Annotated in this window: 59 protein-coding genes, 1 riboswitch and 1 other annotated feature (2 of these 61 cut by a window edge); of the genes, 34 read left to right on the forward strand and 25 right to left on the reverse strand. The window is 48.0% G+C overall.

Annotated features, from left to right (window positions below; all coding sequences use genetic code 11):
* Positions 1-991 carry the 5' portion of a BMP family ABC transporter substrate-binding protein gene (locus tag ACM6JA_RS21570; protein ID WP_007718536.1) on the reverse strand. The gene continues 20 nt to the left of window position 1, outside the view, so only the first 991 of its 1,011 coding nucleotides appear in the window; its start codon is at positions 989-991; its stop codon lies beyond the left edge, outside the window.
* A gap of 167 nt (positions 992-1,158) precedes the next feature.
* On the opposite strand from ACM6JA_RS21570, the gene ACM6JA_RS21575 reads away from it, so the two are divergent.
* Both ACM6JA_RS21575 and ACM6JA_RS21580 read left to right on the forward strand, forming a co-directional pair.
* Positions 1,159-1,350, forward strand: a complete 192-nt coding sequence (locus ACM6JA_RS21575; protein ID WP_414853977.1) for a hypothetical protein — start codon at positions 1,159-1,161, stop codon at positions 1,348-1,350.
* Positions 1,351-1,469: 119 nt separating this feature from the next.
* Positions 1,470-1,823 carry a response regulator gene (locus tag ACM6JA_RS21580; protein ID WP_414853978.1) on the forward strand — a complete coding sequence of 118 codons (354 nt, stop codon included), beginning with the start codon at positions 1,470-1,472 and terminating at the stop codon, positions 1,821-1,823.
* Between the two features lie 65 nt (positions 1,824-1,888).
* On the opposite strand, the gene ACM6JA_RS21585 is transcribed toward ACM6JA_RS21580, so the two are convergent.
* Together ACM6JA_RS21585 and ACM6JA_RS21590 are read right to left on the reverse strand one after the other, a co-directional pair.
* On the reverse strand, positions 1,889-2,875 hold the full coding sequence (locus ACM6JA_RS21585; RefSeq protein WP_414854168.1) for an ornithine cyclodeaminase family protein: 987 nt from the start codon (positions 2,873-2,875) through the stop codon (positions 1,889-1,891).
* A 17-nt stretch (positions 2,876-2,892) separates the two neighbouring features.
* Positions 2,893-4,194, reverse strand: coding sequence for an MFS transporter (locus ACM6JA_RS21590; protein ID WP_414853979.1), 1,302 nt, complete (start codon positions 4,192-4,194; stop codon positions 2,893-2,895).
* 225 nt (positions 4,195-4,419) lie between these two features.
* On the opposite strand from ACM6JA_RS21590, the gene ACM6JA_RS21595 reads away from it, so the two are divergent.
* The 3 genes from ACM6JA_RS21595 (at position 4,420) to ald (ending at position 7,565) form a co-directional block, all read left to right on the forward strand.
* The gene (locus ACM6JA_RS21595; protein ID WP_414854169.1) at positions 4,420-4,989 is read left to right on the forward strand and encodes a helix-turn-helix domain-containing protein; all 570 of its coding nucleotides are present in this window, start codon (positions 4,420-4,422) and stop codon (positions 4,987-4,989) included.
* 81 nt (positions 4,990-5,070) lie between these two features.
* Positions 5,071-6,309: a PucR family transcriptional regulator gene (locus ACM6JA_RS21600; RefSeq protein WP_173616655.1), complete on the forward strand. Its 1,239-nt coding sequence runs from the start codon at positions 5,071-5,073 to the stop codon at positions 6,307-6,309.
* A 131-nt stretch (positions 6,310-6,440) separates the two neighbouring features.
* Positions 6,441-7,565 (forward strand): alanine dehydrogenase, encoded by a 1,125-nt coding sequence (gene ald, locus ACM6JA_RS21605; RefSeq protein ID WP_414853980.1) that lies wholly within the window; start codon positions 6,441-6,443, stop codon positions 7,563-7,565.
* A gap of 63 nt (positions 7,566-7,628) precedes the next feature.
* Here ald and ACM6JA_RS21610 read toward each other — a convergent pair whose 3' ends face one another.
* The 3 genes from ACM6JA_RS21610 to ACM6JA_RS21620 are packed head-to-tail and all read right to left on the reverse strand — an operon-like array spanning position 7,629 to position 11,276.
* Entirely contained in the window at positions 7,629-8,807 is a 1,179-nt protein-coding gene (locus ACM6JA_RS21610) for a Ger(x)C family spore germination protein (RefSeq protein ID WP_414853981.1), read from the reverse strand.
* Positions 8,804-10,186, reverse strand: a complete 1,383-nt coding sequence (locus tag ACM6JA_RS21615) for a spore germination protein (protein ID WP_414853982.1) — start codon at positions 10,184-10,186, stop codon at positions 8,804-8,806. Before ACM6JA_RS21615 ends, ACM6JA_RS21610 begins: the two co-directional genes overlap by 4 nt.
* Positions 10,176-11,276, reverse strand: a complete 1,101-nt coding sequence (locus ACM6JA_RS21620; RefSeq protein ID WP_414853983.1) for a GerAB/ArcD/ProY family transporter — start codon at positions 11,274-11,276, stop codon at positions 10,176-10,178. Before ACM6JA_RS21620 ends, ACM6JA_RS21615 begins: the two co-directional genes overlap by 11 nt.
* Before the next feature lie 151 nt (positions 11,277-11,427).
* Here ACM6JA_RS21620 and ACM6JA_RS21625 point away from each other — a divergent pair, with 151 nt between their 5' ends.
* The 11 genes from ACM6JA_RS21625 to ACM6JA_RS21675 all read left to right on the forward strand — a co-directional run bounded on the left by ACM6JA_RS21625 (position 11,428) and on the right by ACM6JA_RS21675 (position 18,560).
* Complete coding sequence (locus tag ACM6JA_RS21625) at positions 11,428-12,519, forward strand: quinone-dependent dihydroorotate dehydrogenase (RefSeq protein ID WP_414853984.1); 1,092 nt, start codon at positions 11,428-11,430, stop codon at positions 12,517-12,519.
* A gap of 132 nt (positions 12,520-12,651) precedes the next feature.
* Positions 12,652-12,846: riboswitch (cobalamin riboswitch) on the forward strand.
* Positions 12,847-12,989: 143 nt separating this feature from the next.
* Positions 12,990-13,754, forward strand: coding sequence for an energy-coupling factor ABC transporter permease (locus tag ACM6JA_RS21630; RefSeq protein ID WP_414853985.1), 765 nt, complete (start codon positions 12,990-12,992; stop codon positions 13,752-13,754).
* Positions 13,751-14,035 carry an energy-coupling factor ABC transporter substrate-binding protein gene (locus ACM6JA_RS21635; RefSeq protein WP_414853986.1) on the forward strand — a complete coding sequence of 95 codons (285 nt, stop codon included), beginning with the start codon at positions 13,751-13,753 and terminating at the stop codon, positions 14,033-14,035. The genes ACM6JA_RS21630 and ACM6JA_RS21635 overlap by 4 nt, the downstream gene beginning before the upstream one ends.
* A complete protein-coding gene (gene cbiQ / locus ACM6JA_RS21640) occupies positions 14,032-14,829 on the forward strand; it encodes a cobalt ECF transporter T component CbiQ (RefSeq protein WP_414853987.1) in 798 nt (265 codons plus the stop codon). Before ACM6JA_RS21635 ends, cbiQ begins: the two co-directional genes overlap by 4 nt.
* Positions 14,826-15,674: an energy-coupling factor ABC transporter ATP-binding protein gene (locus ACM6JA_RS21645; RefSeq protein ID WP_414853988.1), complete on the forward strand. Its 849-nt coding sequence runs from the start codon at positions 14,826-14,828 to the stop codon at positions 15,672-15,674. Before cbiQ ends, ACM6JA_RS21645 begins: the two co-directional genes overlap by 4 nt.
* Positions 15,675-15,729: 55 nt before the next feature.
* Positions 15,730-15,894, forward strand: coding sequence for a hypothetical protein (locus ACM6JA_RS21650; RefSeq protein WP_414853989.1), 165 nt, complete (start codon positions 15,730-15,732; stop codon positions 15,892-15,894).
* 195 nt (positions 15,895-16,089) lie between these two features.
* Entirely contained in the window at positions 16,090-16,584 is a 495-nt protein-coding gene (locus ACM6JA_RS21655; RefSeq protein ID WP_039960318.1) for a hypothetical protein, read from the forward strand.
* A gap of 264 nt (positions 16,585-16,848) precedes the next feature.
* Complete coding sequence (locus ACM6JA_RS21660) at positions 16,849-17,403, forward strand: delta-aminolevulinic acid dehydratase (RefSeq protein ID WP_414853990.1); 555 nt, start codon at positions 16,849-16,851, stop codon at positions 17,401-17,403.
* Between the two features lie 176 nt (positions 17,404-17,579).
* A complete protein-coding gene (locus ACM6JA_RS21665) occupies positions 17,580-17,990 on the forward strand; it encodes a hypothetical protein (RefSeq protein WP_414854170.1) in 411 nt (136 codons plus the stop codon).
* 114 nt (positions 17,991-18,104) lie between these two features.
* Positions 18,105-18,191 (forward strand): YjcZ family sporulation protein, encoded by an 87-nt coding sequence (locus tag ACM6JA_RS21670; protein ID WP_173616997.1) that lies wholly within the window; start codon positions 18,105-18,107, stop codon positions 18,189-18,191.
* Between the two features lie 84 nt (positions 18,192-18,275).
* Positions 18,276-18,560, forward strand: coding sequence for a hypothetical protein (locus ACM6JA_RS21675; protein WP_039960314.1), 285 nt, complete (start codon positions 18,276-18,278; stop codon positions 18,558-18,560).
* Positions 18,561-18,583: 23 nt separating this feature from the next.
* Here ACM6JA_RS21675 and ACM6JA_RS21680 read toward each other — a convergent pair whose 3' ends face one another.
* Positions 18,584-19,297 (reverse strand): L,D-transpeptidase family protein, encoded by a 714-nt coding sequence (locus tag ACM6JA_RS21680; RefSeq protein WP_414853991.1) that lies wholly within the window; start codon positions 19,295-19,297, stop codon positions 18,584-18,586.
* 121 nt (positions 19,298-19,418) lie between these two features.
* Positions 19,419-20,837 (reverse strand): type I glutamate--ammonia ligase, encoded by a 1,419-nt coding sequence (gene glnA, locus ACM6JA_RS21685; RefSeq protein ID WP_390235046.1) that lies wholly within the window; start codon positions 20,835-20,837, stop codon positions 19,419-19,421.
* 225 nt (positions 20,838-21,062) lie between these two features.
* Here glnA and ACM6JA_RS21690 point away from each other — a divergent pair, with 225 nt between their 5' ends.
* From ACM6JA_RS21690 to ACM6JA_RS21700, 3 genes are all read left to right on the forward strand, one after another.
* Positions 21,063-21,992 (forward strand): ketopantoate reductase family protein, encoded by a 930-nt coding sequence (locus ACM6JA_RS21690; RefSeq protein ID WP_414853992.1) that lies wholly within the window; start codon positions 21,063-21,065, stop codon positions 21,990-21,992.
* A gap of 60 nt (positions 21,993-22,052) precedes the next feature.
* On the forward strand, positions 22,053-22,988 hold the full coding sequence (locus ACM6JA_RS21695; RefSeq protein ID WP_414853993.1) for a 4-hydroxy-3-methylbut-2-enyl diphosphate reductase: 936 nt from the start codon (positions 22,053-22,055) through the stop codon (positions 22,986-22,988).
* A 67-nt stretch (positions 22,989-23,055) separates the two neighbouring features.
* Positions 23,056-24,276: an MFS transporter gene (locus tag ACM6JA_RS21700; protein WP_414853994.1), complete on the forward strand. Its 1,221-nt coding sequence runs from the start codon at positions 23,056-23,058 to the stop codon at positions 24,274-24,276.
* On the opposite strand, the gene ACM6JA_RS21705 is transcribed toward ACM6JA_RS21700, so the two are convergent.
* A complete protein-coding gene (locus ACM6JA_RS21705; protein ID WP_414853995.1) occupies positions 24,266-24,655 on the reverse strand; it encodes a cupredoxin domain-containing protein in 390 nt (129 codons plus the stop codon). The two genes, ACM6JA_RS21700 and ACM6JA_RS21705, sit on opposite strands and share 11 nt — an antisense overlap.
* 307 nt (positions 24,656-24,962) lie before the next feature.
* Here ACM6JA_RS21705 and ACM6JA_RS21710 point away from each other — a divergent pair, with 307 nt between their 5' ends.
* The 6 genes from ACM6JA_RS21710 to ACM6JA_RS21735 all read left to right on the forward strand — a co-directional run bounded on the left by ACM6JA_RS21710 (position 24,963) and on the right by ACM6JA_RS21735 (position 30,293).
* Positions 24,963-26,579, forward strand: a complete 1,617-nt coding sequence (locus ACM6JA_RS21710; RefSeq protein ID WP_414853996.1) for a YcdB/YcdC domain-containing protein — start codon at positions 24,963-24,965, stop codon at positions 26,577-26,579.
* Positions 26,580-26,595: 16 nt separating this feature from the next.
* On the forward strand, positions 26,596-27,138 hold the full coding sequence (locus ACM6JA_RS21715) for an RNA polymerase sigma factor (RefSeq protein WP_414853997.1): 543 nt from the start codon (positions 26,596-26,598) through the stop codon (positions 27,136-27,138).
* On the forward strand, positions 27,119-28,576 hold the full coding sequence (locus ACM6JA_RS21720; protein ID WP_414853998.1) for a hypothetical protein: 1,458 nt from the start codon (positions 27,119-27,121) through the stop codon (positions 28,574-28,576). The genes ACM6JA_RS21715 and ACM6JA_RS21720 overlap by 20 nt, the downstream gene beginning before the upstream one ends.
* 142 nt (positions 28,577-28,718) lie before the next feature.
* Positions 28,719-29,066 carry a PadR family transcriptional regulator gene (locus ACM6JA_RS21725; RefSeq protein WP_414853999.1) on the forward strand — a complete coding sequence of 116 codons (348 nt, stop codon included), beginning with the start codon at positions 28,719-28,721 and terminating at the stop codon, positions 29,064-29,066.
* Complete coding sequence (locus tag ACM6JA_RS21730; protein ID WP_414854000.1) at positions 29,066-29,755, forward strand: permease prefix domain 1-containing protein; 690 nt, start codon at positions 29,066-29,068, stop codon at positions 29,753-29,755. The genes ACM6JA_RS21725 and ACM6JA_RS21730 overlap by 1 nt, the downstream gene beginning before the upstream one ends.
* Entirely contained in the window at positions 29,736-30,293 is a 558-nt protein-coding gene (locus ACM6JA_RS21735) for a DUF4825 domain-containing protein (RefSeq protein WP_414854001.1), read from the forward strand. The genes ACM6JA_RS21730 and ACM6JA_RS21735 overlap by 20 nt, the downstream gene beginning before the upstream one ends.
* A 126-nt stretch (positions 30,294-30,419) precedes the next feature.
* Here the strand turns inward: ACM6JA_RS21735 and ACM6JA_RS21740 are convergent, their stop codons facing one another.
* The 4 genes from ACM6JA_RS21740 to ACM6JA_RS21755 form a co-directional block, all read right to left on the reverse strand.
* Positions 30,420-31,097, reverse strand: a complete 678-nt coding sequence (locus ACM6JA_RS21740) for a GNAT family N-acetyltransferase (protein WP_414854002.1) — start codon at positions 31,095-31,097, stop codon at positions 30,420-30,422.
* A gap of 247 nt (positions 31,098-31,344) precedes the next feature.
* Positions 31,345-32,352, reverse strand: a complete 1,008-nt coding sequence (locus tag ACM6JA_RS21745; protein WP_007718489.1) for an inorganic phosphate transporter — start codon at positions 32,350-32,352, stop codon at positions 31,345-31,347.
* Positions 32,353-32,371: 19 nt separating this feature from the next.
* Complete coding sequence (locus ACM6JA_RS21750; RefSeq protein WP_414854003.1) at positions 32,372-32,989, reverse strand: DUF47 domain-containing protein; 618 nt, start codon at positions 32,987-32,989, stop codon at positions 32,372-32,374.
* An 81-nt stretch (positions 32,990-33,070) separates the two neighbouring features.
* A complete protein-coding gene (locus tag ACM6JA_RS21755) occupies positions 33,071-33,685 on the reverse strand; it encodes a LysE/ArgO family amino acid transporter (protein ID WP_414854004.1) in 615 nt (204 codons plus the stop codon).
* A gap of 147 nt (positions 33,686-33,832) precedes the next feature.
* Between ACM6JA_RS21755 and ACM6JA_RS21760 the strand changes: the two genes are divergently transcribed.
* Positions 33,833-35,281: a PLP-dependent aminotransferase family protein gene (locus ACM6JA_RS21760; protein ID WP_414854171.1), complete on the forward strand. Its 1,449-nt coding sequence runs from the start codon at positions 33,833-33,835 to the stop codon at positions 35,279-35,281.
* 42 nt (positions 35,282-35,323) lie between these two features.
* Here the strand turns inward: ACM6JA_RS21760 and ACM6JA_RS21765 are convergent, their stop codons facing one another.
* From ACM6JA_RS21765 to ACM6JA_RS21795, 7 genes are all read right to left on the reverse strand, one after another.
* Positions 35,324-35,656, reverse strand: a complete 333-nt coding sequence (locus tag ACM6JA_RS21765) for a spore coat protein (RefSeq protein WP_007718473.1) — start codon at positions 35,654-35,656, stop codon at positions 35,324-35,326.
* Between the two features lie 13 nt (positions 35,657-35,669).
* Positions 35,670-35,990 (reverse strand): ferritin-like domain-containing protein, encoded by a 321-nt coding sequence (locus tag ACM6JA_RS21770; RefSeq protein ID WP_007718471.1) that lies wholly within the window; start codon positions 35,988-35,990, stop codon positions 35,670-35,672.
* 102 nt (positions 35,991-36,092) lie between these two features.
* The gene (locus ACM6JA_RS21775; protein WP_414854005.1) at positions 36,093-36,899 is read right to left on the reverse strand and encodes a hypothetical protein; all 807 of its coding nucleotides are present in this window, start codon (positions 36,897-36,899) and stop codon (positions 36,093-36,095) included.
* Between the two features lie 78 nt (positions 36,900-36,977).
* The gene (proC, locus tag ACM6JA_RS21780) at positions 36,978-37,820 is read right to left on the reverse strand and encodes a pyrroline-5-carboxylate reductase (protein ID WP_414854006.1); all 843 of its coding nucleotides are present in this window, start codon (positions 37,818-37,820) and stop codon (positions 36,978-36,980) included.
* 20 nt (positions 37,821-37,840) lie between these two features.
* Complete coding sequence (locus ACM6JA_RS21785) at positions 37,841-39,109, reverse strand: glutamate-5-semialdehyde dehydrogenase (RefSeq protein WP_414854007.1); 1,269 nt, start codon at positions 39,107-39,109, stop codon at positions 37,841-37,843.
* 40 nt (positions 39,110-39,149) lie between these two features.
* Complete coding sequence (gene proB, locus ACM6JA_RS21790) at positions 39,150-40,250, reverse strand: glutamate 5-kinase (RefSeq protein ID WP_414854008.1); 1,101 nt, start codon at positions 40,248-40,250, stop codon at positions 39,150-39,152.
* Between the two features lie 46 nt (positions 40,251-40,296).
* Positions 40,297-40,544: a binding site (T-box leader), on the reverse strand.
* A gap of 56 nt (positions 40,545-40,600) precedes the next feature.
* Positions 40,601-41,215, reverse strand: coding sequence for a hypothetical protein (locus tag ACM6JA_RS21795; protein WP_414854009.1), 615 nt, complete (start codon positions 41,213-41,215; stop codon positions 40,601-40,603).
* A gap of 152 nt (positions 41,216-41,367) precedes the next feature.
* Between ACM6JA_RS21795 and ACM6JA_RS21800 the strand changes: the two genes are divergently transcribed.
* From ACM6JA_RS21800 to ACM6JA_RS21820, 5 genes are all read left to right on the forward strand, one after another.
* The gene (locus ACM6JA_RS21800; RefSeq protein ID WP_414854010.1) at positions 41,368-41,784 is read left to right on the forward strand and encodes a hypothetical protein; all 417 of its coding nucleotides are present in this window, start codon (positions 41,368-41,370) and stop codon (positions 41,782-41,784) included.
* A gap of 448 nt (positions 41,785-42,232) precedes the next feature.
* On the forward strand, positions 42,233-43,354 hold the full coding sequence (locus ACM6JA_RS21805; RefSeq protein ID WP_414854011.1) for an S-layer homology domain-containing protein: 1,122 nt from the start codon (positions 42,233-42,235) through the stop codon (positions 43,352-43,354).
* Positions 43,355-43,712: 358 nt separating this feature from the next.
* On the forward strand, positions 43,713-46,121 hold the full coding sequence (locus ACM6JA_RS21810) for a 3-hydroxyacyl-CoA dehydrogenase NAD-binding domain-containing protein (protein ID WP_414854012.1): 2,409 nt from the start codon (positions 43,713-43,715) through the stop codon (positions 46,119-46,121).
* A gap of 18 nt (positions 46,122-46,139) precedes the next feature.
* On the forward strand, positions 46,140-47,318 hold the full coding sequence (locus ACM6JA_RS21815; RefSeq protein ID WP_414854013.1) for an acetyl-CoA C-acetyltransferase: 1,179 nt from the start codon (positions 46,140-46,142) through the stop codon (positions 47,316-47,318).
* Between the two features lie 26 nt (positions 47,319-47,344).
* Positions 47,345-49,123, forward strand: a complete 1,779-nt coding sequence (locus ACM6JA_RS21820; protein ID WP_414854014.1) for an acyl-CoA dehydrogenase family protein — start codon at positions 47,345-47,347, stop codon at positions 49,121-49,123.
* Positions 49,124-49,513: 390 nt separating this feature from the next.
* On the opposite strand, the gene ACM6JA_RS21825 is transcribed toward ACM6JA_RS21820, so the two are convergent.
* Positions 49,514-49,864, reverse strand: a complete 351-nt coding sequence (locus ACM6JA_RS21825) for a Ger(x)C family spore germination C-terminal domain-containing protein (RefSeq protein ID WP_414854015.1) — start codon at positions 49,862-49,864, stop codon at positions 49,514-49,516.
* Between the two features lie 46 nt (positions 49,865-49,910).
* On the opposite strand from ACM6JA_RS21825, the gene ACM6JA_RS21830 reads away from it, so the two are divergent.
* Genes ACM6JA_RS21830 through ACM6JA_RS21840 form a run of 3 tightly spaced genes read left to right on the forward strand, consistent with a single transcriptional unit; the run spans position 49,911 to position 53,670 of the window.
* On the forward strand, positions 49,911-51,455 hold the full coding sequence (locus tag ACM6JA_RS21830; protein WP_414854016.1) for a spore germination protein: 1,545 nt from the start codon (positions 49,911-49,913) through the stop codon (positions 51,453-51,455).
* On the forward strand, positions 51,455-52,555 hold the full coding sequence (locus ACM6JA_RS21835) for a GerAB/ArcD/ProY family transporter (protein ID WP_414854017.1): 1,101 nt from the start codon (positions 51,455-51,457) through the stop codon (positions 52,553-52,555). Before ACM6JA_RS21830 ends, ACM6JA_RS21835 begins: the two co-directional genes overlap by 1 nt.
* Positions 52,552-53,670, forward strand: coding sequence for a Ger(x)C family spore germination protein (locus tag ACM6JA_RS21840; protein ID WP_414854018.1), 1,119 nt, complete (start codon positions 52,552-52,554; stop codon positions 53,668-53,670). The genes ACM6JA_RS21835 and ACM6JA_RS21840 overlap by 4 nt, the downstream gene beginning before the upstream one ends.
* Positions 53,671-53,722: 52 nt before the next feature.
* Here ACM6JA_RS21840 and ACM6JA_RS21845 read toward each other — a convergent pair whose 3' ends face one another.
* The 4 genes in view from ACM6JA_RS21845 to ACM6JA_RS21860 are tightly spaced (at most 13 nt apart) and all read right to left on the reverse strand, a layout consistent with a single transcriptional unit that may run on beyond the window.
* Positions 53,723-54,235, reverse strand: a complete 513-nt coding sequence (locus ACM6JA_RS21845) for a 1,2-dihydroxy-3-keto-5-methylthiopentene dioxygenase (RefSeq protein ID WP_017251464.1) — start codon at positions 54,233-54,235, stop codon at positions 53,723-53,725.
* Positions 54,236-54,248: 13 nt separating this feature from the next.
* Positions 54,249-54,905 (reverse strand): methylthioribulose 1-phosphate dehydratase, encoded by a 657-nt coding sequence (locus tag ACM6JA_RS21850; protein WP_414854019.1) that lies wholly within the window; start codon positions 54,903-54,905, stop codon positions 54,249-54,251.
* 3 nt (positions 54,906-54,908) lie between these two features.
* Positions 54,909-55,577, reverse strand: coding sequence for a 2-hydroxy-3-keto-5-methylthiopentenyl-1-phosphate phosphatase (locus ACM6JA_RS21855; protein WP_414854020.1), 669 nt, complete (start codon positions 55,575-55,577; stop codon positions 54,909-54,911).
* Positions 55,574-56,511 carry the 3' portion of a 2,3-diketo-5-methylthiopentyl-1-phosphate enolase gene (locus ACM6JA_RS21860; RefSeq protein ID WP_414854021.1) on the reverse strand. It continues 277 nt past the right edge of the window, so only the last 938 of its 1,215 coding nucleotides appear in the window; the start codon falls outside the window, past its right edge; the stop codon is at positions 55,574-55,576. The genes ACM6JA_RS21855 and ACM6JA_RS21860 overlap by 4 nt, the downstream gene beginning before the upstream one ends.

The following is a 56,511-nucleotide window of genomic DNA, read 5'->3' on the forward strand; positions in this document are numbered from 1 at the left end:
GGGAAGGAATGAGATTTTTCAGTTCCCGTTCTAAATCTTCACGTACATCTGCTGGCACCATGTGTCCGAATTGACTGAGATGGTTGACTCCTTCGGCAAGTCCGTACATAACTTTTCCATTGGGGAGATCCCCTTGAATAAACTGTTCCGTGATGATGCGGTAGCACTGACGAACATCCTGCATCATGGAGGCGAGCACGTAGTCTGGAGCGATGTAGCGCTGATCGGCAATATATCCGATGGTGAATACTCCTGCGCGCTGCGCTTCTGTAATCACTTCGAGATTGAAGCTGTCGCCTGTGGTGTAGATGACATCTACACCTTGTGAAATCATGTCGCGAGTCGTGCGAATGGCCCCCTCAATGTCATTGAAATCAGGAACTTTTCCCACAACAATTGTGGTTTGGGGCGATGCCTTTTTCACGCCATCGATAAAGCCCTCTACTTGAAGTAACTCTGTGGGCTTGTCTACCATGATGTATCCGACTTTATCTGATTTCGTCATTTTAGCGGCTAGGATACCGACGAGCTTGCCGGCAGGCTTCATATCGTAACGAATCGTCGTCTGATTCGGATGCGGAGCCTCTCCGTTAAAGGAAACAAAGTGTGATTTCGGATACCGATTCGCCACGTCTGTAAAAGGTTCAGAGAAGATGAGGCCATGACCGAGTATGAGATCATAGTCGTTGGCTGCATATTTCTCAGCCACCTTCGTGATCTGCTCCGGTTTTATATTATTAGCGATTTCGAGTGAAAAGTTAAATCTTTTTTGCAGTTCTGTCATACTCTCCAGTGCACTGCTGTTCCAGCCTTGATCATAAGTGGGGCCCTCCAGCAACAGGGCGACACGCACTTTGTCAGAAGAATGGCTGCTTTTATTTATGACTTTATCGAGATGCTTCATGCTTGTAACGAACTGACTGGTAATGAGCAGAAGCAGCCCGACTACCAAACCGGTAAATAAGACGGGAAATGGCAGCAGCTTTGGCATGCGGGATTCCTCCATAGAAAAAAGCATAATCCACTTAAAAATATAAATACACGTCATGCCTATTATATCGGTTCTGTGAAGGTTGTGCATGGAAAAAAGGGATACGGACAGGCTAATCGTATGGAGAACATCCTGCACAGCGGGAACAGAAGGGAGGCGTACACGCGATGGAAAACGATATGGTGGAAATCCCCCAGATTCATATTCCAGATGAGGTAACACAGGTCGATCGACCGGAGATTGGAGAGACCACTCCACACCCGAAACCAGATAGTCCTCTGGCGTCGAACGGGACAGCTGAACCCGCCAGCGACAATGATTCGAAAGAGAGCAGCGAGCGAATCGGCTTTATTTCATAATACCGATCGGATTTCGCGCTATTCGACAAAAGAAGTCATTTTCTCTCGTGGACAAGGCTTGCGATTTCTGCAAAAGTAGGAAGTAGAATAGCAAGCGAGATGCGAGGGGATAAGACTGCATGGCCCGATTGCTGATAGTAGATGACGCAGCCTTCACGAGAAGGGTGCTGACGGATATGCTAGGCGAACAACATGAAGTTTGTGGAGAAGCGAGCAATGGTTTGGAGGCAATTGAAAAGTACAAGGAGCTCAAGCCAGACATTGTCACCATGGATATTACCATGCCGCACATGCACGGGATTGAAGCCATGCGCCACATCTTGGATTTTGACCGTGATGCCAAAATTTTGATCTGCTCGGCAGTCGGGCACCGGCAGAAGGTGCTGGAAGCGATGAAAACAGGAGCGAGTGATTTCGTCGTGAAGCCTTTTCAAAAAGAGCAGATGCTCGATGCAATCGCACGACTTTTGTAGACAGGAAAAAGCAAACAGCCGCCAAAGCCCGGGTGGGAAGGCGGCTGTTTTTTATAAGCCAAGATTTACAAGCTGATTTCTGTTCCAATGCCGTTTGCTTTTGCACGTTCATAGACCGTTTTGGCAACGGCTGTGTCCAAATAGGCAATACCTACGGATTTGTACAGCGTGATTTCTTCATCGTTTTCTCGGCCAGGCTTTTTCCCAATTAGAATGTCTCCCAGCTCAGCGTGCATTTGTTCAAAGCTCCATTCGCCGCGTTCAATCGGAATGAGCAGATCGCCGGCTTCGTGCTGGGCTCCCTCGAGTGTATCGACCACGACTTTGCTGTCTTGTACAGTAGTCAAGTCGACCTCCTGCATATGAGGAAGAAAAGCACCGATGGCATTGATATGCGTACCAGGACGCAAGCGTGTTCCATCAAACAACGGGCTGGTAGCCTTGGTGCTGCAAATCACGATTTCGGCATTCGCAACCGCTTCATTGGCGTCATCCATAACCGTGATTTCGCCTTGCCACTCGGGGTAGAGCGAGAGTAGTGTTTGTTTCATTTCGTCCGCTTTCCCACGTGTGCGGTTATAGAGAAAAATGTTTGTCAGCGGACGGACTTCCATGACGGCTTGAATCTGTCCGATGGATTGTGCCCCGCATCCCAATACAGCGCAGCTTTGCGCATTTTCTTTTGCCAAGTATTTGGTTGCAACGCCACTGCTTGCACCTGTGCGCATAATCGTCAACAGGCTCGCGTCCATCATCGCCACATGCTGTCCTGTTTTTGCTTCGGTCAACACGATCACGCTTTGGAGTGCTTTGATATCGTGCTTGTGATTCTCCGGGAAAATACTGATGATTTTTACCGCTACGTAATCGTCCGTTTCCAAATAGGACGGCATATATAGACTGGTTGCTCCGTATTTTGGATGGTCAATGGCAGTACGAACAGGGGTGGTGACGTTTCCCAGCATATGCTCACGGAAGACGTGTTCCACATCTTCCAAGCAATCTTTCATCGTATAGATTTGTTCAATGTTTTCACGGCTTAATACTAGCATCTCATTCTTCCTTTCCATCAGGATTCGTCCAAATCCAAATCCTTTGTTTCCTTCGTAGCAGAAACCGCAATGAGAGAAATAACCCCGGAAATGACAATGTACAAAGCGATTGGTACCCACGAGTTAAAGGAGCTTAACAAGGCAGTAGCGATCAGCGGAGCAGTACCGCCCGCTAAAGCAGCACCGAGCTGGTAGCCAACCGTTACCCCAGTATAGCGTACATTCGTACTGAAAATCTCGGAGAACATCGTACCCAATACAGCTGTGACCGGAGCCCAGAGAATCCCGAGTCCGATGACTGTAGCTACGGTAAGCCAAAGGGCTGATTTCAATGACAGCATATAAAAGTAAGGGAATGCAAACAGCATCATCGCTATAGTTCCCACGATATACAATGGCTTTCTGCCTACCTTATCGGACAGCATGCCCATGTACGGAATCGCGATGGTTGTCACTAATGTGGCGATCGTCACGGCATTGAGTACCGTTATTCGGTCGTAGCCCAAGTAGTTCGTCGCGTAGGCAATAATAAACGTCGAGAAAATATAGAACGGGGCCGTCTCTACCACTTTGGCTCCGACGGCAATCAGAACAGCTTTCCAGTGATAGCGAAATGTATCTACGATGGGAACTTTTGCAATGTTCCCCGTCTTTTTTGCTTCTTGAAAAGCTGGTGTTTCATCGATGCCATTGCGAATCCAGAGTCCTAAAAAGACAAGAGCTGCACTCAACAGAAACGGAATTCGCCAGCCCCAAGACATGAATTGATCATCGGGAAGCGTACTCATTAAAGAAATGGCCAACGTACCGAGCAGCATGCCGATTGTTACACCCATTTGCGGGATACTTCCAAAAAAGCCGCGTCTGCCTTTGCCGGAGTACTCTACGGCGAGAAGCAATGCACCTCCCCATTCACCGCCGATCCCCAAGCCTTGAATCAAACGCATCAGGACGAGAAGAATCGGAGCCCAGACGCCAATGGCATTGTAATCAGGCAGCAAACCGATCAAGACGGTAGCGCCTCCCATCAGCGACAACGTCAAGACCAGCGTCTTTTTACGACCGATTTTGTCCCCGATATGACTGAAGATCACGCCACCCAAAGGCCGGATGAAAAAGGGAAGACCAAATGAGAGATAAGAGAGCAGTAAGCCTACAGCTGGATCTGAAGAAGGAAAAAATAGCTTGTTGAATACGAGCGATGCCATGGTTCCATACAGGAAAAAGTCAAACCACTCAATGGAGCTGCCAATAAGGCTCGCGACCAATGCTTTGTTTTGAACCTTTTTGGAAACGCCGGCTTGTGTTTGTAATGCCATCGGGTAATCCTCCTTTGTCGGTATACATTGAAGTGTCACTTCAATTTACGAGTGAAGTAGCACTTCAATTTTTAAAAATAAAGCGATTACAAATCTGATAATAACAAAGATTATAAAATGTAATATAATTTGTAGCAATAGTAAAAGTTGATACTTATGCTAACTTTACAACTTTTTTCGAGAAAGAGTATGATAGACCTATCCTTTTTACGGCGAGGTATGCAAATGGAACCTACCATTGGTGTATTAATCAAATCGCTTCGTGTCGGCAAAAAGAAGACACTCAAACAAATTGCAGAAAAAACACAGCTGTCGATCAGCTTTTTGTCCCAAGTAGAGCGTGGGAAGTCATCCATCACGCTGGAGTCATTGAAAAAAATTTCGGAAGCCTTGGGAGTGAGCCCAGGCTATTTCTTTTCGGGTGAGTCGAGTGGAGGGAATGGGCAGGTACGCAGGGCGAGCAAAGAGCGATCTGGGCTTTTGCATGCGCCTTTTGTGTATGAGGACCTGTCCGGTGATTTGACGAATCCGTCGCTGGTACCCATTCTCGTCACGCTTTCACCGCATGGAGAAAAAGGCACGCCTTTTGTGCATAAGGGGCAAGAGTTTATTTACGTCCTCGAGGGTGTGTTGACTCTTTTGCTGGGGGAAGAGGAGCATGATTTGTTCCCTGGTGACAGCATTCATATGGATTCATCCGTACCGCACAACTGGGTGAACCGTACAGGCGAGGTCATCAGATTCCTTTGTGTCAATTCGCATGACAGCGACATGATTCCGACCGCTTCTTATTAATTGAGACAGAGCGTTTAGCGAAGTCATGTTTTCTACTATAATAGAGGAACGCGTAGAAAAGAGCGGTAAAGAGGTGAAAGTGTGCCCGTAGAGCCTAACTATTTTCAACAGTATCAGCATGCTGATATCGACGAATTAGCTGATGTCATTGGAGAACTTTTGCAAAATCCGATTACGGTTGAAGATGCCGATCATAAACTGATTGCTTACAGCTCACACGGAGAAAGCACAGATGAAGCGCGCTGGTCTACCATCATGGGGCGACGGGTACCGGAAAAAGTGCTGACGCGCCTTTGGAAGGACGGCGTATTCCAGGAGCTGTTAACGCAAGACGACCCCGTACACATCCCGGCCAAGGACGAAATCGGCTTGGGGAAGCGTGTGGCGATTGCCATTCGCAGAGGGAGCGACGTGCTCGGTTACATTTGGGCACAAGAGGTGAATCGACCGATTACCCGAGAAGATGATGAAATTCTTCGTCAGGCAGCACGCGTAGCCGTTTCACGTCTCATCCAACGGCAGGGAAAACGCAAGGCGGAGGAGCAGCGACGCAAGGAATTTCTGTGGGAGCTGTTACTGGGGAATCACAGCAGTGAGGCTGTCATTCGCCAAAAAGCGGACACCTTGCAGATGCAGCTTCCAACCTCTTATCTAATTTGTATTATTGAAGCGGCAGGAGCGCGTCTGGACCAGTACTTGTATCCGTTGTTAATGCGTGACAAGCTGCTCTGGGTTGTCGATGGCTCGCAAATCATATTATTGATCGGTCTGTCCGATGCAAAAAAAGACAAGAGTGACGTACTCATTCGCAAGGTGGAACAGTTCCTTTCCGACTCGCTCGGCAAGCTCGAAGCACATGTCACGGAAGGACGCCAGGTGATTGCCGGGTACGGAAGAGATTACAAGTCGTATACAGATATTGTGAAAAGCTACAGGGAAGCGCTGCATGCGCTCAAGATCAAAAAGCTGTTTCCGCAGGAAAATGAGGGGATTCACGGGTACCACGAGCTTGGGATTTATCGATACCTACTACAACTGAAGCAGTGGGAAGAGGAGCAGGGCTACCAGAATGAACGACTGGAAAAGCTCAGACAGTACGATCGCGACAACCAGACCACGCTCTTGACGACATTGGAGACTTTTTTGGATGCCGCTGGCAAGGTCAACAAGACAGCAGAGCGCCTGCATATCCACATTAATACGTTGAGCTACCGACTGAGACGAATTGAGGAGATCATGCGTGTCGATCTCGACAATATGAACCAGCGGGCTGCCTTATATTTAGAGTTGAAAATAGCCAAATTAGATGGGGAACAGTAGTTTGTTTGTGAATTTTCACAAATGAAAAGACGCTAAAATTAAAGGAATCTCCAAGGAGTATGCCCGAGGATACGCTGTACAATAATAGTAACCGCAAAGAAATTGGCGTTTCCAAGGAGGACATACTTATCATGATCGTTGGAATTCCAAAAGAAATTAAAAATAATGAGAACCGCGTAGCCATTACCCCAGCAGGTGTAGCTGCTCTGGTACAAAACGGACATTCCGTTCGTGTAGAAACAAGTGCAGGGCAAGGCAGTGGTTTTACGAATGAAGATTACAAGGCAGTAGGCGCTGAGATCGTAGAAACAGCAGCAGAGGCTTGGGCGTCTGACATGGTAATGAAAGTAAAAGAACCACTCCCTGCTGAATACGGATATTTCCGCGAGGGTCTGATTCTGTTCACGTATTTGCATCTCGCACCAGAGCCTGAATTGACTCGTGAATTGATCGATAAAAAAGTGATAGCAATCGCTTACGAAACCATCCAGCTCGACAATGGCGCTCTGCCTCTGTTGATGCCGATGTCTGAAGTGGCAGGCCGCATGTCCGTTCAAATCGGCGCGCAATTCTTGGAAAAGCAATACGGTGGAAAAGGTGTTCTGCTCGGTGGCGTACCAGGCGTACCAAAAGGCGAGGTAGTCGTAATAGGCGGCGGAATCGTAGGGACAAACGCAGCGAAAATGGCGCTTGGACTGGGTGCAAACGTAACGATCATCGATGTAAACGCAGACCGTCTGCGCCAACTGGATGACCTGTTCCAAGGCCGCGTTCAAACGCTGATGTCCAATTCCTTCAACATCGCAAACGCTGTGAAAAAAGCAGATTTGCTGGTAGGAGCTGTACTCATTCCAGGTGCTCGTGCTCCACGTCTGGTAACAGAAGACATGGTAAAAGAGATGGCACCTGGTTCTGTGATCGTAGACGTTGCGATTGACCAAGGCGGATCGATCGAAACCGTTGACCGCATCACAACTCATGACAAGCCAACCTATGAGAAGCACGGTGTGATTCACTACGCTGTAGCCAACATGCCTGGTGCAGTCGCTCGTACATCTACATTGGCCCTGACCAACGTAACCGTTCCTTACGCGGTACAATTGGCGAACAAAGGCTACGCACAAGCAATTCGCGACAACAAAGCATTGGCAAAAGGCGTAAACGTCATCGACGGCAAAGTCGCTTACAAGGCTGTAGCTGATGCGCATAACTTGCCATATGCTTCTATCGAAGAAGTTTTGCTGGTGAAAAACTAGCTTCAACGGTAAATAGCAAAGAAGAAACTGCTTGCCCGAGCTTACGGCAAGCAGTTTTTTTAATCATTCATTCGGCCCAAGCGGGTCAGGGTATTTGACCGAATCCATCTTCATTTTTCCGGAATCACTTAAGTACATATTCACCTGGATTTGGGTCAGGGAATCAGGTGTGAGCTTATTGCGCTTGCGTATTTCGTATTTTCGCCAAGCCTGATAGTCTTTTTTAAACAAACTTTCCTCCAAGCTATACAGATCAACCCCTGCTTTGACTCCTTTTAGAAACGTCCCGCGAATTTGCTCGGCTACCTGTTCTTCGGAGTTTTTCCGTACGAAAGCAGGCGTAACTGTACTCATCATTTCACGAACGAACCCCTTTAGTCGAACATTGACCTGATAACGAGGATGGTCCCCGGTGGTTATCGGAGTGATGTCCAATTTGACGTGCTCGATGCGCATTGTTGCTTTGGGAATGTTGTTTTGTCTCACAATGAGGCCAGCAAATTTCGTGTCACTATTCATCCATCGAATCCCCATTAAATCACGATTGGGGAAGTAACGCTGCCAATTTCCACGATGTATGGCATGTATGCCATCGATGGAGAGACGAGAAATATAACGGTTATTTTCTTTCCACGAACGCTCGTACAGCGTGATGTTTGGCAATAACACGGTGTTTGACGGCTCCCAAAAGTTCGAGATAAACCGAAAAAATTGGATCGGCTCGATAAACGAACGCTGCTCGTAAACATCCTTTGGCTGATGCAAGAGAGAGTCCAATGGAGAAAATCCGACCAAAGAATGAGAGCTTAATACTTTGTCAATCGGCTCCCGCGTTCCGAATACCCATTTGGTGTAACGAATCAAACCGTATCGATTCATAATATCATGGGAGGTAGTAACGCCCTTTTGCAAGAGACGCTCATGAAATACGAGGGAGGATACAAAGCCTAGAAACACGGGTACCTGTGCGTTTTTTTGCAGGTTATCAAAGGCAGACTGAAGCGTTTTCCCTTTTCCGATCGAAATGGTCGCAGGTGGTGCTTGAAGGGTGGTTGATGACTCCTGCTTGGCGACGGTAGACAGATCGGTGGATTGGGCGTATAAAACATACTCATTGTTGACGTAATCAATGCCAATTGCAGATAAGTAGCGAAGGTCCTGAATCGATTTCTGGTCCCAGCAGCCGCTAAGAAGAGTCGTTGCCAACAGCAGCATAGCAGAAGCAATCCGCATGTACTTCATTTATGATCGCCACCCTTAGCCGATCTCGTCCGAAAGAAGCTGGTCATGGACTTGAACAAGACAATGAACAGTGTGGACAAGGAGTTGGATGAACCCATCAAAATATACGATCTGCCAAAGGAGGTCAAGGTAGACAAGTAGTATACGATGGCAATCATCCCGAGGATAAAGCCATACATGCCGATGGTTGCGGAAAGGAAGAAAACAGCGAAACGAGCCACGGTAACGGCTCCGCTTAATGCCTGGTTGACCAGTGTGAAGGAGGCAACGACTGTAAGGGAGCCGATAAAAAGCATCGAGGGCGATGTCAGTCCTGCACGAATGGAAGCATCCCCGATAATCAGTGCTCCGACTAATGCCAGTGTCTGCCCGACGTTTTTGGGCAAGCGGGCGCCTGCCTCACGCAGAAATTCAAAGATAAACAAGATGATAAATAGCTCCATTGGCGCGGAAAATGGCAGCCCTTTTCGGCCTTGTGTAACGGTAGCGAGCAATTGAAAAGGATATTGCTCAACATTATAGGCGGACAGTGCAATCCAGAAGCCAGGCAGAAAGATCGCGATCCAAAATCCCCCAAGGCGCAGCATGCGTTCCAACCATACATAGGTAACAGGGTACTGATCGTCTTCAGGAGATTTGATTAGTTGGAGTAAGGTTACAGGCGCCACGAGTGCCAAGGGTGAGCCGTCTACCAATACGACGACCTTACCTTGTAGCAGCATGTAAATGGCATAGTCAGGACGACCCGTATAATCAACTAATGGAAACAACGAATGAGTGTTATCACTAAGCAATCTTTCCAGGATCGCGCTATTCAAGATTTTTTTTGATTTACAATTGAGGAGCCTCTCACGCATCATCTCCACGAGATCCGAAGATACCCCATCTGTGATATACATCATCGCAACCCTTGTACGCGAGCGCGTTCCGAGAATAAAAGGCTCGTAGGCCAAGGTAATCGTTCGCATACGCTTGCGAATGAGAGCCACGTTCGTGGAGAGATCCTCGACGAAGCCGTCGCGGGGACCTTTGATCGATATTTCTGTATTGGCTTCCTCAGGGTTACGCTCCGGTCGATTGGAGATATCCCAGGCGAATGGCGGGGAGTTTCCAATGAAAATCAGTAAATCTCCTGCAAACAGTCGCTCAATCCACAACTCTGGGTTCGTGAAGAGCGGGAAAAGAGGCAGAGAACGCAAATCACCAATAGCCAGGAATCGCTCCAATTGCGGCAATGCCGTATCTTGTAGTTGACGAACGTCTGCAAGTCCTTCGCAATAAAGCATCAATACAGGCTGGTCCTCGGATGTGACCGTGCGCAAAAAAACGACGTCCGCACAATGCGCGAGTTTTTCCCGCAGTTCCTCTTCAAGGGTCATAAGGGGCCCCCTCCTGTCTGGATGGTTTGCGCAGGGATATCAGGATGAGCGCGAGTGAGACAACAACCATGATGACGAAGTAAAGTGGGTAGTATACACGCGATAAGAAGGCTACGAATTGCATGTCGCTGTAAGGGAGGCTGGTGAAGGCGATCATGCTTCCGCCGAAAAACAGCATCATGAATTTGCGTTGCTTTCGGGTTCGTATCGTGATCAAATCTCCTAAAAGAATCAGGCAAAGCGTTATTCGAATAAAAGCACCAGAAAGCCACTGAAAAATCGAGAAAAACTCCATGTTCTCGATGTCCTTTCCGATCGTGAGTAGCCGCCATTGTTCAAATGCAGGAAAACGTTGACGAGAGGACTCCACAGGTCCAAATTCTGCAATTGCCCCTGTCAGTGGGCTGAGTGTCAACAGCAGCGTGATACCGAGCATGACAAAAAAGTGTACGAGTCGAAACGGCTTTCGTACGTGATGCTGGAGCAACAGGAGCAGAAACAGCTCGGTGAAACCGCCGCCAACGTAAAGCATCCCATGTAGCAGCGGACGAAAACCGTTCTGGAAAAGCGGGAGCAAAAGACTATAATCCTTTTTGGGAATATTGCCAAAAGCAACGAAAAATCCGAGCAACACGACTATGGGGAGCAAGACGCCTGCTGTGATTCCAACGGAGGTCATACCTCCAATAGAAGCGAGTACACATAGCCCTATCAAGGCTAAAGCGGTCACCCACTCGGGTGTTCGAGGCAAGTAGTTTACGGTTGTCCAAGTTTGCGTATCGATCAGATTCGTTAGCGCCATTAGATACAGGCAAATCATGATTGGAACGAGCAAGAGATTGCTGACGATTTTTCCTGACCGTTGTGAAATCCATTCATACAAAGACTGTTGATCCAAACTTCGATTAATCACAAACAGCAGATACGCCCAGAAGGAAAAGGGGATACCAGCAAGCAACACGCTCAACCAAGCATCTCTTCCGGCTTTACTCAATAAGAGGGGGATGACGGTTACGTGGTTCGTAATGCCGATCGTCAGCATCATCACCATAATGGCTTGACCAATCCCGATTTTTCCGTCCACTTTCATGAAAGACTTATCCCCCTGTGCGTGGTGGTGCTGTTAGGATTTGCCTGCTTGCTTGGAAATATGTATCAGGTATAAAGGTTACATCCGTCCGAAAAAGTATGGTATTCTACTATGAGGTAAAAAGGTAGAAACAGAGTAAGGAGTGCAGCCGATGTATCAGCTCATAAGAAATTATCTGTTCCAGCAAGATGCGGAAGAGATTCATGAAAAGACAATTGGTGCCTTAAGGCTGGTGGAGGATTCTGCTCCAGGCAAAAGCATCCTGAAGATGATCTATCAGGTAAAAGACCAGCGGTTGGAGAATAAGCTGTGGGGAATGACGTTTCCGAATCCAGTCGGGCTTGCAGCCGGTTTTGATAAAAATGCAGAAGTCTATCATGCGTTGGGTGCTCTTGGTTTTGGGTTTGTGGAAATCGGGACGTTGACGCCGCAGGGGCAGCCAGGCAATCCGAAGCCGCGTTTGTTCCGATTGCCGGAACATCAAGCTGTCATTAACCGGATGGGCTTCAACAATCACGGTGCGTATTTGGCTTCCCAGCATTTGGTCGGTTACGCATACTCAGATGTTCCGATTGGGATTAACATTGGGAAAAACAAAGTAACGCCGAATGAAGAGGCGGCCATCGACTATAACAAATGTATGGACATGCTCTATGCATACGGTCACTATTTCGTCATTAACATCAGCTCTCCGAATACCCCGAATCTGCGTGACTTGCAGGAAACAGAGAGCTTGCGTCATTTGGTGCGTGCAGTAAGGGAAAAGGCGACCGAAATGGAAGCGCGTTCCATCAAGAAAAAACCGATATTGCTGAAAGTAGCACCAGACATGTCGGATGAGCACATGCGCGATGTTGTTCACGCTGCTGTTGAAGAAGGCATTTCCGGAATTATCGCTACCAATACGACACTGTCACGCGAGGCGGTTTCCGGACATCGATTTGCCGAGGAAGCTGGTGGCTTGAGCGGAAGACCTCTTACGGAGCGTTCCACTGCTTGGGTGAAGGAGATTTATCAAGAAGTAGGAGACAAGGTACCAATCATCGGTGTCGGAGGCATTTATAACGGCGAAGACGCCTACGCGAAAATCCGAGCAGGAGCCAGTCTCGTTCAGGTGTATACGGGGATGATTTATCAGGGCCCAGGTATCGCCAAACAAATTAACAAAAAGCTGCTCAAGCTCATGCAGCGCGATGGTTTTAAACATATTAGTGAAGTAATTGGCGTAGACGCAAAAGAATAGATAGAACAAGTACGCATAGGTCGATGGCTCCGTTTGTAGTGGGTCATCGACTTATGCGTTTTTGCTTATATTCTTCCGATTTATGTAGTGATCCGGTATAATGATGTGGACAAACATGAATTGTCTGTCAATTTCATATTGTCGGCGTTAGGTGCCTTTATGTGACGCATAAAGGGTAACAGGGAATCGGGTGAAAGTCCCGAGCGGTCCCGCCACTGTAACCAGGGAGCTCTCTTTGAGAAGGAAACCACTCATTTTTGTATGGGGAAGGACAAAGAGCGCATGGATCTGGAAGCCAGGAGACCTACCTAGTAGCCACACCCACAGAACCTTCGCGGAAAGGAGCGGTGAATACGAGGCAATGAGGCTGTATAGTCAGTCTGTTGTTTTGTGTGCACATCTCGTCCATTGATGGATGGGATTTTTTTGTTTGTAGGCAAAGAACGAAAGTCAGTGAAGGAGGAATGAACATGAATCGATCTCGTCTCGTATCAACTTGTCTGATGATCGCTGGCTTTGTCCTGTATTTTTTGCTCAATGAACCAGAGACAGGACATGCGATGCACATCATGGAAGGGTATTTGCCATTATCCTGGGCCTTATTTTGGTGGGCTGTCTTCTTGCCATTTTTTATTCTTGGGATTCGCTCGATTAACAAGATTGTCAAAGAACATCCCGAAATGAAGCTCCTTATTGGCGTTGCTGGAGCGTTTGCGTTTGTTTTATCTGCATTGAAAATCCCTTCGGTTACAGGCAGCAGCTCTCACCCGACTGGAACGGGGCTTGGCGCCATTATGTTTGGGCCTTTTGCGATGTCTGTGTTAGGGAGCATGGTGCTCTTGTTTCAAGCCTTGCTTTTGGCACATGGAGGTTTGACTACACTAGGGGCAAATGCTGTATCCATGGCTGTAGTAGGACCACTAGTGGCATTCGGAATCTATCGGATGATCATGAAGGTCAACGGAAGCCAACGTCTGGCTGTTTTTGCGGCGGCTGCTTTGGCTGACCTCGCTACCTATGTGGTGACTTCGATTCAACTGGCACTCGCATTTCCAGCTGAATCTGGTGGAGTGTTGGCCTCGTTTGCCAAATTTGCAGGAATTTTTGCATTCACGCAAGTACCGCTCGCAATCAGTGAAGGTCTGTTGACCGTCCTTGTTTGGAACTGGTTGTTATCTTACAACGCAAAAGAGCTTACACAGCTTCGTTTGCTCAAACGGGAGGAATCGCTGTGAAAAAAGGATGGAACTGGCTTTTACTCTCGGGGGTAATCGTACTCGCGATTGTCCCGCTGTTGCTGGTGCAGGATTCGGAATTTGGCGGCGCAGACGGCGTGGCAGAGGAAGCGATCAAGGAAATTGCTCCGAATTACGAGCCGTGGTTTCAACCGCTGATAGAACCACCAGGGGGAGAGACGGAGAGTCTATTGTTTGCGGTACAGGCGGCGTTGGGAGCGGGAGTGGTTGGCTACGCTGTAGGCTTGTACAAAGGTCGTTTGGATAAACGGAAAAAATGAACGGGCTGCAACTAGATTCTCTCTCTTATCAAAACAGGCTGAAACGTCTGCCGCCAGCTCATAAGCTATTGCTGGCGAGTGCATTGTTACTACTCGTCTTGGTGGGACATGTATGGATGCAGATGGCCGTCGTTGTTTGGATGACGGTATGGGTAGTGGTGTATGCCCGGATTCCTGTCCGTATCTATGGTGTCTTTATGATCGTGTCGCTCTCGTTTTTCGTGGCGGGGCTCCCTGCCCTATTGGTAGAAGGGGCGAGAGCAGGAGAAGTACACGTCCAGGTCGCGGCAGCATGGGAGTTGGGTTCGTATGTGCTCTATGTGCCTACGTCATCATTTAGTAAAGTTTGGGTTTTATTTTGGCGTACCATGGCGAGCTTATCTTGCTTTGCCTTCATTTTGTTTACCGTGCCGTTTGCTGAAATCTTGCAGGTGCTTCGCCGGCTTCGTATGCCTGTCCTTGTGACTGACTTATTAATGATCATGTATCGGTTTATTTTTGTGTTGGTAACGATTTCTCATCAGCTATGGATTGCCCAACGTTCTCGCGGAGGTCATCGCGGCTTCCGCGCGACACTTCGGGATACAGGGGTTCTCGTTGCGCAATTGTTTGTCAGAGCAATGCGCAAATACGAAGCTTTGCACAAAGGAATGGCGGCTAGAGGCTTCGGGGAGAGCATGCAGGTGCTCTCGTTTCATACACATGCTCGCTCGCGCCGCTATGAGTGGGAATCAATAGCAGGCTGTATGCTGCTGGTACTGCTTGAGTGGTGGACAGGAGGTTGGTGGTTATGACATCACGGTTGTTGGAGTTCATCGATTTGCAGTACACGTATCCGGGAGGGCGGGGCCCCGTCCTGTCAGGGCTGTCCTTATGGATTCCAGAGGGGAAAAAATGTGTCCTTTTGGGACGAAATGGCTGTGGGAAGTCGACCTTGTTCTTGCATGGAAACGGGATCATCGAGCCACAGCAGGGACAGGTGCTGTGGAAGGGGAAACCGCTGGTCTACAAACGAGCCGCACTGCAAGAGATGACACAAAAGGTAGGCTTGGTCTTTCAAGATCCCGAGCATCAGCTGATCGCAAGCACGGTCGCGGAAGATATATCCTACGGTTTATGCAATCAGAAGCTGCCTGAGGACGTAATCCGGGCAAAGGTAGAAAAGGTGCTGGATGCATTCGGATTGAGAGAACTGGCAGAAGCTCCGATTCATCATTTGAGCCTGGGACAAAAACGGCGTCTGGCACTCGCGGGGGTCATGGTCATGGAGCCTGAGCTTTTGCTGTTGGACGAGCCTACTGCGTATCTGGATCGCTATCAGACAAAAAATTTGTTGCGGGAGCTCGATGCCATTCACCGGCAAGGAACGACTGTTTTGATGGCGACACATGATATGGATATTGCCTTTGAATGGGCAGAATGGATTTGCATCATGGATGAAGGCAGGCTTGTGTTCGCGGGAGATCCGCAGGAGGCATTGGAAAATAGAACTATGCTGGAGAGTCTTCATCTGGGTATGCCGTTGCTCGTTGATGTGTGGGAGGCCCTGCCTGAACAGTGGAAGCGGGAACTTGGCGGTAATATTCCACGTTCGGTCGACGAGCTGCGAAAAATGCTCAGTGTTCAGCGGGTTTGGTGAATGGAGTGGGCGCTTTCGGGTAAGCTAACCCCAAAAAGCCATGGAGGTACACAGTATGGAACAAGACTCTGTCACTAGCACATCGGTCCCGAATCATCAGGAAAAAGGAATCTCTCGTCATGTAAAGGATGAACTGATGTATCAAGTATTGGAGAAAGAGATGACTACCGTCGAGCAGGAAAAGAAGATAAAAGATGATTATTTAAAAGGAAAGGCGTAAATTTGCGCCAAAAAGCCCTTTTCGCCACATAAGGCATGAAGGGCTTTTTTGCATGGAATGGTCTAAGTAATATTTACGGTAGAGCAAATCTTGACCGCGGGTAAGAAGATTTGTGCGAATTTTGTAGGGATATGTCCATTCATCACGAATAACGTAAAGAAGGCACTTACTTACAATGGGAGAAGTGATGAGGTTGTGATTTCAACTTTGAATAAGACGCTATGTGTTCAGCAACTCGTAGAAAAATTAAGAGACAAGCAGCTTCTTCATGTACCAATCGCTGATCTTCGAGAATCCAATAAAGTGTTGTATGAATACGTCAATCAGCTCAATGACTCGATTGCGATCATTCCGACCACGATTAATTCTGTTATTACAGGTGTCATCCGTTTCCAGGAAGGGTACTTTATTACCTTGGGCATGCTCATTTGGAAAGACGCCAACAAAAAAGGGGCGTTCAAGGAAGGGACGTTTCTTTTTTACAAGCATGACGCTCATGATTCGATTGAGGATTGCGTCCATATTACCAATTCCATCGAAAATCACAATCTGATGGAAAGCTTGTTCTTTGCGTGCTGCGAGAGCAAGGATGGCGATTCCGTACTTTCCTATTCGCATATCGAGCATGCGATTACATACGGAGAGCTGTATCGTGATATGAAGTCCAAAATCAAAAAAGGATTTGCGTAATTGCTGCAAAACGAGATCACGGTCATTCGTACACACAATCGGGGAAGAATAGATATTTTGGATATCAGAACAACTTTACATGCCAAGTTTTGGATGATATACTACTGAAAATTTATAAAATATTCCAATTGAAGAGGAGTTTTCCTACTTGATGATCAAAAAGTAACGTCTTGCCATTCACCAGTTGGCCCGACCCCCTCCATGTAAATGGTTTTGTCTACCCACAAATAAAAACTACTTACAACAAAATGGAGGAATATCACGATGAGTAAACCTGAAATGAATGTTGCCTTAGTAGTCGGTCCGGATACGGACCTGGATAGCCAAGCAATCCGAAATACACTTGAGTATTTTGGAGCCCGAGTCTTTACGTACTGGATTGGTCGACCAAGCGATTTGATCGATGTATTGAATGGCAGCGACCTATACCCAAATACCGACATGATTATTCTGAATTTCCATGGCGATGAGGGAAGCCTCATCATGCCAGAGCTGGGCGAGGACGTTTACGAGGAAGGAGAACCAAAGGGTGGTTTTGGTCCTGACGAGGTAAGGCGTTTTGCCAAGCTGGATGGAAAAATCGTGTTAGGTAACGGATGCTCGCTTGGTGATCCCGAATTAGCGAAGGCCTTTCTGGACAGTGGTTGCCAGACGTATATCGGGCCAGAGGATTATCCGGACGGAAATTCTGCGCTGATGTTCGCACTGCGCTTTTTCTACGAGGTAATTCAAAACAAGAAAAGCGTGGAAGAAGCTTTTCGAATCGCAAAAGCAACTGATGAAGAAACCGAGATGTATCAGCTTTATGTAAAAGAGTAATTGCAACGCAAAGGGAGCCTTGAACTAGGCTCTTTTTGCATTCTTATGCCCGAGAAGTCTTAGGTGTACCATTCGTCTTTGTCGAGAATTGTCAGGTTGTTATTCTTGTTGACAGTCATATTTTGGATTATGGTAGGGGAGATTCATTTCAATAAGGGGGTATTTCCTTGAAAAAAATGGCTTTTTCCATAGTGGCTTTCGCCATCATGTTGGCTGGATGTAGCTCCGGGCAATCAACGGATTCGCCAGCAACGCCAACTGTTACGGCTCCAGCATCTGAGGCAACCGCGCCAGCAACACCAGCTACCCCAGAAACGCCTGCATCAGAAGCGACTGCTCCTACGGCGACAGAGAAAGCAACGATCACGAAGAGTGAATTTGAACAGATTGAAAATGGGATGAGCTTTGAGGAAGTAAAAAAAATAGTGGGCGGGGAAGGCGAACTGCTTGCTGAGGTTGGGAAAGCAGGAGAGGAAGGACACACGATCGTCTACATGTACGAGGGAGAAGGGACGATTGGAGCAAATGCGAATTTTTCTTTCCGAGGCGGGATTCTGCAAGTAAAATCGCAAATCGGACTGCAATAGCATGAAAAAGGGCGCAGGCAAATGCTTGCGTCCTTTTTGCTTAGTAGGTCATGGTACAGGCAAAATATCCGCGATACGCATACAGTACTGTGTCTAAGGAAAGGAGGAGGCAGAATGGGTATCTTTAATGGCTTTGATGACTTTGCTCTGATCCTGGTTCTGTTTGTTTTGCTTGTCATTGTCGGATGTGATTGTGATTAGGAAATGGGTTTAGCAAAAGAGTAATGCAAAGGGACGTACAATCCCTTTGCATTATTCATTTATGAAATGAGGTGAGAGTGAAGAGTGGCTAGAAAAATCAATGGTTTTACCCCTGAGTTTTCTGACTGGCTCAAGTCAAATAAGGTCTCGGTCAGAAAGCTGCAAAAAAATCCTGAATCCCTTGGTCAGTATTATCAAGAGTGGGCAAAAACAAGCCGTAGGACGAGAAAAGAGTCTAGAGCGCCAAGGGTTTCCAATCTAAACCTTGATATGGATTCCATTTTAAATGGTGTACGCATAGCGAACGAGGTATTCAGAACGTTCCAAGGAACAAATGGGATTGGAAGCATGTTTAGAAGGTTCATGTAGTGGATCACGAATCTTGTCGGGATTTATTCCAGCAATCCCAGCTCTTCGTATACCTTGTTGGACACGACACCGTTTGGTATTAATTTTCGATCCCGTTGAAATTTCTTTAGAGCTGCAGTTGTCGAGGATCGAAACTTGCCATCGCATACCCCGTGATAATAAGCAGCGCTCTTCAATCGAGATTGGATGAGCTGTACATCTCCACCAACATCGCCTTCTGCTAAACTTCTTGGATCGTGGCTCGGGTCCCCCAATATATGACCATAAATCGTTACTTTTGTTCCGAGTGGAATCATCTTGAACAGTTCGATGACGTCGTTGTTTCGCATGCGGATACAACCATGGCTCAAATGCTGTCCGATGGAGTGTGGCTTGTTTGTGCCGTGGATGCCATAAATTCCCCAAGGGACGTTTAAACCTAACCATCGTGGACCGAATGAGGGTCCCCAATCTTTTCCTTTGGATATGATTTTGTATTCTCCAACTGGTGTAGGTGTAGAAGGATTACCAACAGCAACCTGATAAGTTTTTACTGTTTTTCCATGCTTTTTGACAATTAACTTATGTTTTCTAGGATAAACCTCAATCGTAATAATCCCTTGGTCGCTTATGATTGGTAACGAATGCTCGGCGTAAACGATTTTTTGACCGATTTCTATTTCAACAGGAAAGCTTACGGTTAGGAGAAGAATTGCAGCAAAACAAATGAGCAAGCGAGTTATCGTTCGATTCACCATTGTAAATGTTCATCCGATCATCTGTTTTTTTCACAGTACAACTTTAATTTGTGTATGGAAACAGCATTTTATTCGGGAGCATGTGAAAGCCCTCCTCAGCAGAGAAGGGCTGTTTCTTTGCTTATAGGTCGTAATACAGCTCATACTCTTTCGGATTCACAGTCCGCTCGACTTGCTCAATCTCACCGCGTTTTTGTGCAATCCAGCCTTCAATTACTTCTTTTGTGAAGACATCTCCCGCGAGCAAGAAGTCATGGTCTTGTTCAAGTGCGACAAGTGCTTCTGCGAGAGAGGCGGGAGCGCTCTTGATTTCGTGTTTTTCTGCATCGGACAAGTCGTAGATGTTTTTATCCATTGGGCCAAAGCCCAGTTCACGCGGGTCGAGCTTGCGCTTGATTCCATCGAGGCCAGCCATCAGCATGGCAGCAAAAGCCAAGTACGGGTTAGCAGTAGAGTCCGGGGTGCGGAACTCAATGCGAGATGCTTTTGGCGTAACGGCAGCAATCGGAATCCGAACGGCAGCAGAGCGATTTCCTTTGGAGAAGACCAAATTCACGGGTGCTTCGTAGCCGGGAACCAGACGCTTGAACGAGTTGGTGCTTGGGTTCGTCAAGGCGATCAGAGCAGGGGCGTGGTGCAAAATACCGCCAATGTAGTGCAGCGCAGTCTCACTTAGATTTGCGTAACCGCCTTGCTCATAGAACAACGGGGTATCGCCGTTAAACAAGCTTTGATGAACGTGCATACCAGATCCGTTGTCTCCAACGATTGGTTTTGGCATGAAGGTAGCAGTTTTGCCGTGTTTGGCAGCTACATTGCGCACGATGTATTTGAACAGTAATAGATTGTCTGCTGTACGAGTCAGTGTATCGAAGCGGAAATTAATCTCACCTTGACCGGCTGTTGCCACCTCATGGTGATGGCGCTCCACATACATGCCGCATTTCGTCATCAACGTGCACATTTCATTGCGAATATCCATTTGGGAGTCGGTTGGTTGAACAGGGAAGTATCCTCCCTTGTTACGTACTTTGTAGCCGAGGTTTTGTCCTTCTTTTCCTGTGTTCCAGAAAGCTTCTTCTGAATCGATGTGGAAGAAGGAGCCGGACGGACCAGAGGCATAGCGTACGTTGTCAAAGAGGAAGAACTCGGATTCTGGACCAAAGTAAGCAGCGGTAGCGAGGCCGGATTGTTGCAGATAGGCTTCAGCCTTGAGTGCAATGCCACGAGGATCGCGTGTGTAGACGGTGTTGTCTGGATTGACGATGTTGCAGATGATATTCATGGTTTTGGCTTCTACGAATGGATCGATGAAGGCCGTTGCTGGATCGGGCATCGCTACCATGTCGCTTTCTTCAATGGACTTGTAGCCGATTAGACTGGAGCCGTCAAATGCAACGCCATTGCGGAATGTTCCTTCATCTACCGCGTAGGCAGGAACTGTGACATGGTGTTGGCGGCCGAGCAGGTCAACGATGCGAAAATCTACATATTCCACTTTTTCTGCGTCAATTGTGGACAAGACTGTTTTCATATCCAACATGATTCACTCCATTCACGAATTAAAGTTATAAATTCATTATCAACGTTCGGTTTTTCCTTGGTTTCTATATTCCGAATTATATAGACAATTCATATTGTTCGTCAAGAGGTTTTCTGACGTTCGTTGTCAGATTTTCTAACATTATATTGTGGGGTTTAGAAAATGGTTACTTTCTAATAAAATGTAGACAAACCAAGACTTATAAACGCGGAGGCGATATAGATGAAGGTTCTCGTACTGGGAGCGGGGGGCATTGGCGGTTATTTTGGTGGCAGGCTGGTTGAATCTGGGGTAGATGTAACATTTCTTGTGCGCGAACGTAGATACAAACAGTTGCAGGAGCGAGGGTTGCGCATTCAGAGCATTCATGGGGATTTGCATTTGGAACAGCCACAACTGATTCAAGCAGGGGAGGAAGCAGGACCTTTTGATGTTGTGCTTTTGTCCAACAAAGCTTACACGCTGGAAGATAGCGTTGATGCCATCGCTCCGTACGTAGGCCAGGACACGGTCGTCATTCCGCTATTGAATGGAATTGCGCATATGGAGCTGCTGTGGGATCGTTTTGGCCGGGAGCGCGTGCTCGGAGGTCTTTGTTTTATTGAGACGACGCTGAATGCTGACGGAGATGTCGTGCAGACAAGTCCTATTCATGATACGGTTTTCGGTGAGTGGGGAGGCGGCAAAAGCGAACGTGTAGAGCGAATCGAGCAAGCTTTTTCCAAGATCAACGGAACGATGCGTGCAAGCGCAAATATTCAACGGGAAGCCTGGCACAAATACTTGTTTATTGCGACGTTTTCCGGTATTACCACGCTGATGAATTCCGCTGTTGGACCTATCCGGGAATCGGCTTGGGGCGTAGAGTTGACACGTCAGCTCGCTGAGGAAATCACATCTGTCATGAACGCTTTGGAGGCACCAATCAAGCCGGATATTGTCGACAAGCAGATGGAGACTTTCCAGAATCAGCGTCCTCAAACGAAATCTTCCATGCTGCGTGATATGGAAAAAGACCTTCCGGTGGAAGCGGATCATCTTCAAGGCTATCTCTTGGAGAGAGCGGAACAAAATGGCTTGTCCACGCCACTTTTAAAAGTTGTCTACAATAATCTGAAGGTTTACGAACAGAAGCGTGCAGGAGACAAATAAGGTATAATACGGGGTGAAATGTCTTTCGCTCACGCATAATAAAAAGTAGGAGGGGTAAAGATGGAAGTCATCAAGATTTCCCCCCGTGGATATTGTTACGGTGTAGTGGATGCCATGGTCTTGGCACTGCGAACAGCGCAAAACTTTGACTTGCCCCGCCCGATTCATATCTTGGGCATGATCGTACACAATGCTCACGTCGTCGAGGCGTTTGAAAAACAAGGGATAAAAACATTGGATGGAGAGGATCGACTGGCTCTCTTGGATCAGATCCATGAAGGAACGGTAATCTTCACTGCTCATGGGGTGTCTCCTGAGGTGCGCAAGAAAGCGCGCGATAAAGGCTTGACCGTCGTCGACGCGACTTGCCCGGATGTAACGAAGACACATGATTTGATCCGTGAAAAAGTAGCAGAAGGCTATCATGTGCTCTACATCGGCAAAAAAGGACATCCTGAGCCAGAGGGAGCTATGGGGATCGCGCCGGATCACGTACATCTGGTTCAAAAGCTGGAAGAGCTGAACGCGCTCGATCTGCCGACAGACAAGCTGATCGTAACGAACCAGACGACGATGAGCCAATGGGATGTCAAACATCTGATGGACGCCATTCTTCAGCGTTTTCCAGGCGTGGAAGTGCATAATGAAATTTGTCTCGCTACACAGGTTCGTCAGGAAGCTGTAGCAGGGCAAGTTGGAGAGGCAGATTTGTGCATTGTCGTAGGCGATCCGCGCAGCAACAACTCCAATCGTTTGGCACAGGTCTCGGAAGAAATCGCGGATGTTCCGTCGTATCGAATCGCTGATTTGTCTGAGCTGGACATTGAATGGCTGCGTGGAAAGAAAAATGTGGCGGTAACTTCTGGAGCTTCGACGCCGACTCCATTGACAAAGGAAGTCATATCCTTCCTGGAGCAGTTCGATGAGTTCAACCCGGCTACATGGGAGAAAAAACGGACCGTCAACATGGCGAAAATATTGCCAACGGTAAAATAAATGATGTAGGCATGCTCTGCGTTATGTTTTCTTACACGGTTAATTAACCTCAAAATAGGAGAGTTATATGCCAGAATCACTTTCCGGTTTAGGGCTGGGGGGCGCAAAAGGCAGATACGTAAGTCTTTGCGCCCTTTATCTTTTTATTTACTACGGGTTTGGCGCTTTTGCCCCGCTCATTACGCAATACTACGAATCCATCCATCTAACTGGGACCCAAATCGGTCTCATCAGTGCAGTCGCGCCGATTGTTTCCATTGTGGCACAGCCGATGTGGGGTATGATCTGTGATCGCTATCAAATTCGCAAAACTGTGCTGATTCTGACATTGATCATCACTGGCTTGGTGGGACTTCTCTTTACGGGTGTTTCCACCTTTGTTTACGTATTTTTGCTCTACATACTGCTGTCCTTTTTTCAAAGTGCTGTCGTTCCCATCTCAGATAGCTTGGCTCTTGGTTATGCCAAGGGACATGGCATGCAGTTCGGCGACATTCGCTTGTGGGGAGCCATTGGCTTTGCACTAGCGGCATTCATCACTGGTCTTCTCGTCGAGCAGTGGGGGCCACATGTTCTTTTTTACTCGTTTTGCCTGGCATTTCTGCTTGCCATTCTGTTTCTTCAGAAGGTTCCGGAAGAAGTGACAGAGGCTTCGCGGTTTCGGGTCAGTATGCTTGCGGGGATCAGGGATTTGGCGCGTATTCCGCGATTTGCGCTGTTTTTGATTTCATCGTTTTGCATGATGGGCTCTGTGAATGCCAATAATATTTGGTTTTCCCTGTTTTATCAGGATATCGGAGGAACCGTTGCCGGAATCGGTCTTGCCTTCTTGTTGTTTGCAGGTAGCGAGGCTCCTTTTATGAAGTTGGCGGGCTATATTGTCCGCAGGTGGGGACTGGAGTTGACGCTCTTGCTATCTGCGTTTTTTTGCGCGATGCGCTGGTTCTGGTATAGTTCAGCTCCGAGTACCACTGCCGTGATTGCCATGTTCTTTGTGCAAGGGATTTCAGTAGGCTTTTATTTGGCGACAGCAGCCCAATTTGTGCGCGAAAATACGCCCGCATCCCTTCAGGTGACGGCGTTGGCCATCTTCTTTTCAGTAGGAGGCGGGCTTGGTGCGATGTTTTGTAATTTGGTAGCAGGGTGGATCAAAGATTCGTTTTCGGTGCTAGCCATTTATTTGTTTTTTGGAATCATCACCGCGATCGGGATCATTCCTCTGCTCATGATAAAATTCGGACGGTGGAAGCAAATCTCACCAGACGAAGAAGTGCAAGCTAGTCAATGACGAGCATGCCTTGGAAGCCTGTTTCCGGATAGCCAGGTGCGTCTGATACGAAATGAAACCGACCGCGTTTGGCTGCTGAAAACTGTAAAAGAGTCGATTGGGTCGGCTTCAGTTCTGTGGATGTAAGGTTCAGATCACGAATGGATAGATTGTGAGGGCGCGTATCGGTGTTGACGATCATCAACGAGACTCGCTCTCCTTCGTGTGCAGTCAATTGATTGGGCAAAAAGCCAGCACTAGAAATCGTAACGGTATGTGTCCGCGTCGCGATAGCGTACGAAGCGGGCAGGCGATGGTGATGATGTGTCCAAAGTAGCGTTAATGTCACAGCCAGAGCGATGATTGGATAACGAAGCTGCCGATACCAGTGACGAGACATTTTGCTTTCAACTCCTTTGAGGACCATAGCATGGGAAGTTACTATTATCCTGTCCCCGGAGTGAGGGGGATAAACACTTTTTCCCTATTCGATTGAAGAAGGGGTGGAAAAACGTATGAAAAAAATCGTTTCGGGTATGATCAGTTTCTGTATGGCCGCACTTCTTGTACTTTCCCTGTAATGCAAAATAAAAAAGACTGTTGATGGATGATTGATTCAACAGCCTTTTTTATTTTGTATTTTTTGTAACCTTTTGCTATTTCTTACGATTAATTAACGTTGAAAAAAATACGGGAGGACGTAAATGATGAAAAAGCTGAATAAAGTGATTTTTTCGGTAACAACTGCAACTTTACTTGCTACTACGCCAATCCATCTGACGAATAATGGTCAAGTGCTGGCGGAGGAGAGCAAGGCAAAGGAGCTTGCACCTGAATGGAAAGTGAAGGTAGAGCTTGCAATCCAAAAGGTAAAGGAAAGGCTGCCATATTTAGCCGATTTTTCTTACAGTACGCTTGAGATTTTAGAAAAAGATGATGGAACGAATCGTATAAGCATCATCTTGCAAACGTCCAAGGAGAAGAAGAAACCGTCTTTTGAATTCAGTTTGGATAAACAAGGGAATCCCAAGGGGTTTAGCTACTACGAGGAATTTCCCGAAGAAGGAAGGCCGGAGATTGAGCATGACAAAGTAAAGAGTAAGGCAACAGATTTTATGAAACAATGGTATGGTCCAGATATGGGCGGCTTTGCCTATAACCCTAACTATTCACACGACAACGAGGCCCATTTTACAAAACTGGTAAACGGACTTCCGTATCTGAATATCAATGTTCGTCTAACCGTAAACAGCAAGGGGGAAGTCATATCGAAAGGGTCAGGCTTATATAATCTCGGGGGCGATGATGCACCAGCCCTCGAAGATTTGAAGTTTGCTGATCCTAAGGAAGCTATATCCAAGGATCAGGCTGAAAAAGCCTTCGCCAAACACCTGAAGCTCTTTTATTTGAAACAGCCAGCAGAGGGATCGGACGAGAAAACGAAGAAATACTTGTATGGCTCTCCTACCTTACGCTACAAATCGGAATTCTCGGAATTTATCGATGCCAAAACAGGCAAGGAAGTTCCTGATTATGAAGGTTCGGGGAGTGCTTATAATCCTATTGTCAGAGTGAATCCTGTCGGTAAGGAAGTAACCGTAAAGACGACAGAGGAAGCAGCAGCTATGTTCGCTGCTTTTGGGATCGAGAGCAAAGCTGAAAAAATAAAAGAAGGCATTTCTGAAGATACGAAAGGTAAGGAATATACACATGAAATCAATAAAGACTTTGAGGCTATCATTATAACGGAGGAAGAAACAGGACGATTCATGAGCTACGGTGTGGTTGACAAGAGAAAGGGAGAAAAAGAAGACCCTAAAGAAGATCCAAACGGAAAGAAATGGCTAACTCCAGAAGAATCGATGAAACTAGCTATTACTGCGCTGGAAAAGTACGGACCAAAGCATTTAAAAGAAGTGATGCCGATTGGGACAGCAGAGTTTCGACAGAGAGGCGCTGTGCAGGGCTTCAAGTTTGTAAATGTGCACGAAGGGATTCCTGTTCTGGATGATGTGATTTCTATCAGAATAGACCGTATCACGGGAGAGGTGATAGGTCTGCATATGGAGGATGTATCTTGGGAACCACTTATTCTGCCTGACCCCAAAAAGGCTGTATCACATGAGCAGGCGCTAAAGGAATACTTGAAAGTGCGTCCACTGGAGCTGCAATATTTCACATCGGATGCCGATATTTTGTCGGATAACCCAAACTATCAACCCATTCTGGTGTACAGAACAGCCATATCTCTAGACCACCGAGAAATGGATGCCCTAACCGGCAAATTTACTACTGCAGCTGAATTTCATAAAAGTCCGTACTAAGACAGGAGGCTAACCCGTGCAGGAGGATATCGAGCAGCGGATTAGCGCGATCTATCATGCTCACTATCAGGACGTTTACTACTTTCTGCTCCATTTTACCGGAAATCAGAATGATGCCGAGGATTTGACGCAGGAGGTTTTTACGAGAGTGTTAAAAGGGCTCGCCAGATTTGATGGCAGAGTCACTCTGAAAACATGGCTCTTCTCTATTGCCAAGCATGCGGCGATCGACCAGCATCGCAAGCAGAAGGTCAAGTCCTTTTTCTCGGAAAACTGGCTGATGAAGCTGGCGACCAAGGAAGGGAGTCCGGAAAACGTCCTGACCAAGAGGGAAAACGTTCGTGAGCTGAAGCAAGCGATCCAAAAGCTAGCGCCCCATTATCGTCTGGTTCTGATTTTGCGCTGCATCGAGGAATACAGCATCAAGGAGACGGCAGAAATCCTGGGTGTATCGGAATCCAAGGTGAAAATAAACACCCATCGGGCATTAAAGCTGGTCAAAGAAATGATGGATGATACGGAGGAAGGGGGCTTTCTAAATGAGTGGGCTAGAGGATGAGAAGCTGACGGTCCAACTGCGCGGGTTAAGAAGGCAAGACCCACCCCCTCGTCAGGAATTTGTCACCTATTTGGATCAGATTCTGGTTAAACAGGCAAGGCAGATGAAGATGAGGAAAAAAGTGGGCCGTATCTTGTCGATGGCAGGAGGTGCAGCTGCAACTGTCGTACTGGCTCTCTTGGTAGCTGTGCCTGACGGAAAAGAAGCACCAGATGGGACCAGCAGTGTACGTACGGAGCAGCGTGCAGAGAATGCGCCTTCACTGGCAAAAGAGAAGGACATACCGGAGCAAAGGAATATTCCTCCTGTTGCCGAGCAGCGGAAAATAAGCCAGGTGAAAGAACAGCCCAAACAGAAAGAACAGAGTGTCATTACGCAATCACAATCGCTCCCAAAAACCCAAACGCTGCCAAAAACGGCAACCACGGCAAGCAATACGCCAACGCTGTCTGTCGAGCAATATATGAAGCAGAAATTAGGCGAAAAAAGTAAGCAATATCAACTCGCTTCTAACCATCTGGAAAAAGATACGGCTGTTTTTCAACGCGTCATTAACGGTATACCGTTCGCCGACAGTGTCGTGAAGGTTCACTTGGAGTCAGATCGAACACCAGCGGGTATGGTCATGGAAGAGAATCTCGATGCAGAAGGGGATCTCTCGCTATTTCCCAATCCAGAAAAAGCAATTTCCAAAGAGGAAGCAGTACAAAGGCTGACAGCCAGTTTGAAGCAAGAAGAAGTAGCGACTTTTGCAGGCTATATCAACGCATTGAACGGGGAAGTCCTCGATCGTCGCTTTCAGAGCGTGGCAGCAACTGGTAGCTATAGCCTCATCCCGATTCAGGCACAAGGTAAGCTGCTCATGGCCAAATCAGATGAGGAGATAGCCACTCTGATCCAGAAAGAGTTCGGTGTACGTATCGGAGGGGATAACCGTCCATTATCAACAGAAGAACACGAATCGTACATGGAATATACGTGGAAAATGACAGATGCTACTTATTTCACTGCGAGGTTTGCCAAGAAATCTGGCCAACTGTTGGCGTATCGGATGAAAACAAATACGGAGTCACATACTTCCCCAGAGCTGTCCCAAGCAGAAGCAGCCCAAATCGGTGCCAAAAAACTAGCGTACTATTTGCCAAGACAAATCACACAGCTTGCAATGGAGGGCGCGGCGGTGGAAGACTCAGCAATCAGGCTAGACTTCATTGCCATTACACAAGGAGCAAGAGCGGAGAGTCACAAGTATAAGGTTTGGGTGGATAGCACCAGCAGACAGGTAGTAGGCCTGGAAGGGAATTTTTCAGAGATAGGGAAAGCATCTACAGAGTCTAACAAGAGGAATAGTCCCTCACTGGAACTGCTTTATGTTTGGCCGGATTTAAACGGAAAACGGACGCCAGCACCCTATCTGGTGTACCAGGTGAAACAATAAAACGACCGGGCTGCCTATTTGTTCAAGACCATCTCAACTTTTTGAGTGGTCTTGTTTTTTTGTGTGAGTAGAAGCAATTTAATACATATTACTTTGTCATACATAGTAATATGTATTATGCTGTAGATGCGAGGTGAACGAGATGAGTGACAGCAGTATCAGCAGTGACATTATCCGTGGTCATATCGATACGATTATTCTTCGTGTCCTGTGCGACGGCGATAACTATGGGTACGAAATCATCAAAGCCATTTTCAAAAATAGCGGCGGGCGTTACGAACTGAAAGAGCCTTCCTTGTATACCAGTCTGAAAAGATTAGAGTCACACAAGCTGATCGCTTCGTACTGGGGAAATGAGAGCCAGGGGGGCAGACGCAAATATTATCAGGTGACAGAAGCAGGGAGAGAGGCGTACGAAAAAGCGCTGGCATCCTGGAAAGTCGCCAAAGAATTGATTGACCAGCTCATCGAAAGGCGGGAGGAAGTGTGATGGAGAGTTTACAGCACTATGTCGATCAATTGTTTCAAAAATATAGAGGAAGTAAACAAATCGAGGAGCTCAAATGGGAAGTATTGAGCAATTTGGAGGCAAAGGTCGCCGACTTGGTTGCAGATGGGCTATCACTGGATGAAGCGGTGAAAAAAGCAAAGGCCAATCTCCCTTCGATTGATTCGATTGTTGGAGAACGCCGCCAGGTATACATATTTCTATTTTTACAAGAGTTGTTGCAGCTCGGATTGTTGTACGTACTCATTGCCTGGATCGTGACTATGCCTCTGCGAATTTGGGGCATGGGTATCTTTTTGAACTATAGTCTGTTTGCGATTTGCATCCTCATCGGAATCGTCTATTTGATCTTGTTAGGTATCAATCGACCGGCTTCCTCACATCATTTGACCAGCATGAATGTGCGGTTTGCCTTTTTGCTGCGAAAAACAGGCTGGATGCTGTGGGCGCTTTATATTGTCGGGACACTCGTCTTTACGACTGCGCTCTATTTTGGCAGTAATCTATGGTTTTCAACGCCAGTGAATCTTACTGGACCTTATCAATTCGCTAACGTTGCCTTATCATATGCGCTGCCTTTTCTTTCTATCCTTATACCACTGTGGCTCCACGCCATTCCGCGGCTTATTTTGAAATACGATGTAGGGGAAGGTGACGTCATTGCGAAATAAAATCATACTTGCCTTGGTTCTCATCGGGGTTGTCCTGTTCATGGTCATTCAGATCGTCATTATCCCGGAGAACGAAGCGCAATCAGAGCAATATCAATTGGCTCAGCAAAGCCCGCTGACTCACGATTTGGAATCCATTTTGCCATACAAAAACAAGTACATGGGCGCTACTTCGAATCTGGTTATGTTCAATCATCTGCCGTTGGATCAGCTCAAGAGAACCTTTCAGCTTCGTCCGGAGAAGTTTACGATTGAGATCCATTACGAGGACAAGACGACCGACGTCGAGGCGAAATTGTTCAAGCAAGCGATGCTGTATAACTCTGTGTCTGCCTTTGCACTGGTAGACAATTTGCAAACAATCGAATACCGTTTTTCAGATACTATGATTGTTGCCACACGGGTTGCCATGCAGGGCCTCTTCGGTGAAGATTTAGCATCGTTGTTGACGAAAGAAAAGTGGCGAACAAGTGTGCAAGACAAGTTGCGGGATGATAAATTTGTTGAAGAGGGTATGAAACAGCTTATAAATGAGTAAGACAAAAGCAATGCAAAGGAGCTTCTATGTTATGCATTGCTTTTTTAATTTTTGGATCGAACAAAAGGGGAAGAGGGGAAATAGAGGCCATCCTTTCCGGAATGGCCTTTCATTTTGATGTAAACCTTAATATATCGAAATATCCGTTCCATAAAGGTGAAGACGAAGGCGTTTAGCAATGGACAGCGAAGAATAATTATCCCATGATGTACTATATAAAGGAATCCTTTGAGACCGTCTTATCGCTTGGGCCCATGAGGACGTTACGTACATCGCATATCCTTTTCCTCTATAATCTTTCAATGTCTCGACTCCGGCCTCTGCAGCCTTATCGCTACTTCTTGCGCTAAAACAGACAGATACGGCCATGTTGTTTTCCGTCACCATAAAACAAGGTCCTCGAAACTTCAGTTCCGATAAAAGGGTAGGAAACCCTGGTTCCAAGCAGTGCTTATTCTCTTCAGTGACCAAGGTGGCGTCTGTGTAATCCTTTACGGTTTCATGAAATGTAAAAGCCGGCCCCATCCATAAGCTTCTAATTTTTCTGTCTTTCTCCAACGCGTGAATAACATGAGGCAGTTGCTCGGTTGAATCACCCTGATTCAGGGATTGTATGATTTCATGGATTATGCGATTCGGTACGTCGCTGTGAAATCTTACAATACTGCCAGCAACGGTCTGTCCCCAAAAAAATCGAGGAGCAGGCTGGTTCGTTGGCTCATTAATCGTTGTGATACGTCCAGCATGATCATGAATATAGAGTACTCTTGCTTGAATGCTCATTAGTTCTAAATGGTTGTACAAAGGCTCACCTCCTCTATTGATCACTCACCCTTTCCCTGTACAATTTAATTATCATCAAAGATCACTCGCTCTCGGCATAATCTGTATTCAAGATATCATCTTTCAGAAGCTGTTTGAACTGTCTTCTCTTCGTTTCAACAAGTAAACTTGCCGTCATTTGAGATACGGTTCTCCGCGCTAGTCTTACTTGGGTTTTTATTCGGATAAAAGATAAAAGGGGCGAGCCCGTTACTCGTCCCTTTTGCTTTTAGATAAATACATGTAACAACAAATAGATGGCCGCAGCCAGTAAGGCAGAGATCGGCAGCGTAATAAACCAAGTGATCACGATGCGTTTGGCGACGCCCCAATTGACGCTCTTTAGCCGTTTGGCTGCGCCGACCCCCATAATCCCGGAAGAGATGACATGGGTAGAGCTCACAGGCAACCCTAACTGCGTAAAGGTAAAAATGATCGAGGACGATGTGAGGTCGGCCGTGGCTCCATTGATTGGTTCAATCTTGGTGATTTTTCCCCCGACGGTCTTGATGATTTTCCAGCCTCCGACAGAGGTTCCCAAGCCCATCGCGAGCGCACAAATGAACTGCACCCAAAAAGGAATCGTGCTCGTATCTGCATGCAGGTCAGCGGCTACAAGAGCGAACACGATAATGCCCATCGCTTTTTGTGCGTCATTGGTTCCGTGTGTAAAGGATTGCAGGGCCGCCGTGAAAATCTGAAAGAGGCGAAAACCTCGATTAACCTTGGTAGGGGGAATCATGATCCGACTAAAAATGAAATAAACCAAATTCATCATGAGGTAAGCGGCAACCAGCGCGATAACCGGTGACACAATAAGCGCCTGGAAGATTTTTAAAAAACCAGCCCAGTTGATTTGCGCGCTCCCGGCGGAAGCGAGGACTGCACCTACGAGTGAGCCGATGAGGGCATGAGACGAACTACTCGGGATACCGTACCACCACGTAATCAAATTCCAAAGGATCGCAGACAAGAGAGCTGCCATGACCACAAGCACACCGAATTCCAGCTTGGCTGGATCGGCGATATCTCCACCAATAGTTTTGGCGACCCCGGTAAATGTCAGGGCACCGATAAAATTCATGATAGCTGCTAGAGCAATGGCAATTTTAGGCGGGAGAGCTTTGGTGGATACGGTGGTTGCAATGGCATTGGCTGTATCATGAAATCCGTTGATAAAGTCAAAGGAAACAGCCAGGATAATAACCGCAATAACAAGAGGAAGGCTCGTATGCATGAAAGTAGGTCTCCTTGGTTTAAGAGTTGCCCATGATCACGGATTCCATCGCATCGGCGACATCCTCGCAATGATCCATGACATCTTCGAGCACTTCGTAAATCTCTTTGAGCTGCATAATGTGAATGGGATCGCTCGAGGTCTTGAACAATTGCCGGATGCTCCCCCTCACCAATTCATCCCCTTCGCTTTCCAAATCGTTAATGCGGATGATGTACTCCTTCATATCAGACAGCTTTTGCTTTTGAAGCAGCTCGATGGCAAGAAGAATTTGCTTGGTAGCTACTTCGATGAGTTGCCCGAAACGCACCATCGTTTCATCTGCTTCCATGATGTCGTACATATAGAGCCTCGAAGCGCAAAACTCCAATCCGTCCAGCACATCATCCAGCTTGACGGCAAGGTCCAGGACGTCCTCTCGCTCGATGGCGGTAATAAATGTCTTGTTGATTTGCACGATGATTTCATGGATGAGCTTGTCGCCTTTTGTTTCGTACTCCTTCATCTCAGTAGAAAAGGTTTTGACAGTCTCCAATGAAGTAATCTTGTATTCATTAAAATAGATCGCTGTTTGATGCACATTTTTCGCAATCTCATACAAGTCATCCAAGAGTGCGTCCGATTTGGTAAAAAGCATAAACAAACCTCCACTTCGAAAACCCGAATAGGAGTATTTTGAGTGGAGGAGGTTGGGATTATGCACTTTTTCACTAACTCTTTACGTCGTAAGTAATTGGGCTGCCATATAGACGGCCACTCCCCACATGATCACAGCTGAAACCATATTCAGGCCACGCTGTAATTTTCCAGACTGATCCAATCGTCCTGCCGTACGACCAGCTACAGAAAGGCCGAAAAACCAGAGGCAGGATACGAGGATGCAGGCAATCGTAAAGCCCCATTTCTCTGTTCCGGTATAGCTGAGTGAACTGGTGCCGATCACGCCGATCGTATCGAGAATCGCATGTGGGTTCAACAAAGAGACAGAGGCAGCAAACATGATTTGCTTTTTAGCCGAAAAGCGCTCTTTCTCTCCATCCTCCGTATTGGGACGGCTACGCCACGTTAAATATCCCATGTACATCAAAAAGAAGAAGCCAACGACATACAGAACCGTTTTTAGCCATGTGACTGTCAATACGACCAAAGAGACTCCCAATACCGCCAATAAAATGAGCAGGGTATCGCAGAGTGCCGCAGTCAGTACGACGGGCATGGCGCGAAGTAATGTAGGTTGTAGAGCCCCCTGATTAAACACGAAAACATTTTGTGCGCCGAGCGGTAAAATAAGTCCAAAAGCAAGCACAAAACCGTGCAAAATCGCTTCCAGCATGATCATTTCCTCCCCGTTTCTCTCTGGATGCAAAGGCTATTTGCATTACTGTCATTATTCACGTTTGTGAATCCGTTGTCTCCAGCCAATTGGTTTACATCCAAACCAACCAATTTGTACAATGATAAGACGAGGAGGAATGTGCCTGTGCTGACGATAGACTGGAAGCCTGACAAATCATCTGACATACCGATCTACGCGCAGATCGTGGCTTATATCAAGGGGAAAATTGCAGGGGGTGAGTGGCCGATCAATAGTAAATTGCCAACACAAAGAGCGTTAGCACAAGCCTTTGATGTAAACCGCAGCACGGTGGTGACGGCGTTGGAAGAGCTAAAAGCGGATGGCTTCATTGAAGCAACAGTGGGCAGTGGCTCCGTCGTTAGCAACAATACGTGGTCCTTGCTGACGACCACACCTCCACCCAATTGGCTGGGCTACGTTCAGGCAGGGGCGCATATCCCCAATTCGCCGACGATTCAGGATATCAATCGTTATGAGCCTGACCCCAGGTACATTCGTTTGGGGACAGGTGAGCTGTCGTCTAGCTTGATTCCTGTTGCGGAAATGGAAGAGGTCATGGCTAGCTTACAAGGCAAAATGACTCATCTCGGATATTCGGAGCCAAAAGGGCTGTTGCCTTTGCGTCAAGCGATCAGCAATCATTTGCGGAGCAGGGGGATCGAAGCTTCTCCGGCTTCTATTTTAGTCGTTTCGGGGGCCCTTCAAGCCCTGCAGTTGATATCGATTGGCATCCTTCACCGTGGATCTGCCATCTTGCTCGAACAGCCTTCGTATTTATTTTCTCTGCCTTTGTTTCAATCATCGGGAATGCGTCTGGTTGGTGTACCGATGGATGCGGAAGGAATCTCTCCCCAAGTGCTAACGAGACAAAAACAGGCACATAACGCGGCACTACTCTATACGATTTCGGCTTACCACAATCCGACGGGGATTAGCCTATCAGAGAATCGAAGGGAGCAAGTGCTGGCGGTATGTGAGCGGGAGAGACTGCCTGTGTTGGAAGACGATGTTTATGGAGAGTTGTGGTTAGACGAGCCGGGGCCATTGCCGTTGAAGGCGAGGGATCAGAGCGGGTTGGTCTTGTATTTGGGCAGCTTGTCCAAAACACTCAGTCCGGGGCTGCGGATTGGCTGGATTGTAGGGCCTGAGCCTGTCATTGAACGCCTCGCGGATGTGAAAATGCAGACAGATTACGGAGCGAGTGCTATTTCCCAATGGGTGGCGACAGAATGGCTCACAAGCGAGAGATATTCCCGGCATCTGGATCAGCTAAGAGCGGCACTGCGACACCGAAGGGACAGGATGTGCGAATGGCTTACTCGCTGGTTTGACGATCTGGCAGATTGGCGTATTCCACATGGCGGTTTTTATATTTGGCTGCGTCTGCATCAGGCTGTTTCGATGCGCAAGCTTTTTACGGAAGCATTGGCAAAAGGGGTCCTGTTAAATCCCGGCTTTGTTTATGATCAGACGGATAGTCATCATCTTCGCTTGTCCTACGTGTACGCAGAGGAAGCCGACATGGAAAAGGCGCTATTTGTACTATCACAGCTCCTGCGTGGCAGGGGGTAATGGAAAGAAGACACCTGCTTGGGTCAGGTGTCTTCTGCTATTTCAATGATAAGGGAACTGCGTGGAGTACCCGCTAAACTGCTGATAAGCTTGCTGCAGTTGTTGCTGTTCGGCAGCCTCCAGCTTGTACCATCCTTTTTGGAACATGAGATTGAAAGCATCGCGTGCTGACTGATGGGTTTCATTCAAAATTTGTACCATATCATCATAAAGCTGCTGGTGGCTGGCTTCACGAACGGCGATGTTAAAGTTATCCGTCAAATACTTGCACGTAGCCAGACAGTCGTTGAGGTAGTCACGATCGTTCATTTGTGGTCCTTTTACTTGTGGCAGCTGACCGGATTGCGGATTGGCGATCTGGTTTTGGTTTGGCATCCCGATTCCTCCCTTATTGCATTTGATGTTGTGGTTGGGATTGCTGTTGCTGGGACTGTGTCTGCGGAATGGTCGCCATCACTGCGGTGTTGTTGTTTTGCAGGTGACTCAGCAGTTTTTGGTAGTGTCGCTGGTGCATTTGTCCTTGCTGTTCCAGACATTGCTTGACCTGGGGATCAGTAGCTTGCTGTGCGAAAGCATGCAGCTTTTTGAAAGCGATCAGTTCCCATGACAAAGCATCCTTGAGATAGCTCAAGTCCTTTGTCGTAATGACCTTGGGCGGTTCGGGAATCGGAGCTTGTGTAAAGGGCTTGGAAGACAGGATGGATGGCATCGGGTTGCTCCTTTCAGATGGAATCATGTATAGGATGAGCAACAAGTTAGGATGTAACCCCTGAGGATTGCAGCCAAAAAAATCCGGTCGCAAAGGACCGGATCAGGTTAGCTCCAGCGAAGAAACGACGATGTCGATGCTGGCGGGAGAGATATTGAGACAATATTGAGCTTCTTTGTACAACGTAGATTGAAGAGCATGGATAAGTGCTGGAATATTTGTCATGTAAGGCAGTTGAAGAGCAATCGAAACCTGAAACCGAGGCAAATCCTCAAAGCTGGAGACGATCTTGACCACATGATGGACCTCATCAAACTGGTCGCAGGCCGCTTCCACGATTTTTCGCAACACCTGAGGATGAATCATAATGCGTCCACCTGAAAACGGAGGATGAACCACGGTTGTTTCCCCAATGACTTCTTTTTTCGAGCTGAAAATCTGTTGGGCAGAAGAGATGAGGCGCTGGAGGAAATCTTTTTCTACCTCCACACGCGGAATCGGTATCGTGTGCTTGCCCATTGTTTCCCGCACGTAGCGGGCAGCCTCGATTTCCTGCGGAGGCTTGATGGATTCGATCGGGATGAAGTCCACCTGAAAAGGCAAATGCAAGGCTTCGACGATACGACCAATCATCCGCTGCGAAGTTCCTAACACGAGTAGTCGGCTTGGTTGAATATCGCCAAGACTTCGCCGTACTTCTTCAGCGTGCTCCTTATAATGAAAAATAGCTCGTTTTACCGCCTGAATTTTTGTCTTCTCATATTTGGCAGAGGTTCCGGCCACCTTGCGTCCTTGGTAAATCAGGATGCCATCATCAATAATGGCGTCGATGTTCATTCGGTGAGCAAGTTCTAATGCACTGGTGCTTTTTCCTGTTCCACTGGTGCCGTACAAGGCGTAAATTTCCATGGGACCTCCTTCGTCATTTTTCTCGACTATGCTTGATCTTTTTTATTATACATGACAAGGAGGGGGGACAAAACGACTTTACTGGTATTGTGCCCCCATCTCCCGCGATCTTTCCGCAGCACGCAGAATGGCTGCAGTGACGGCCTCCTGGAATTGATAGGCTTCCAAGACTTCCAGTCCTGCCTGGGTCGTTCCACCCGGACTCGTTACTTTTTGGCGGAGAATAGAAGGCTCTTCGCGTGTATCGAGCAGCATATGTGCAGCGCCGATCACGGTTTGCAGCGTTAATTGGCGTGCCATTTCCCGATCCAGTCCCGCTGTGGCACCCGCCCCCATCATGGCTTCTACCAAATAGTAAATATAAGCAGGGCCGCTTCCAGACAATCCAGTAATGATGTCCAGCTCTTCCTCGGCGACTTCATATACAGTGCCAATTGCTTCGAAAAGTTTGGTAGCCAGCTCGCGGTGCTCTTCCTGAACAAAAGGATTCGCGCACAGTCCTGTAGCAGACAAACCAACAGCAGACGAAGTATTGGGCATCGTGCGGATGATCGGGCACTCTGCACCGAGCCACTCTCCGATCAAGCTGGTAGAGACGCCAGCGACCACGGAAATGATCAATTGGTCGGAACGAACGACCCCACGTAAATCCTGTAAAGCTTCAGCTGTATCCTTCGGTTTGATGGCCAAAATCAAAATATCGGAAGAGCGAACTACCTCAAATTTGTCTTGGGTAGCAGTTACCCCGTAATCATTTGTCAACTGCTCCAAACGCTCTATATTGTTGCGGTTCGTAACGGAAATACGCTCAGAAGGGAGTAAGCCTTTCTTTACGATACCGGAAAGCATGGCCTCCACGATCGAGCCTGCACCGAGAAAACCGATCCGCCCTTCTGTAATCGCTGTTGCTTGGTTACTCATGGTGATTCCCTCCTTTTGGACTATCGGATTTGGCCGTTTCCGCGTACGACATACTTGTAAGAGGTGAGCGCTGGCAAGCCCATTGGCCCACGAGCGTGAAGCTTTTGCGTGCTGATGCCGATCTCGGCACCGAAGCCGAATTCTCCACCATCTGTAAAGCGGGTAGAGGCATTATGATAAACGGCTGTAGCATCGATCTCAGTCAAAAACTGACGGGCTGAGATTTCATCTTCCGTTACGATTGCCTCGGAATGGCCGGAAGTATGCGCTGTAATATGTTCAATGGCCTCGCTCAGGCTATCGACAGTGCGCACCGCCAGAATTAGCGCAGAGTATTCCGTATCCCAGTCTTCTGCCGTTGCATGGTGCAATTGACCGGTGAGGTCGGAATGCAGCTCTATCGTTCGCTCACAAGCACGGAGCTCAACACCCTTCGCCAGTAGCTTTTGGAGCAAGGCTCGTTGATTTTCCTGTGGCCAACTGCGGTGCACGAGGAGTGTTTCGGCAGCATTGCATACGGCTGGCCGACTCGTTTTGGCATTGATCACGATGCTTTCAGCCATGTCATACTGAGCGGCTTCATCCACATAAATGTGGCAGTTGCCAACGCCTGTTTCGAGTACAGGAACGCTTGCGATTTGCAGAACCCGCTGGATCAGTCCTGCACCACCCCGAGGGATGATGACATCGACGAGACCATTGGCGGTGCACAAGTAATCGACAGAGGCATGTTCGGCAAAAGGCAAATACTGCACCGCTTCTGCGTCAAGTCCGGTCGCAGTGAGGGCTTGACGAATGCTAGTCACCAACGCGAGGTTACTATGAACAGCGCTGTGGCTGCCGCGCAAGACGATCGCATTGCCTGTTTTGATGGCGATAGCTGCAGCGTCAACGGTGACGTTCGGTCTGGCTTCGTACACCATTCCAATGACACCGAGAGGGACGCGGATTTGTTCGATGAAAAGTCCGTTTGGCTGTGTCCACGAGTCGATTCGTTCCCCGACCGGATCATCGAGGGATACCAGCTGCGCCAGGCTATCCACGAGCTGTGTAATTCGCTCAGGCGTCAACAGGAGACGATCCAGATAGGAGGCTGGCTGACCGTCTGCTTCCGCGAGGGTGATGTCCTTGGCGTTTTCTGAGAGAATGACGGCTTCATCAGCCAGCAGCTGGTTGCCAATTGCGACGAGCACCTCGTCTTTTTCTTTGCGAGAGAGTATTGCCATTTTTCGTGAAGCCTGTTTGGCCAGGCTTATTTGTGTATGCACTTTTTCTTTCAAGCTTTCCATGGTTTCTCCAACTCCTATCTTTCGATCTACATGGATTCGTTTAGATGACAGGCGTCCATTCATCTCGATGTATAACGGTACCGCTGTGTCGCGTTACGTTATCAGGGGAAAGAAAATCACTTAACTGTGTGGCAGTGAATCTGCTGATACCACGACCGATCAACATACCCTCACAGTAAACCTCGATAACCTCACCTTGCTCGAACATGCCGGATACATCACGGACACCTGCCAAGAGCAAGCTTTTGCTGTTTTCCAAAATCGCTTCCGCTGCACCGCTATCAACCGTGATTTTTCCGCGGGTAGGGGAGTGAAGCGCAATCCATTGCTTGCGTGTAGGAACGCCGTTCGTTGCAGGCGCTTCTGGATGATAGTTGACGTAGGTGCCATTCCCGTTGCCAGTAAGGACATCCACCAAATCAGTGGTATTCGTCAATTTTCCGATAAAGCTCGGAATTCCTAATGATTGGGCGGTTTTTGCTGCGATCAGCTTGGAGCGCATGCCACCTGTGCCCAGTTGGGAAGCTCCGCCTGCAAGTGCCTCGATTTCGTCCGTCACACATTCGAGCCAGCCCATGTGTTTAGCATCAGGATGATAACGAGGGTCTTTATCGTACAAGCCATTCGTATCAGTCAGGATCGTGTACAAGTCGGCATGGATGAGACCAGCGACGAGTGCGCCAAGCATATCATTGTCTCCGAAGGTCAATTCCGCTACGGATACCGTGTCGTTTTCGTTGATAATTGGCAAAATATTTTTATCCAATAGCAGTGACAACGTGGAAAATGCGTGCTGATACCGTTCCTTGTGTGAAAAGTCACCTCGTGTCAGCAAGATTTGCGCCACGCTGAAATTATGGGCGCCGAACATTTGCGTATAGGTTTGCATCAACAAGCTTTGCCCGATGGCCGCCGCTGCTTGCTTGGCTGCCAAGGATCGCGGTCGCTGTTGGTAGCCGAGACTTTGATAGCCGCTGGCGACAGCTCCCGAGGAGACTAAGACAACCTGATGACCCGCTTCGCGCAATTGGCTGATAGCCGAGACGAGCAGCGACATTTTCGTCGGATCAACACCGCCTGTAGCTGCTGCAATTGAACTGCTCCCCACCTTTACTACCAAACGCAACTTCCCCTTTTTCATGCGTAAAACCCCCTTCTTGCATACAAAAAAGCCCTCTCGTCTCTTTGATAAGGACGAAAGGGCTTGATAACCTCACGCGGTACCACCTTATTTGACGTTTTGGACTGAAGGCATACTTCAGTCAAGAAACGCCCGGCTCTCTTTCTTTGATAACAGGTGAAAGAAACCTGTCCAGGTCTTCCCTGGATGCTCTGGGGTGGGTTCAAACCGATTCAAGGACGAAACCTCTCAGCCGGTGGATTTCGTTCTCTGGACCTGAAGGGCGGTTTTACTATTCCCCGTCATTGCCGCTCACTATGTGCTTATTAATTCACTATTATTCGCTTGGTCCGCAAGAAATGTCAAGAGGCTTATTGAAATTGTTCATTCCCATAAGTGCCCATCCGTGATTTGATTTCGAACCGTTTGGTCTTTTGATCGCGCACGAGTCGGTAGCGCAGCGTGCGGTCAGAAGCAAAGGAGGAATCGGTTACATCTTCCACGGTCACACTGAGTTCTCCATTGCTTTTTTGGACATTCGTGTTTCGTACCGAGATCAAAGTCGGATAGTCGACACGGGGGATCGCTACGTATACTTTTTCCTTCACCAGCTTGGTTGTCATGTTGTCGTACATGGCTTCTGCCAGTGGACGGCTCCAAAAACGACCGAAGTAACCCGTTATCTTGTCTTTACTGTCGAAGCGCTTAGGCAATTCACGAAAGACGAGACCATCCTCAAACACAGTTTTGCCCTTCGCATTGTCCGCAGCAGCATAATAGACATTTTCCAACTGATGCTCGGCTTGCTTCAAAAAGAGGACGACATCCATTTTGTTATCGCCAAGCTTTTGGATGGCAGACTGCTTGGCAGGCTTACTCTGTGTTTTGACCTTGGTTTTTGCATGCTCCTTTACTTGCGTCAGGCATCCTGTGACGAGCAAAGAAAGAGCGAGAATAAACATCCAGTTTTTCCAGTTGATTTTCATGGCGCACCTCACTTGGGAGCAGTCGTTTTACGTTAGCGTGTGTGTCAAAAAAGACAAATAGCCCAGTTAATATATGGATAGGGGTTGTCTGACTCTCGGATTATGTCTATCATGGAGAGAGTTGGACAGATCGAACAATTGAGGTGGAATATATGTTTGGGTTTGGCAAAAAAGCAAAAAAACTGGACGGTATTGATGTTTTGATTATCAAAACCGAGGAAGCGAAAAATCGCAACTTTTATCAGGTTGCTTTTCCAAGCGTGGTAGCGAATGATATTTTGTCCATGCTGCAAAAATTGGAGAAATCAAAAATGAACAAGCAAGAGTTCCTAGGGGAAATCGGCGGTTTCCGTATCGTGACCCACTTGGAAGCCTTGACTGGTTTTGAAATTTTGGATGAGGCGGATATGGAGGCACATCCAGTACAGATTCAAGATTTTGCCAACATGCTTCTGCGTCGTTTGGAAGCGTTAGAAGAAAGTGGCAAGTTGGACGGAAACGAAGATTTAGCATTCATCATGGGCGAGTTGACTATGCTGCGTGATGGCAGCTATGTACCACAAGACTAATCATGAGGGCCGTTGGGATAACCGACGGCTCTTTTTCTTTACCAGCTGGTAATAGGCCTTATGGCAGGAGGTCTAGTCGTCCTCGCCAGTTTTTCATGGGGGACATCCATGTTAGGGACCGCTCTTGGGATTTTCGTCCTGTTCACTCTCATCAACATTTTCTTATATCGGCTGCTTGTGACCAGGGGACCAGGCTGGTTAGAGCAGATTGAAGGATAGTCAGCGCATAAAGAAAAAGGATATAATTGGGCCGCTCATACAAAGTGCGGCTCTTTTTCATTTGTTTTGAAAAAGTATAACAAAGTTTGGTTTTCATCCCGATACAAGAAAGGGAGAGATCAGACCCAGGAAAATAGACCAATATGGCAGGAATGGATGCTACTGGGGACGAATTCCAAAAAAAGGGAGTAAGGAAACGATCATGAAAAGAAAGGAGTTATCGTAAGTCATGGTAAAGCGTTTTGCTATCGTTTTTCTCTTGGCACTGTTAGTGGTGCAAAGCGTTTTTTCAGGGAGTGCGAATGCGGCTGCATCTGGCATGTATACAGACATACAGGAACATTGGGCGCGTGAGCAAATCAACGAAATGGCGGATCTGGGCATCGTAAAGAGGAAGGGATATCAGCCTTTTTACCCAAACAAGCCAGTTACACGAGGCGAAGCTTTGGCTATGCTGAATCGCGTATTTGAGACGGTATATGGACCGATTGAAAAGCCAGAACGCAAGCCAAACCTGGATCACCGCTATCTACTCCGGGGGGAAGTAGATCAACTGCTGAGCAATCTAAAGACCATGATGAAAATCGAAACGGACGATCTGGGCAAGTTTGATCCAGGAGACCGGATGTTATACTATCTATATTTGGCTGAAACCGGGCACCTGATGAAAAAGCAAGAGAAGGAAAATCCGGACTGGTGGATGTCCAGTGCCGGGATGCAGTGGCCATTGACGAGAGAAGAGGCCAGCTTGATGCTGTTTCATATGCTGGCACCACAAAAATTCCGTACAGCCAATATTAAACCACAAGATACAGTCTCTTTCTTTAACAGCCATTACGAATGGAAGCGCGACCGATTCTATCGAGATACATATTCACCGTACCCACTGGCGATCCGGGAATTCAATCTGTTTCTGACGGACAAGACCTTTTCTCCGAACAAGATCCTGACGCGTGCAGAATACGTCGTTGTGATGGATCGACTGATTGGTTATTACCGGATGGATGCAGCTTCGCAGTTCCGTGGTTCATCTGCGAATCAGCAGCACATCGCGCAGGTGTATTTACGAGCAGCGAATTTGGCGTACGAAACAAAAAATCAGAAGCAGCTGTCTGCTCTCTTTACAGACGATGCGCTCAAAAGCATGGCAAAGCTGGAGCAAGTGCCCACGTACAACGGACCGGTAAAAGTATCAGTCAAGGCTGACGAAAACATTTCAAAAGCCCTCTGGGTGATTGCTCATTATTCAGACCCGAAAAACGGTGACTTCCAGATTGAATACCGATTGGAAGAAGACGCGTCCAACGCTTACGGACGCAAGATCACCACGCTGATTTACTCGCAAAAATAGCACAGAAAATGGGGCACTGGACAATTGATGCCCCTTTTCTTTTCTTTCGTGAAGTGACGATTGCAACTGACAGAATTTTCGATTACAATAAAAACTGAACGGTGATTCAGTTGGTGGGAGCGTAGCATCTCCGGGCATGTAAGACAGCCAAAACGTGGGATGTCATTTTTTAACCCACATACTGAATGAGCATTCATTCAACGCAAGGCATGTGCTGATGTACACAGGAATATCTATGGAGAAAGTAGAAGTTTTAAAAATGCTCTGCTAGTCTGAATATTAGGTATTCACTGTTGCGAGGCCATTCTTTTGACCATGAATAAGCCATGACTAGGTTTTTTAAAAGGAGGATTTGGAGATGGAACGCAAAATTCGCAAGGCGGCAGTTCTCGGTTCAGGCGTCATGGGCGCTGGGATCGCAGCACATTTAGCCAACGTCGGTATTCCCACTTATTTACTGGACATCGTGCCGCGTGAATTGACAGCAGAAGAGAGTAAAAAAGGACTTACTTTGTCTGATAGCGTGGTGAAAAACCGGATAGCACAAGCGGGCCGTGACCGACTTTTGAAGGAGAAACCGGCGCCGCTCTACGATAAAAAGAACATCGACCTGATTACAGTTGGTAACTTCGAAGATCATCTCTCTTGCTTGAGCGAGGTCGATTGGATTATTGAGGTAGTTGTCGAGAACATCGAGGTGAAGAAAAGTGTCTTCGCTATGGTAGAAGCGCATCGCAAGCCAGGGACAATCGTGTCTTCCAATACGTCTGGGGTTTCTATCAACGAAATGGCAGAGGGACGCTCTGATGACTTCCGCAAGCATTTCCTCGGTACACACTTTTTTAACCCACCGCGCTACTTGAAACTGTTGGAGCTGATTCCAGGTCTAGATACAGACCCGCAAGTCATCTCTTTCATGAAGCATTTTGGTGAGCATGTGCTCGGAAAAGGAATGGTCGTTTGCAAGGATACACCTAACTTCATCGCCAATCGCATCGGTACATATGGATTGCAGGTTTCGATCCACGAAATGGTACGACTAGGGCTTGGGGTAGATGAGGTAGATGCGTTGACAGGACCGGTCATCGGCCGTCCGAAGAGCGCTACGTTCCGCACACTCGATGTCGTCGGCCTTGATACGTACGTGCATGTGGCGGGTAACGTCAGGAACAAAAGCACGGATGAGCAGGAGCGCTCGGTTTTTGAAGTGCCGGAGTTCGTTCTGCAAATGGTGGAGAAAAGATGGATCGGGCAAAAGGCTGGTCAAGGCTTTTTCAAGCAGGTGAAGACGGAGAAAGGCAAAGAGATTATGGCACTGTCGGTTGACACGCTGGAATACCGTCCAAGTGTGAGGCCGAAGTTCGCTTCCCTCGAAACAGCCAAAACAGTCAAGACATTGCCTGAGAAGTTGAGAGCGCTCGCATACGGCAAGGACAAGGGCAGTGAGTTTGTCTGGAGTGTCTTCAAAAAGGTATTGCTGTACTCTGCTGAAAAGGCTCATGAGATCGCAGACGATATCGTCTCTGTTGACCAGGCCATGAAGTGGGGCTTCGGCTGGGAGATGGGGCCGTTCGAAACATGGGATGCCATCGGTCTCGAAAAGTCAGTGGCAAAAATGCGTGAGGAAAACGAGAAGATTCCGGCACTCGTCGAGGAGCTGCTCGCGAGTGGGAAAACCTCCTTCTACCAAAAAGAGCAAGGGAAGCGCAGCGTGTTTTCCATCGGAGGCACCTACAAGGACGTCGAAGAGAGCAAGGAAAACATTAACTTGGCAGCACTTAAGGAGCAAGGCAAGCTGATCAAGAAAAATGCGGGTGCTGCCTTGATCGATTTGGGCGATGGAGTCGCATGTCTGGAATTCACCTCTCCGCACAATGCACTTGGGATGGATGTCTTGCAGATGGCAAGTCAGGCCGCAGAGGAAGTGCAAAAGAACTTTGCCGGTCTGGTCATCGGTAATCAAGGCAAAAACTTCTGCGTCGGGATGAATCTCGCAATGGCGTTGATGGAAGCACAGGATGAGAACTGGCTGGAGCTCGACATGCTCGTCACGAACTTCCACAAAACAGCACGGGCACTGCGCTACATGCATCGTCCAGTCGTTGCAGCGCCGTTCGGCATGACACTTGGCGGCGGTGTCGAGGTGGTCTATCTCGCGGATCGTGTACAGGTATCGGCAGAGACGTACCTTGGACTGGTAGAGGTGGGAGTAGGGCTTCTGCCAGGTGGCGGAGGAACGAAGGAGATGCTGTTCCGAGCAATGGAAAACGTTCCAGAGGGAGGCAGCGTGCCAGTTGATCCTTTCCCATTCGTGGCGAAGGCGTTTGAAGCCATTGCTATGGCAAAGGTATCTACGAGTGGTCAGGAAGCTATCAATCTGGGGTACCTGCGACCGACTGACCGCATCAGCGTGAATGCCGATCATTTGTTGTTCGATGCGAAGCAGCTGGTGCTCGCGATGGATAAAGAGGGCTACACGCCGCCAGCGCCACGCAAAATTCGCGTCATTGGAGAAACGGGTTATGCGAACCTGCGCCAAAATATTTATGCTATGAAGAAAAGTGGATATATTTCCGAGCATGATGAGCTGATCGCAAGCAAAGTTGCCTATGTCATGTCTGGTGGTAACGTGCCAGCGGGTACAGAAGTGACAGAGAGCTACATTCTGGAGCTGGAAAAGCAAGCGTTCCTCGAACTGATCAAGACACCGAAAAGCCAGCAACGGATGCAGCACATGCTGACCAAAAACAAGCCTTTGCGTAACTAGGGAGAGGGAGGGATAACGATGAGAGAAGCAGTTATTGTCGCGGGCGCCCGCACCGCTATCGGTAAATCGAAAAAAGGAAGTCTCAAGGATTTTCACCCAGTCGATATGGGAGCCGCAGTTGTAAGCGACCTGTTGCGCCGCGTGCCACAGCTCGATCCGGCTGAAATCGAGGATATCATCATGGGGACGGCTGTACCGGAAGCGGAGCAAGGCATGAATATGGCTCGCTTGATCGGACTGCGTGCCGGATTGCCGACAAATGTATCGGGAATCACGATCAATCGCTTTTGCTCCTCCGGTTTGCAGACAATTGCTTACGCTGCTCAGCAGATCATGGTTGGCAGCTCCGATGTGGTTGTAGCTGGCGGGGTGGAGAGCATGAGTCTGGTGCCAATGCTCGGTCACAAAATCGCACTCAATCCGACTTTGGTGGAAACGAAGCCGGAAGCGTACATGAGCATGGGCCATACGGCTGAAGAAGTAGCGAAGAGGTACAACATTTCTCGTGAGGATCAGGATGCTTTTGCTCTGCAAAGCCATCAGCGTGCGACGGCCGCAATTGCTTCAGGAAAATTCCAGGATGAAATCGTACCATTGACAGTCAAGCAGCATTTTGTAGATGAAGATGGCAAGGTTCACGTCCAGGAACGTGTTTTCGACAAGGATGAAGGAGCGCGTTCGGACACGACAATGGAGGCACTCGCCAAGCTCAGGCCGGTCTTTCATGTGCAAGGCAGCGTAACGGCAGGAAACTCCTCGCAAACGAGCGACGGCGCGGCGGCAGTTCTCGTGATGTCTGCTGAAAAAGCAGCCGATCTGGGTGTCGAGCCGATTGCCAAGTTCCGTTCCTTTACGGTTGGCGGCGTAGACCCTGATGTCATGGGGATTGGTCCGGTTGTCGCGATTCCAAAAGCATTGAAGCTAGCGGGAATCAGCTTGGAGGATGTCGATCTGTTTGAGTTAAACGAAGCGTTCGCTTCTCAATCGATTGCCGTCATTCGCGAGCTGGGACTCGATCCTGAAAAGGTCAATGTAAATGGTGGGGCAATTGCATTAGGGCATCCACTCGGTTGCAGTGGTGCCAAGTTGACCGTCCAGCTTTTGAACGAAATGAAGCGCAGAGGCGGCAAATATGGAGTCGTTACGATGTGTATCGGTGGTGGAATGGGAGCCGCTGGCGTTTTTGAGATGATCTAATTTTAAAATAAGGGAGAGGGATAGTAATGGCAGAAACAAAAGATTTGATCCGCGGTGGAAGCTTTTTGATCGATGCAGGTTCAGCTGATGATGTATTCGTGCCAGAAGAATACACCGAAGAGCAAAAGATGATTGCCAAGACGACGGAGGATTTCGTCAACAAGGAAGTTCGTCCTCATCTGGAAGAGCTTGAAAACCACCAATTTGATATTTCGGTTCGTCTGTTGAAGGAAGCAGGGGAGCTCGGTCTGTTGGCTGGAGACGTTCCGGAGAAATACGAGGGACTGGGGCTGGATAAAGTCAGCACTGCACTCGTAACAGAGAAGTTCTCGCTGGCTCGCGGCTTTGCGCTCAGCTACGGCGCGCATGTCGGTATCGGGTCACTGCCGATCGTGTATTTTGGAAACGAGGAGCAAAAACAGCGCTACCTGCCTGATCTGGCGTCTGGAAAACGAATCGCTGCCTACTGCCTGACAGAGCCAGGCTCTGGCTCAGATGCACTGGGTGCGAAGACGACAGCGACTCTCTCCGCAGATGGCACGCACTATATTCTCAACGGAGAGAAGCAATGGATCACAAACGCTGGCTTTGCAGATGTGTTTATCGTATACGCGAAAATTGATGGCGAGAAATTTACTGCCTTTATCGTCGAGCGCACATTCCCAGGTGTTTCGTTTGGACCGGAAGAGAAGAAGATGGGGATCAAATGCTCCTCGACACGTACGGTCATTTTGCAAGATGTACCTGTGCCGGTAGACAATCTGCTCGGTGAGCCTGGAAGAGGTCACGTGATCGCGTTCAACATTTTGAACGTTGGTCGTTACAAGCTCGCGGTGGGCGCAGTCGGCTCCGCGAAAAAAGCGGTGGAACTCGCGACGAACTACGCAAAAGAGCGTAAGCAGTTCAAAACGCCAATTGCCAACTTTACCTTAATCAAAAACAAACTGGCGAACATGGCAGTGAAAACGTATGCGGCTGAAAGCTCCGTCTATCGGACAGTGGGTCTGTTCGATACAGCGCTGACTCGCTTGGGTGAAAAAGCGGATGATGGCGCGGAGGTTGCGAAGGCGATTGCCGATTATGCAATCGAATGCTCGATCAATAAAGTATTTGCCACTGAGGTTTTGGATTACTGCGTGGACGAAGGCGTGCAAATCCACGGTGGATACGGCTTTATGTCCGAGTATGAGATCGAGAACATGTACCGTGACTCTCGGATTAACCGTATTTTCGAGGGAACGAACGAAATCAACCGCATGCTCATCCCGGATACGCTCGTGAAAAAGGCGATGAAAGGCGAACTGCCGCTCATGCAAGCAGCAAGCAGCCTGCAAGCAGATCTGATGAGCTATTATCCAGAAGAGATTGAAGATGCACCTTTGGCTATGGAAAAGCATCTGATCAACATCACGCGCAAAATCATTTTGATGGTGGCTGGTTCTGCGTTGATGAAATACCAACAGGCGATGTCCAAAGAACAGGAACTCTTGGCATTCGCGGCTGACATGCTGATCGAGCTGTATGCAATGGACAGCATCGTGAAGCGGACAGAGAAAGCTATGGCGGCAAATGGCATCGAAGCCGAGCAGCAAAAGCTGGAAATGACCGCTGTCTATGTGCATGAGGCATTCGACCGTATCGAAGGCTGGGCGAAGGAAGCATTGGCGGCGATGGAAGAGGGCGACGAGCTTCGTCTGCGCCTCTCGATCCTGAAAAAACTGACCCGCCGCACGCCGATCAACACGGTGGCACTCAAACGTTCGATTGCGGATCGCGTGATCGAAGCGGGAGCGTATGTGGTTTAGTTCCAAACAGTAAAAGAGAAAAGGAGCAAAGTTCAGCGCTTTGCTCCTTTTTTCGTGTTTATAGATGGCTAGACTGATTGGTTCTGTTGAAGTAGGTATGCTAGAGGAATTTTATATAGATAACGGAACAAACATAAAACGTCAAATATCCAAAAACAGATCCTAAAATGATTTTTCCTGTCCTATGTCTTCCCATAAAACTAGAAACGATCGCAGTAACAAGAACAGGAAGTATACCGAGCAGTAAGAGTGAAACCAACAACATGTCGCTCCCTCCAAGCTTAACGTATAAACTATTTTCGATATACTTATTTTACCAATTGCGACTAATCAGAGACAAATGGATACAGGAAAAAAGGAGCAAAGCACAATGCTTTGCTCCTTTCGCATTTAACGCACTTGCTTCACCTTCGAAATCTCGCCATCGTGAATCGTCACTTTGACATTCACCGCCCCCAGAGAAGACGGCTGAAGCGGTAGCGCTCCGTTTTGCTGCATTCGTTTCCATTCTTGCGGATATTTGCGATAAAGGGTGTGACCAAGCTGGAGCGTGTCCATCTGCTGCTTCCGACCTTTTTCGTACAGCCGCCGAATCTCCGCTTCGATTTTTTTCGCGGCTTCTTTCTCGATTTCCCCGCCAAAGTAATCTCGTACTCCCAACAGTATTTGCAGGGCGTTTGGATTTATTCGATTCAGCGGCAGAATGTGCCAAGTCGCATGCATATTTTGGGAAGCTCTCACGAACGCTAATGGAACATACTTCGTAAAAGGGCGGGAGCTGTAGGAGATGGCGATGAGAGGGTGGCTGAGAAGAAAAAAGACATCTGTCAAAGACAGGATGAGCCACTCGAGTGAGCCTATCCGTGTTCGGGAGATTAGTGAGCGATTAAGTGATAACCTTGCGGAGCTGAATGCGATTTTCACGCTGACACCCGATTTGGTCATTCGGACGTTTGTGTGCCAGCATATAGAGGGTATGGTTACACTCGTCTACTTGAATGGCTTGGTTGACAAAAACTCGATTAACAACAATGTGCTTCGTCCGCTTTTGTCACACCCAGAGGGTGAGAAATCGAGTGTTTTTGACCTGTTATCTGTCGGAAAGGTATCAGTTGCCTACGACTTTCGGAAAGTAGAAACCGAGATTTTGCTTGGGAGCAGTCTTTTGTTTATCGAGGGTCGAAAAGAAGTGCTTGTGATCGAAACGAATGGATGGCCACAGCGGGCGATAGAAGATCCGCAGTTGGAGGCTGCGCTGAAGGGAGGACACCAAGGGTTTGTCGAAACGGACTCGCAGAACATTGCCCTCATTCGCCGCTATATTCCCCACCGTGAATTGAAAATAAAAGAAATGTGGTTAGGAGAAAGAGGCCTTTCAAAGCTCTCGATCATCTATTTGGCTGATGTGGCGAATCCGGAAATATTACAGGAGCTGGAAGATCGGCTCAAGAGCATCAAGGTTGATTCGATTCTCAATGCGTCTGAACTGGAGGAGTATATCGAGGATAATCCTTACTCTCTGTTTCCGCAGTTTTTGACTTCAGAACGGCCAGATACAGTCGCCTCTCATATCTTGCAAGGGAAGATTGCTGTCGTTGTCGATCGCTCGCCAAGCGTATTAATCGGTCCGGCTACTTTCGTTTCCTTTTTTCAAAACGTTGACGATTACGGTACGCGCTGGCCTGTCGCTACGTTCATCCGCTTGCTTCGGTACTTGGCTTTCTTGATTGCTACTTTTTTGCCCGCGATTTATATTGCGGTGATTTCTTTCAATTATGAGGTGATCCCACTCGATTTGATTTTGTCAGTCGGAGAGTCTCGCGAAAAGGTTCCATTCCCTCCCTTGTTAGAGGCATTCATTATGGAGCTCACACTGGAAATGCTTCGGGAATCGGGAATTCGTTTACCAGCGCCTATCGGACAAACAGTCGGTATCGTAGGGGGTATCGTGATCGGTCAAGCGGTCGTACAAGCGGGGATTGTGAGCAACATCATGGTGATCGTCGTTGCATTTACAGCGATTTCTTCCTTTATTATCCCGAACTACGATATGGCTTCGGCAGTTAGGCTTATTCGTTTTTTGATGATGATACTTGCTGCGATGTTTGGTTTTGTTGGCATTATTGTCGGGTTGATGGCATTGATCGGCCATTTGATTACGCTGGAATCATTAGGTGTTCCTTATGGAAGCCCTCTTGCCCCTGTGCGTTTCGGAGATTGGAAAGATTTGTTTATCCGCCTGCCACTATGGAAAATGAAAGATCGTCCCCTGTCAGTCCATACGATTCAAGATCAAAGGCAGGGGGATAATCGACCAAGGGAGGACGGGTGATGAAAAAGTATACATACAACCAATTGAGCGTCCTCCAATACATTCTCCTCATTCATGGGGCACAAGTAGGGATTGGAGTATTGACGATTCCCAGAGAATTGGCGGAGAAGGCGAGCACCGATGGATGGATATCGCTTTTGATCGGCTGGCTTGGGGCAACGCTAGTCAGTCTCGTCATCACGAACATGATGAAGCAGTACCCGGAGAAGACGATCATCGATATATTTCCATTGATCTTGGGCAAGTGGCTCGGTCGTATCGCTATTGCTTTCATGTCCATTTATTGCGGGATAGCGGCGTTCGTTTTGATGATAAATGCCACGGGAATCATTAATGTGTGGCTCCTGTCTCAGACACCGGCCTATGTCGTCGTGTTCCTTTTTGCGCTGCCGACCTATCTTGTTCTCCAGGGAGGGGTTCGCGCCATTGGAAGGTACGCCGAGCTCGTGTTCTATCTTACACTTTGGATACCTTTTGTTCTCACGACAGCTTATCGAGAGGTTCATTGGTTAAACTTGCTGCCAGTAATCAAGGAGGGCTGGCACCCGATATGGGAAGCGAGCAAATACACGGTACTCTCTTTTCTGGGATTTGAGTTTGGTTATTTCGCCTACCCTTTTCTTCAAAAAAAGCAATATGCGTCTCTCGGCATTGTCATTGCGAATACATTGACGTTGATCGTGTATATGTCTGTCATTATCGTTTGCTTTGCTTACTTTAGTCCCGATGAAATCACGCAGTATACATGGCCTACGCTCAATTTATGGAAAGCCATTGAGTTCCGCTTTTTGGAACGTGTCGATATTCTTTTTCTCTCTTCTTATTTGTTTATATTGTCAACGACTGCCTTGCCGTACATCTATTTCTGTGTCTTCTCATTCAGTCAGTTATTCGGCATGAAGGATCACCGCAAGCATTTGCGTCTGTTCCTTCTACTGGTTCCAGTGGCGGTATGGTTTTATACGCCATCCTTTATTGATCTGAAGAAATCAACACAAATTTGGAGCTATACAGGCTTAGGCTTTGCTTATGTGCTTCCTTTACTGGCTTGGGTGCTGATCAGGCTATCGAAACGAGCAGAAGGGGAGGAAAAAGCATGAGGGCGTTTGCTCAGATTCTATTATTGAGCTTGCTGGTAACCATGTTGGCAGGTTGCAGGGATCAAATCAATTTGGAAGATGCCACTTTATCGTTGATGGTCGGAATTGATTTGAACGAAAAAAACGAGCTTCTCTTTTATATCTCAAGTCCGGTGTTCAGTCGGGAGGCAAAGGAAAAATCTGAGGAATACGGTATTCGGTCATCTACGATTAGAGAGTCGAGAATGGGCTTTGATGAGCGAGTGACAGGCTTGACCCAAGCAGGCAAAATTCAGGTGCTTGTGTTCGGGAAAAAGCTGCTGGCTCACCCGGACTGGTTTCGGTTGCTGGATGTCGTTTTTCGGGATGCAAAGTTCAGTGTCAACGCCCGCATGGCTATGCTTGATGGTCCGTTGCATGAGCTGTTTGATTATAAACCAAAGGACAAACCTCGTCTGTCCATTCATGTAACAACGCTGATTGACACAGCCAATAAAAGAAATCTGACGGTAAAGACGAGGGCACAGGAGCTCCATCGGCAAATGTATGAAAAAGGGATGACACCTAGCTTGACTGAGTTGAAGAAAGAAAAGCGGGCGGTCAAGGTAGTGGGGACGGCCTTGTTAACAGAAAATGGAACGTACGCAAGCTCGATAGAACCGCGGGATACGATTCTTTTGCAAACGCTGCTCTATGAAAAACAAGGGGAACTGTCCGTCACGATCCCGATTAAAGAGCCGAACGATCAAAATCAAATTACGAAAGACAGGATCAGTTTTTTTATCAAGGGCGTCCAAAAAAAAGTAAAAACATCCTATCAGAACGGTCGGTTTCATTTTGACGTTCATTTCAGGTTGCGAGTGTCCATATCGGAGCGAATGTTTTCGTTCGACATGGAAAAGGACTACAAAAAGATGGAGAGAATGATCAGTGACGAGTTACAGAAGGATTACATGAAGTTAATCAAGAAATGCCAGGAAATCGGTGTAGACCCGTTTGGGTTTGGTCTCTATGCGCGTGCCTATGAATATAAGGAATACAAAAAGGTAGAGGATGATTGGACGAAGGCTTTTTCCAATGCCACAGTTGAAATCAAGCCTGACGTATCGATTAAGGGAAATGGCGTCGTAAAGTGAAGGGTGAAAGACAAAACCCCCTGGCAATCAATAAATGCCAAGGGGTTCGTTATTAATAGATCGCTTCCCAGCCTGCAGGAGTGACGAACAGGCGAATCGCTTTGATTTTGCGGTCGTCCATCAGGGTGAAGTAGTGGCGGTAGTTCGGTGGTACGGAGATCAGATCGCCTGGCTCCAGCTCGACGTCGAAGTAGCGATCATCTTTGCCTTTGATGGCGAAAATACCGTGACCATCGACGCAGAAGCGGCACTCATCGTCGGTATGGTGATGCTCGCCCTTGAATTTCACCAGCAGCTCGTCGAGGTTAGGCGTTTTGTCAGAGAGGACGATAATGTCCGCTGTCAAGTAACCGCGACGTTGGCTGATCGCATCGATTTCCGGCTTGAAGGTGTCGAGAATCTCTTGTTTTTCCTCGTCTGTCGGGCTGTAGTTATCACGGTGCTTCGGATCAAGGCGATCCACGCCCCATTTTTCGTAAATGATCTCTTGGGTGTCCAGGAAGGAGACAACTTCCTCGGGTGCTGAGATGTACTCATTGTTGTCGTGAAAACGAATTTGTGCCATCGTTTATTCCTCCTTAATTGGTGGTTGTAGTGGACACGACTGCTTGGCGCAATTGCAGCCAGCGGGCGTGATACTCGAATAGGAATTCAAAAGCTTCCAGGTGTCGCTTGGCCTCGAAGTCATTGCCGCCCCACGTGTAGATACCGTGGTTACGGATGAGTACGCCGGGAACTTCTGGTGTGATTACTTTTTCAATAGCGGCAGCCAAGGTCGGAATATCGGCAAAGTTCTCAACAATCGGAACAGTAATGCGCGCGTTTTCTTCCCAGATTCCGAGTCCCTTGATCAGCTCTTGTCCTTGAATGGAGAAGGCTCGTTGTCCAAAGTACAGCTCGGAAATGAGATTGTTCCACACGGTATGGACGTGGAAGCAAGCACCCGCCTTTGGAAACGTTTTGTAGACGACGGCGTGGATGAGCGTTTCAGCAGAAGGTTTGAGCGTAGTTACATCCACCGGACGCGAGTCTTGGTCCACGACCAGATAATCTTCAGGGGACAGCTTGGTTTTGTCTTTGCCGCTTGCCGTTACGGCAAATTGCAAGGGATCGTTTTGTATCTTAATGGAGAGATTGCCACTAGTGCCGGGAAACCAGTCCCGGCGGGCAAATGTCAGCTTGGCGTCATCCAGACGGCGAAAGGCATCCAGACGTTGTTCGAGTGTTGCGGTCATGAGTTAGACAACCTCCTGTTGGACTTGCTGTAAAATGCGAATCACGTCGTGGAATGTGGCAAACTTGCTATGCGGCAATTGCAGCTCTTCCGCCTTGTCAGCAAGGAAGTGACGGGCAATCACATAGTCAGCGATTTTGGCTCCAGCCAAATCAGTGATGGAGTCGCCGATGACGATACGGAAATGGGTTGCTGGATCGTAACGGCGGATGATTGTCGTCTTGCACATGCCGCAGCCGTTTGTGCAATGCTCGTCGCAAGCGTTAGGCCACGTAATGGTGATCCGTTCTCCGCTGAAATCACTGCCGTTGCAATAGATCGGAACATCGGAGAGATCGAAAGGTGCCAGGATAGGCTCCAGGAAAAAGTCGATGCCGCCACTCGTGATCAACAGCTCGATGCCTTCTTCACGGCAATAGCTCACGAATTCAGCAAATCCCGGGCGAATTGTCGCTTCTTGGACAATGAAATCAATAATGTCCTGTCGCAAGGAGGAGGGCAAGAGTTGAAACAGCTTGCCTACCCCTTCCTGAACGCTTATTTTTTGTGAAAGGATTTGCTCCGTCAGTGCTTCCCACTCAGGGGGAGCAAACTTGCGGACAATCGCTACAATGTTGTCCTTTTCAGTAATCGTTCCGTCGAAATCGCAGAACAGGACGAGCTTCTTGCTCATCGTGCGCCACCCCACTTTTCCAAGGCGATCGCCAGCTCTTGTGATTCCGCGGCAGCTTCTTCCAATGTTCGGCCTGCGGTGACTGCCCCAATCGCTGCAACGAATGCTTTCGCTCCTGCGGTTGCTCCACCGGGATGACCGTGAATTCCGCCTCCTGCATTGACGATTTGATCTAAACCGAAGTCTTGATACAGCTGTGGAACTAACCCTGGATGAATGCCGGCAGACGGAACTGGGAAGGAACGGCGTACACCATTCAGTGGGTCGGTCAAATGCTTGGCGAGCTGCAACGCTTCTGTCTTGTCCAGGGCGACGTTACCATATGGAGATGGGAAGAGCACCAAATCTGCACCAGCTACGCGCATCAACGTTCCGAGCAGAAGCGGGGTGGCGATACCGTAGTCAGGTGATGGATAGTAAGCGCCTGCCAATGCTGGATGCGCCATGATCGGTACGTGTACATCAGTATCGGCTGCCAAACGGTGCAGGGCATCGAAGCCAAAGGCCAGCACATTGAACAAGAGGCAGTCAGCACCCGCATCTACCGCACGTTTCGCTTTTTCGTTCAGCTCATGCACAGGTCCAGTCAGGTTGGCTGCATAGAGGACTGGCTTGCCTGTTTCGGCTTCTGTCTCCTGAGCGATCTGCTTGAACGCTTTGATCCGTTCGATAAAAGGAGCGCGCTCATCTGCAAAGAAGATTTCGTCATCTTTCACCAGATCGACTCCGCCCAAGGCTTGTGCCCGGAATTGCGTTTTCAGGTCGTCGAAAGGAAGGCCTAGGCATGATTTGAAAATGCTCATCAAGAGCGGACGGTTATGTGCCCCTAAACGTTCGCGCAGACCATCTATGCCGAACTTCGGTCCAGGAAAAGCCTGAAGGAATGAGTCAGGGAAAACGATGTCGACGAGCTTGATTTTGCCATCCATCGACA

Source organism: Brevibacillus sp. IT-7CA2, from assembly GCF_949767855.1.
GTDB lineage: Bacteria > Bacillota > Bacilli > Brevibacillales > Brevibacillaceae > Brevibacillus.

Bases quoted from the DNA above. Each gene is read 5' to 3' on its own strand.
- ACM6JA_RS21670 (WP_173616997.1), top strand. From the start codon at position 18,105: ATGGGTATCTTTAATGGCTTTGATGACTTTGCTCTGATCCTGGTTCTG.
- proB (WP_414854008.1), bottom strand. From the start codon at position 40,250: ATGAAAAAGGGGAAGTTGCGTTTGGTAGTAAAGGTGGGGAGCAGTTCA.
- ACM6JA_RS21695 (WP_414853993.1), top strand. From the start codon at position 22,053: ATGGAAGTCATCAAGATTTCCCCCCGTGGATATTGTTACGGTGTAGTG.
- ACM6JA_RS21810 (WP_414854012.1), top strand. From the start codon at position 43,713: ATGGAACGCAAAATTCGCAAGGCGGCAGTTCTCGGTTCAGGCGTCATG.
- ACM6JA_RS21800 (WP_414854010.1), top strand. From the start codon at position 41,368: ATGTTTGGGTTTGGCAAAAAAGCAAAAAAACTGGACGGTATTGATGTT.
- ACM6JA_RS21855 (WP_414854020.1), bottom strand. From the start codon at position 55,577: ATGAGCAAGAAGCTCGTCCTGTTCTGCGATTTCGACGGAACGATTACT.
- ACM6JA_RS21700 (WP_414853994.1), top strand. From the start codon at position 23,056: ATGCCAGAATCACTTTCCGGTTTAGGGCTGGGGGGCGCAAAAGGCAGA.
- ACM6JA_RS21625 (WP_414853984.1), top strand. From the start codon at position 11,428: ATGTATCAGCTCATAAGAAATTATCTGTTCCAGCAAGATGCGGAAGAG.
- ACM6JA_RS21845 (WP_017251464.1), bottom strand. From the start codon at position 54,235: ATGGCACAAATTCGTTTTCACGACAACAATGAGTACATCTCAGCACCC.
- ACM6JA_RS21815 (WP_414854013.1), top strand. From the start codon at position 46,140: ATGAGAGAAGCAGTTATTGTCGCGGGCGCCCGCACCGCTATCGGTAAA.
- ACM6JA_RS21705 (WP_414853995.1), bottom strand. From the start codon at position 24,655: ATGTCTCGTCACTGGTATCGGCAGCTTCGTTATCCAATCATCGCTCTG.
- ACM6JA_RS21720 (WP_414853998.1), top strand. From the start codon at position 27,119: ATGAGTGGGCTAGAGGATGAGAAGCTGACGGTCCAACTGCGCGGGTTA.
- ACM6JA_RS21765 (WP_007718473.1), bottom strand. From the start codon at position 35,656: ATGCCAAACCAAAACCAGATCGCCAATCCGCAATCCGGTCAGCTGCCA.
- ACM6JA_RS21645 (WP_414853988.1), top strand. From the start codon at position 14,826: ATGACATCACGGTTGTTGGAGTTCATCGATTTGCAGTACACGTATCCG.
- ACM6JA_RS21745 (WP_007718489.1), bottom strand. From the start codon at position 32,352: ATGCATACGAGCCTTCCTCTTGTTATTGCGGTTATTATCCTGGCTGTT.
- ACM6JA_RS21595 (WP_414854169.1), top strand. From the start codon at position 4,420: ATGGAACCTACCATTGGTGTATTAATCAAATCGCTTCGTGTCGGCAAA.
- ACM6JA_RS21835 (WP_414854017.1), top strand. From the start codon at position 51,455: ATGAAAAAGTATACATACAACCAATTGAGCGTCCTCCAATACATTCTC.
- ACM6JA_RS21725 (WP_414853999.1), top strand. From the start codon at position 28,719: ATGAGTGACAGCAGTATCAGCAGTGACATTATCCGTGGTCATATCGAT.
- ACM6JA_RS21575 (WP_414853977.1), top strand. From the start codon at position 1,159: ATGGAAAACGATATGGTGGAAATCCCCCAGATTCATATTCCAGATGAG.
- ACM6JA_RS21850 (WP_414854019.1), bottom strand. From the start codon at position 54,905: ATGACCGCAACACTCGAACAACGTCTGGATGCCTTTCGCCGTCTGGAT.
- ACM6JA_RS21690 (WP_414853992.1), top strand. From the start codon at position 21,063: ATGAAGGTTCTCGTACTGGGAGCGGGGGGCATTGGCGGTTATTTTGGT.
- ACM6JA_RS21730 (WP_414854000.1), top strand. From the start codon at position 29,066: ATGGAGAGTTTACAGCACTATGTCGATCAATTGTTTCAAAAATATAGA.
- proC (WP_414854006.1), bottom strand. From the start codon at position 37,820: ATGAGTAACCAAGCAACAGCGATTACAGAAGGGCGGATCGGTTTTCTC.
- ACM6JA_RS21680 (WP_414853991.1), bottom strand. From the start codon at position 19,297: ATGGTGAATCGAACGATAACTCGCTTGCTCATTTGTTTTGCTGCAATT.
- ACM6JA_RS21580 (WP_414853978.1), top strand. From the start codon at position 1,470: ATGGCCCGATTGCTGATAGTAGATGACGCAGCCTTCACGAGAAGGGTG.
- ACM6JA_RS21590 (WP_414853979.1), bottom strand. From the start codon at position 4,194: ATGGCATTACAAACACAAGCCGGCGTTTCCAAAAAGGTTCAAAACAAA.
- ACM6JA_RS21615 (WP_414853982.1), bottom strand. From the start codon at position 10,186: ATGACCCTTGAAGAGGAACTGCGGGAAAAACTCGCGCATTGTGCGGAC.
- cbiQ (WP_414853987.1), top strand. From the start codon at position 14,032: ATGAACGGGCTGCAACTAGATTCTCTCTCTTATCAAAACAGGCTGAAA.
- ACM6JA_RS21785 (WP_414854007.1), bottom strand. From the start codon at position 39,109: ATGGAAAGCTTGAAAGAAAAAGTGCATACACAAATAAGCCTGGCCAAA.
- ACM6JA_RS21660 (WP_414853990.1), top strand. From the start codon at position 16,849: ATGAGTAAACCTGAAATGAATGTTGCCTTAGTAGTCGGTCCGGATACG.
- ACM6JA_RS21795 (WP_414854009.1), bottom strand. From the start codon at position 41,215: ATGAAAATCAACTGGAAAAACTGGATGTTTATTCTCGCTCTTTCTTTG.
- ACM6JA_RS21630 (WP_414853985.1), top strand. From the start codon at position 12,990: ATGAATCGATCTCGTCTCGTATCAACTTGTCTGATGATCGCTGGCTTT.
- ACM6JA_RS21665 (WP_414854170.1), top strand. From the start codon at position 17,580: ATGGCTTTTTCCATAGTGGCTTTCGCCATCATGTTGGCTGGATGTAGC.
- ACM6JA_RS21755 (WP_414854004.1), bottom strand. From the start codon at position 33,685: ATGCTGGAAGCGATTTTGCACGGTTTTGTGCTTGCTTTTGGACTTATT.
- ACM6JA_RS21650 (WP_414853989.1), top strand. From the start codon at position 15,730: ATGGAACAAGACTCTGTCACTAGCACATCGGTCCCGAATCATCAGGAA.
- ACM6JA_RS21840 (WP_414854018.1), top strand. From the start codon at position 52,552: ATGAGGGCGTTTGCTCAGATTCTATTATTGAGCTTGCTGGTAACCATG.
- ACM6JA_RS21775 (WP_414854005.1), bottom strand. From the start codon at position 36,899: ATGGAAATTTACGCCTTGTACGGCACCAGTGGAACAGGAAAAAGCACC.
- ACM6JA_RS21750 (WP_414854003.1), bottom strand. From the start codon at position 32,989: ATGCTTTTTACCAAATCGGACGCACTCTTGGATGACTTGTATGAGATT.
- ald (WP_414853980.1), top strand. From the start codon at position 6,441: ATGATCGTTGGAATTCCAAAAGAAATTAAAAATAATGAGAACCGCGTA.
- ACM6JA_RS21805 (WP_414854011.1), top strand. From the start codon at position 42,233: ATGGTAAAGCGTTTTGCTATCGTTTTTCTCTTGGCACTGTTAGTGGTG.
- ACM6JA_RS21585 (WP_414854168.1), bottom strand. From the start codon at position 2,875: ATGCTAGTATTAAGCCGTGAAAACATTGAACAAATCTATACGATGAAA.
- ACM6JA_RS21820 (WP_414854014.1), top strand. From the start codon at position 47,345: ATGGCAGAAACAAAAGATTTGATCCGCGGTGGAAGCTTTTTGATCGAT.
- ACM6JA_RS21610 (WP_414853981.1), bottom strand. From the start codon at position 8,807: ATGAAGTACATGCGGATTGCTTCTGCTATGCTGCTGTTGGCAACGACT.
- ACM6JA_RS21830 (WP_414854016.1), top strand. From the start codon at position 49,911: ATGGCGATGAGAGGGTGGCTGAGAAGAAAAAAGACATCTGTCAAAGAC.
- ACM6JA_RS21770 (WP_007718471.1), bottom strand. From the start codon at position 35,990: ATGCCATCCATCCTGTCTTCCAAGCCCTTTACACAAGCTCCGATTCCC.
- ACM6JA_RS21620 (WP_414853983.1), bottom strand. From the start codon at position 11,276: ATGAAAGTGGACGGAAAAATCGGGATTGGTCAAGCCATTATGGTGATG.
- ACM6JA_RS21710 (WP_414853996.1), top strand. From the start codon at position 24,963: ATGAAAAAGCTGAATAAAGTGATTTTTTCGGTAACAACTGCAACTTTA.